We start from the raw sequence: 53,171 nt of genomic DNA, 5'->3' as shown, positions 1-53,171 counted from the left end.
CGGCTTCCTGCGCATCGACGAGCAGCCGCGGCAGGCGTACGACGCCCCCGACTGGATGCTGGTCAGGAACCCGAACGCGCCCGTGCACGACCTGCTGCCGTACGAGAAGGCCCTCTACGACGCCATCTTCGACGGGCGCGACGCGGTGCTGCTGTCGCAGTTGTCCGGCTCGTTCGTCAGCCACCTGGGCAAGGTGCGCGACGCGCTCTACGCCGACGTGGTCAGGCAGGGCTGGTTCGCCCGCCGCCCCGACACCGAGCGCACCCGGTGGACCACGATCGGGGTGATCCTCATCGGCGTCGGACTGATCGCCACGGCGGCGCTGGCCTGGCTCACCACGTACGGGCTGCTCGGTCTGGCCCTGGTCATCGCGGGCGGCGCGCTGGCCGTCGGCGGCCAGTACATGCCGGCCAAGACCGCCAAGGGCTCGGCGGCGCTGGCGCACACGATGGGCTTTCGCCAGTACCTCTTCTCCGGCGAGCTGGGCGAGGTGCCCGAGCAGCACCGGGTCGAGCTCTTCTCCCGCTACCTGCCCTACGCCGTGATCTTCGACGGGGTGGAGCACTGGGCGCGGGTGGTGGCCTCCGTCACCGGCAACGGCCACCAGGCCGACAACCTCTACTGGTATCACGGGCCGGCGGAGTGGGACCTGTCCAAGTTCGCCGGATCGATGCGCACGTTCACCACGACGACCTCCGGCGCGATCTCCGCCACCCGCCAGTTCCGCACCCTCTGAGGGCCCTAGCGGATCCTCAGCTCCCCGACGGGCCGCCCGCCGCCCAGAACCGGCGGGGCGGCCAGCTCGGCCAGCTCGGGCGCGTCCAGGCCGAGCGAGCGCAGCGCCGCCACGGTGGCGGGCACGCGGGCGCGCCCCGAGCCGTCCTCCACCTTGACCGTGCCCGCGCGCCCGTCCTCGAACACGAACGCCTCGAACCCCTCGGCGCCCGTCTTCAGCATCAGGCCGGGCAGGGCCCGCATCAGCTTGGCCTCCGTCCGGTCGGTGCCCGAGGTCCACTCGGGGTGGGCGCGCATCGCGTCGAGGATCTTGCGCTCGTAGGAGTCCTCCGACGACAGCGCGAACGCCCTGAACGCCCTGGTCACCCCGAGCATCGAGACGAAGAACAGCGGCGCGCCGCACCCGTCGACCCCGGAGGCCGCGACCCGCTCGCCGGTGAACTCCTCCACGGTCGCCCGGATCGCCCGCTGCAGCGGATGCGCCGGCTCCAGGTAGGTGCTCAGCGGCCAGTCGTTCAGCACACAGGTGGCCAGCATGGCGGAGTGCTTGCCCGAGCAGTTCATCTGCACGCGCCCGCGCTCGGTGGACGCCCGGTCGAACGGATAGTCCTCAGGGCAGAGCAGCGCCTCCTCCTCCAGCCCCGCGCCCGCCAGGATCTTCCTGACACCGTCCACGTGGAAGGGCTCGCCGGAGTGGGAGGCGCAGGCCAGCGCCAGCAGCTCACCCTCCAGGTCGAGCCCGGCGCGGAGCATGCCGAGCGCCTGCAGCGGCTTCATCGACGACCGCGGGGACACCGGCACGTGCACCGCGCCCCTCGTCTCGACCGGGCGCCCCTGGGCGTCCGCCGTCAGCACGCGCACCTGATGCGTGGACTCCACGAACCCGGATCGGACGACTTCTACGATCATCGACATGTCACATCCCCTTTCGGCATGAGTGTAGGGACCGTTCTTCCTGGTCCAGAACGGGGTCCAGAATGGGATCCCATGCGAGCAGTCGTACAACGGGTCAGTTCCGCGTCGGTCGAGGTCGAGGGGCGCACGGTCGGGGCGGTCACCGAGCCCGGCCTGCTCGTCCTCGTGGGCGTCACCCACGGCGACACCCGTGCCGAGGCGGCCAAGCTCGCCGCCAAACTGTGGGGCCTGCGCATCCTGCACGGCGAGAAGTCCTGCTCGGACGTCTCGGCGCCGCTCCTGGTGATCAGCCAGTTCACCCTGTACGGCGACGCGCGCAAGGGCCGCCGGCCCACCTGGCAGGCGGCCGCCCCTGGGCCCGTCGCCGGGCCGCTGGTCGAGGCCGTGGTCGAGGAGCTGCGGACACTGGGTGCGCACGTGGAGACCGGGATCTTCGGGGCCGACATGAAGGTCTCACTGGTCAACGACGGCCCGATCACCCTGATCCTGGAGCTGTGACACCACCGCCGACCGCCCGGCCACCGCTGATCGGCGGCTGGGACGGGCGGCGCTGGGACGGGCGGCGCTGGGGCGGGCGGTGGACGGGGGCGCTGGAGCGGCCGGTCAGCGGATGCGGCGGCGCAGCGACGGATCGATGCTGACGTTGCGGCCCGCGTCCGGCGGCACCACGACCTCCTGGGCCGCGGCCACCCCACCGGCCAGCAGCGGCGCGTCCACCGGCACCGTACGCTTGATCACGGCCAGCGCGATCGGCCCGAGCTCGTGGTGCCGGGCGGCCGAGCCGACCACGCCGACCTCCTGGCTCTCGAAGATCACCGGCGCGCCGTGCGGCGGCAGGGTGTCCACGCTGCCGTCGAGGTGCAGGAAGACCAGGCGGCGCGGCGGATGCCCCAGATTGTGCACCCGCGCCACCGTCTCCTGGCCCCGGTAGCACCCCTTGCTGAGGTGCACCGCCGCACCGATCCAGGCCACCTCGTGGGGGATCGTCTTGTGGTCGGTCTCGAAGCCGAGCCGCGGCCGGTGCGCCTCGATCCGCAGCGCCTCGTACGCCCACAGCCCGGCCAGCGGCTTGCCCAGGTGCTCGGCCAGCTCGGCCCGCGGCACCAGCAAGTCCTCGTCGGCCGTGGACAGCACCGCCAGGTCGTCGACCAGGGTGACCTCGACGCGCAGCATGAACCGCATCCGGTCGAGGTAGTCGGCCAGGCTCTTGCCCGTGCCCGGCTCGACGTGGGCGAGGACGCTCTCGCCGTCGTCGACGAGCGTCATGTGGTGCTGGACGCGGCCCTGGAGGTCGAGGTCGAGCGTCTGGGTCCATTCGCCGGGACGCAGCGAGTCGAGCTTCTGCGAGGTCAGGTCGTTGAGCCATTTCAGCCGGTCGGCGCCGGAGATCCGGATCACCTCGCGGTTGCTGCGGTCGACGACCGCCTCTCCCTTGACCAGCGCGCGCTGCTCGGCGAACAGGTCGCCGTAGTGCGCCGCCACATCGGAGTCCGGAGCGTCTGCCTGGACGGCACCGGGGAGGTCGAGCAGAGGGCTACGCATGCCCTCCAGGCTATCCGCAGTCGCGTGCCGGCCAGGAAAGGGGGCGTCCGCTGGGCGCGTACAGGAGCCGGTGCGCGGAGCGGCGGGTCAGCGGCAGTTGCGGCAGCGGCCGAAGACGGTCAGGTGGTGCACGTCGGCGGCGAACCCCATCTCCGCGTCCAGCCCGTTGATCAGACCCTCGGCCAGCTCCGGCCGAACCTCGGACACCTCGCCGCACCCCCGGCAGACCAGGTGGACGTGGTCGGCCTCGGCCGCCAGGTGATAGGTCGGCGCGCCGTGCCCGAGATGGGTGTGGGTGACCATGCCGAGCTCTTCGAGCAGCTCCAGCGTGCGGTAGACGGTCGAGATGTTGACCCCGCGGGCCGTCTCGCGGACCTTGGCGCAGATCTCCTCGGGCGTGGCGTGCTCCAGGTCCTTGACCGCTTCGAGGACGAGCTGGCGCTGTGGGGTGACCCGGTAGCCCTTGGCGCGAAGTTCCTCATGCCACTGCGTCTCGGTCATGTCCCGAGTGTAGGCGCAGAGATCCGGAGGCCGCGAAGTCCGGCCGCATGCCACCGGAAGATATTCACTTGCCCCTTTCGCGGCATACCGCATAGCTTCGTTGGTACGCGGAAAGGAGGTGGTCCGAATAATGGTTAGTCATAGACGGATCAGCGAGGTGGTTGTCCGCTGACCTCGCGGACTGTTGTCTCGTGACGGTGAAGCGACTACGAGGCAACCACCGGGGCCCCTGGCAGCCGGAGGGCGGGACGCCGTCCCGACCATGGTCCATCCGGCCCGTCCGCACCGCGGGCGGAGCGATGCCCGGGGCCCTTCTCATATCCTCCGTCAGTAGCCCCCTCGGTAGGCCCCGTCGATAGGGGCTGTCAGTGCTCGCCGCGGGCCGGCAGCCCGAGCCGGCCGCACGCCTCCCGATAGAGCATCACCACGGCCTTGCGCACCTGCGCCCGCTCGGTGAGCGTCTCGCCCCAGGGCACCCGCACGACCTCCCCGCCGTCGATCGTGAACGTGATCGCCTCGGCGTCCACGTCACTCGTCACGGCGCTCGTCGCCTCGGGCCGCCCGCCCATCCCGCGCACGATGATCAGTGAGTCACCGGCGTGGTCGTCGTTCATGTGGCGCTTGATCGCCTCGACGGCGTCAGCGGTGAAGGGGGTGCTCACGGTCGCTCAGGCCACCTTCTTGAGCTCGGCCGACATGTGGTCCGTGAGCGGGTGGCCGACCGCCGCCATCTCGTACGCCCACATCAGATTGCCGTTGACCAGGCCGTAGAGCCGGTGACCCGCGCTGTACTCCTTGGCCGTGGCGGTGCGCGCGACCACGTCGGTGCGCAGCTCGATCTTGTGGAAGACGACCTCGCCGATGTAGACCTCGACGATCCCGGTCGGGTGCGAGAGCACGACCTCGATCTGCCGCTCGGGCAGGGCCCGCCAGTAGCCCGACTCGGTCGCCAGCGGTTTGACCCGGTTGCCCTCCTCGTCGAGCAGCCAGGTGCGGCTGACGTAGGTCAGGAACGGCTTCCCGTTGTGCCCGAACTCGATCTCCTGCCCGAAGTTGAAGCTCTCGATCGTCGGGTAGCCGCCCACTCCGGCGCCCTCCCACCGGCCCAGCAGGAACGAGATCGGCTCCAAGGCCGGGTGCACCTCAGGTTCTTCCATGGTCCCCAAGAGTAGTGGGGGGGCGGCGCGTTAGGGTGGCGGGCATGGCACGATCACTGGTGATCAAGGTTACCGCCGGCGCCGACGCTCCCGAGCGCTGCAACCAGGCGTTCACGGTCGCGGCGGCGGCGCTGGCGAGCGGCGTACCCGTGTCGCTGTGGCTGACGGGGGAGTCGGCGTGGTTCGCGCTGCCCGGGCGGGCCAAGGAGTTCGTCCTGCCGCACGCCGCGCCGCTGCCCGACCTGCTCGACGCCGTCCTCGCGGCCGGCCGGGTGACGCTGTGCACCCAGTGCGCGGCGCGCAGGAACATCACCGTGGACGACGTCATCGAGGGCGTCCGCATCGCGGGCGCGCCGGCGTTCGTGGAGGAAGCGGTCGCCGACGGCGCCCAGGCCCTCGTCTATTGACCCGCTACTGACCCGCGCCCCGGACGCGCGGGCGGCCGATCACGCGCGCCCCGGACACGGGCGGCGGTCAGTCGGAGATCTGGATGCGCAGGCGGCGGAAGCCGCGGCCCTTGCTCTCGATCTTGGCGACCTTGATGTGCCCGATCTGCTTGGTCGAGGCCACGTGGGTGCCGCCGTCGGCCTGGGTGTCGAGGCCCACGATGTCGACGATGCGCACGTCCTGGACGCTCTCCGGCACCAGGTTGGTCGCCGTGCGGATGATGTCGGGGATCGCGAACGCCTCGGGCCTGGGCAGCACCTTCACGTCGATGCGGCGGTCGGCCACGATCTCGGCGTTGCAGGCGTCCTCCACGGCCTCCTTGAACCCCGGCGGCACCTCGGGCAGGTTGAAGTCCATCCGGGCGCTCAGCTCGTCCATGTTGCCGCCGGTGACCAGGCAGCCGTAGTCCCTGAAGACGACCCCGCACAGCACGTGCAGGCCCGAGTGGGTGCGCATGAGGGCCGAGCGCCGCGCGTCGGCCACCGCGCCCTCGACCACGGTGCCGGCCGGCGGGATCGGGTCGCCCTCCGCCGGGATCAGGTAGAGGTCGTCGCCCTTGCGCACCCCCACGATCCGGGTCTCGACACCCTGCCAGATCAGAACTCCGTGATCCGCCGGCTGGCCGCCCCCGCCCGGATAGAATGCCGACCTGCTCAGCACGATCCCTTCGGGCGTCGCGTCCAGGACGACGGCTTCGAAGTCACGCAGATTCTGGTCGGACAGTTCCAATCGTCGCGTACGTCCGTGGAGATCGGTGCTCATATTCGGCAGCCTAGTGCCCTGAGGTGGTCATGCGTGGCCTGACGAACCGACTCTCCCTGGCGGTCATCGCGGTGCTGGCGGCGCCGTCCTGCGCGGCGGTCCAGCACGCCGAGCCCCGCCCCCCGGCGGCTCGGGTGATGATGTTCGTGGGCGACAGCTTCACGGTCGGCTCGGGTCCGGTGCCGACCTGGCGCACGTACGCGTCCGCGACCGCCCGCCTGATGGGCAGGCAGTCGATCATCGCGGGCGCGAGCGGCACCGGCTACTGCAACGCGGGCAGGGTGGGCCGCACGTTCCAGCGCTCGTTCGAGGAGGAGCTGTCCTGGCGCCCGGCTCCCGACCTGCTAGTCGTCTCCGGCGGCCACAACGACCGGCGCTGCGGCACCGAGGAGGTGCGCCAGGCCGCCGGGCGGCTGCTGGGGGCGGTGCGGGCGAAGTGGCCGCGGACCGAGATCGTCATGATCGGCCCGATCTGGCTGAGCGCCCCGCCCAGGAAGGCGTACGGGGTGCGCGACGCGCTGGCGGAGGCGGCCAGGGCGTGGAACGTTCCATTCCTCGATCCGCTGGACAGGCGCTGGCCGCCGGAGGCGATCCTGCCCGACGGCGTGCATCCCACGCTCGCCGGGCACGAGAGCCTGGCCGCCTGGCTGGCGGCCGAACTGGCCTGAATGGGGTGGGCCCGGTTACCAGGGCCCGTACGGGCCGTTGTTGCCGCCGCGCCCGCCCATGCCCTTGACGGCGGGCTTGACGTCGACGATGTAGATCGTGGCCGCGATGACCGCCGCGATCGAGAAGATGCCGAGGCCGATGCCGAGGAACGTGGTCCCGCCGACCTGCATGAAGGCGTCGAAGTAGGACAGCGCCCCGGCGGCCGAGAACAGCGTGGCCAGACCCAGGATCAGCAGCCACAGGTTCTTCTTGAGCTTGCCCGCCGAGACGAAGGCGTTGGTCGGCACTCGTACCGCGTGCATGAACGCGTAGACCGACATGCCCAGGATGGCCACGGCGAGCACCAGGAAGAGGAGGTTGAAGACCCCGTAGATCATAGTCATGTGTTCGTCTCCGCCCAACGCCGATGAATCGGATTCAGCCTAATAGGCGTCCCCGTCATGCGGGCACCCCTGAACGGAAAGGCCCGTCTCCGGATCGGGAGACGGGCCCAGCGAGCCTGGTCAGGCCTGAGTGGTCTTCGTGGTCTTGGTGGTGCGGGTCTTCTTGGCCGGCTCGATCGGCTCGGCGACGGGCGGCTCGGCGGCCACCGACACCTCTTCCAGCTCCAGCGCGGCCTCGCCGGTGGTCTTGCTGACGACCTTGCGGCCGCGCGTGGCGAAGTCCTCGTAGACCTCGGTGGCCTTGTGGGAGAGCTGGTCGGCGTACTCGCGCGCCTTCTCAGGGAACTCCCTGGCGATGCCCTCGGCCTTGTCGGCGTACTCGCGGGCCTTGACCGGCAGGTCCTTGGCCAGCTCCGTGCGGCGCGACTGCAGCTTCAGCAGCTGCTCGGGCAGCTCGCGCAGCTTCTCGACCGCGTAGTCGCCGGCGCCGGCGACCGCGTAGAACGGCTTGGACTCGGTGAGCTTCTTGACCTCGGTGGCGAGCGTCATGGGTTAACCTTCCTTGGTTTCCTGGGTGACGTTGCCGTTGCGTGAAGTCGCCGCAAAGGGCTCAAGTGCGGCGAGAAACTCCTCGGGCAGCGGCTCGTCGTCCGTATCGGAGTCGTGCCGGGGACGGGCATTCTGGGAGGTCTGCTCGTCTTCGGCGCGTCTCTCCTTGAGGAACGACTCGTAGATGTCGATCAGCACCTGGCGTTGCCGTTCGCTGAGATTCGCGTCGGCCCGGATCGCGGTGATCACATCGCTCGGCGGCTCGCGGTCCTCGATGAGGCCCGCCTGCACGTAGAGCGCCTGTGAGGAGATGCGCAGTCCTTTGGCGATCTGGTTGAGAATCTCCGCGCTCGGTTTGCGCAGCCCCCGCTCGATCTGGCTCAGGTAGGGGTTGGAGACCCCGGCAGCCGCGGCCAGCTGGCGCAGCGAGATCTTCGCCTGCTGCCGCTGATCACGGATGTATTCACCGATCGAGCCGACCTTGGGTAGTGCCATGCCTGTAGTCTGCCTCGCGCTGCTTGCAAATGCAAACGCGGTGATTAACTCCAGCAAGCATTACAGCTGGAAAATCCACAGGAGCGGGGTGCTGGTGACCAAACTCACAGACAGCGCGATGAAGCCGTAGCGCACCGACGTGGACAGCTCGGGAAGGGGTTTGACCAGGCGATTCACTCTGGCCATGACATTTTGCGCCTGGACGCCCAGCATGCCGTGCGGGGTCGGCATGGCGCCCGCCGTGCCGAACCTGAGCAGCGCCGTCGCCAGCCGGCGCGGCGAGCAGTAGCGGCGGGCCCGGTCGTCGGCGGCCATCTCGATGAGCAGCTCCACCTGCGCCTGGGCCTCGGCCACCACCTTCGACCAGGGCATCGCCCGGCGCAGCGCGGCGAAGGGCAGCAGCACCAGGTCGTGGCGCTCGCGTACGTGCGCCGCCTCGTGCGCGAGGACAGCCGCCAGCTCGTCCTCCGACAGCAGCTTGAGCGCGCCCTCGCTGACCACGACCTGCGAGCGCAGCCCCGGCACGCAGTAGGCGGCGGCGCTGGGATGGGCCAGCACCCGCACGCCCGGCACGCCCGGGTCGTCGTGGGAGATCAGCGTGAGCAGCATGCGGTGCCTGCGGCGGGCCCGCAGCGCCTGCACGCCCGCGGTGAGCAGCACCACGATCAGCACCGCGAGCGCGGTGAGCCCTGCGATCAGGGCCAGCACGTGCAGCGGGTCCCACGCCTGCGCGGGCGCCTGCCCGTGCGCGAACGCGATGAGCCCCGGCAGGGCGCCGACGTCGTAGGGCTGGACGGCGTAGGCGAGCATGGCCCCGGTGGTGGCCAGGCCCCACGAGACGCCGAGTGACTGCCAGAGGATGATGGCCAGGCGCGGGGCGCGCGAGGTCCACCGGGCCGTGGTGAAACGCCAGGAGCCGACCGCGCACGCCGTGGCGAGCGCTGCCAGCACCGCTGCCGTGATCACTCGTCCTCCAGCTCCGTAAGGGCTCTGCGCAGGATCTCCGCCTCTGGGTCCGACACTGCCTGGGCGAAGCGGGTCAGGGCGGCCGAGCGGTCGCCCGTCAGGTCCAGGGCTTCAAGCATAAGCTCGGCGATGTAGGCGTCGCGGCTTTCGGCCGGCTGATATCTCCATGCGCGCCCGTCGCGGGTGCGTTCGAGGAAGCCCTTGCGGGTGAGCCGGTCGAGAACGGTCATGACCGTGGTGGGGGCCAGGTCGCGGTCGGCGATCAGTTTGCCGACCTCGCGGGCGGTCAGCGCGTTGCTCTCCGCCCAGAGGATGTCCATGATGCTGCGTTCAAGCTCGCCAAGACCCTTCACACCATTCAGGGTAGCTCTACAACGTGTCGAGCTGGCATCCGGGTGGTGTGCCTCCTGAAATGAGGTGTCGTGAGAGTGTCGGCATCATGAAGCTCACGCTCGTCCAAGGCGACATCACCGAGCAGGCCGTGGACGCGGTGGTCAACGCCGCCAACTCCTCCCTCCTCGGCGGCGGAGGCGTGGACGGCGCCATCCACCGCCGGGGCGGGCCGGAGATCCTGGCTGAGTGCAGGAGGCTGCGCGCGAGCCACTACGGCCGCGGCCTGCCGACCGGCCAGGCCGTGGCGACCACGGCCGGCCGGCTGCCCGCCCGCTGGGTGATCCACACGGTCGGGCCCGTCCACTCCGTCTCGGAGGACCGCTCGGAGCTGCTCGCCTCCTGCTACCGGGAGTCGTTGCGGGTGGCCGACTCCCTGGAGGCCGCCTCGGTGGCCTTTCCCGCGATCTCGACCGGCATTTTCGGCTGGCCGATGGACGACGCCGCCGGGATCGCCGTGGAGACGGTCCGGCGGGCGGAGACGTCGGTGGAGGAGGTCAGGTTCGTGCTGTTCGACAGTGCCGCGTACGCCGCGTTCGGGGCGCGCCTCTGAGCGCGCCCCGAACTCACATCAGGGCGCCCACGGCGGCGCGACCGCCCAGGTCACGTCCTGGTCGTAGCTCACGGCGTTGTCGAAGGCGTGCGAGCCGCCCGGCACCGCGATGTGCACGGCCTCGGCGTAGTGCCGCACGGCGTGCCCGGCGATGTTGTACGACGCCAGCGTCACCCCCGTGCCCCCGGCCCTGGGCGGCTGGGCGCAGAAGGTGGCGTCCTGGTCGAACAGCGCCGTCCCGTCACGGGCGTCCTTGCGCACCCGGAAGTCCGCGTGCCGCAGGTAGTGCCCGGCGAAGTTGCGCGACTCGAAGGAGTAGCAGCTCCCGTCGGCCAGCCCCCGGCGGACGTAGAACGTGGCGTCCTCCTTGAGCACCTGCGCGCTGCCCGCGTTGACCACGTCGGTGCGCGCCAGCGAGCTCTGGTGGCGCAGATACCGGTCGGTGAACCCCGGCGTCGTCACCCGCAGCGACTGCGCCGCCCCGACGGTCAGGTCGGCCCCGCTGCGCCACCAGGGCGTCGCGGGCAGCCAGGTGACGTCGGCGGCGAACGACGCGGGGCTGTCCCACGCGTTCGGGCCGCCGCTGCGCGCCACGTAGACGGCGTCGGAGAAGTGGCGCAGGAAGTGTCCTGGCAGGTTGCGCGACTCCAGCGACACGCCGGTTCCCGCCTGTGCGGGCCGGACGCAGAACGTGGCGTCCTGGTCGAACAGCGCCGTCCCGTCACGGGCGTCCGCGCGCACCCGGTAGCCGGAGTGCCGCAGGAAACGACCGGGCAGGTTGCGCGACTCGAACGACACGCACGCGCCGTCGGCCAGCCCGACCCGCACCCGGAAAGTGGCGTCCAGCTTGAGACCGTCCGCGCTCGCGGCGTTGACCACGTCCGTGCGGGCCAGGTCGTTCTGGTGGCGCAGGAAGCGGTCGGTGTGGCCGGAGGTGGTGACGCGCAGCGAGGTGAGCCCGCCCGTCACCAGGCCGGTGGCGGACTGGATGACCGAGCGGTTGACGGCGCGGACGCGGTCGCCGTTCATCTTCAGCACCCGGCGGTCGTACGTCCACAGGCCGTTGACCTCGTTCTCGACGTCCGTGGGCTGGGTGTAGATCGAGGCCGACAGCCCGTTGTCCGTGATCAGCGGCTTGAGCTGCTCGTTGATCGAGACGTAGCGGTCAGTCAGCGCCGTCTGGTTCGCGGTCATCTCGTACGCGAAGCCGGTGCCAGGCCACTGGTTGCCGGGGCTGAGCAGGCCGAGGCCGCCGAACTCGCCGAGCACGGCCACCCGGCTCGCGCTGGGCCGCTGCGGCGTCCCCGGGCCGACGTAGATGTGGTCGTCCACCACGTCGCCGTTGCCGCCGTCGAAGCCGCAGCAGTTGGAGCCGGAGTTGTTGTTCACCAGGCGGGTCGGGTCCCAGCTCTTGACCAGGTCGGCGATGCGGGCGGGGTCGTACTCGCCCCAGCCCTCGTTGAACGGCACCCACTGCACGATCGAGGTGATCCCGCGCAGGTGGTCGATCATGCGGCGCAGCTCGCTCTCGAAATTGGCGCGGTCGGCGGTGGAGGGGGTGACGCCGGTGCGCATCGAGGGCATGTCCTGCCAGACCAGCAGGCCGAGCCGGTCGGCCCAGTAGTACCAGCGGGCGGGCTCGACCTTGACGTGCTTGCGCACGGTGTTGAAGCCGAGCGCCTTCTGCTGTTCCAGGTCGAAGCGCAGGGCCGCGTCGGTGGGGGCGGTGGAGATGCCGTCGGGCCAGTAGCCCTGGTCGAGGGTGCCGAGCTGGTAGAGGAACCTGCCGTTGAGCGTGGGGCGCAGCACGCCGCCGATGACGGCCTTCCCCACCGACCTCATCCCGAAATATCCGGACACGACGTCGCCGCCGCCGGTGCCCGTCAGCGTGACCCTGAGGTCGTACAGGAAGGGGTCGTCGGGCGTCCACAGCCGGGCGCTCGGCACCGGCACCCGCAGGTGCGCCCCGATCGCGCCGGTCGCGGTGCCCACAACGGTGCCACCGGTCATGACCTCGGCCCGCACCTGCTGACCGGAGGCCCCGGCCGCCTGCACCACCAGGTCGAGCTGCCCGGCGGCCACGTCGGGCACGGTGTCGAGCTGGGTGATGCTCGCGGCGTTGACCGGCTCCATCCACACCGTCTGCCAGATGCCGGAGTGGGCGGTGTAGAAGATGCCGCCGGGTGAGCGGCGCTGCTTGCCGATCGGGGCGCCCGCGCCGTCGACCGGGGCGTACACGCCGACGATGAGCTCGTTGGCGCCGGCGCGCAGGGCCGGGGTGATGTCGAAGCCGAACGGGTCGTAGCCGCCGGTGTGGGTGCCGACCGAGGTGCCGTTCACCCACACGCGGGTCTCCCAGCTCACCGCGCCGAAGTTGAGCCGCACGCGGCGGCCCGACCAGGCGGCGGGCACGGTGAAGGTCCTGCGGTACCACATGCGGTCCTCGTGCCGCTGGACGCGCGACAGCCCCGACTCGATCGGGTACGGCACCAGCACCTGCTCGGCGAGGTTCTGCCCGGTCGGCGGGGTGGTGATGGAGCCGGTCGCGGCGAACTGCCACAGGCCGTTGAGGTTCTGCCACTCGGGGCGGACGAGCTGGGGCCGCGGATACTCCGGCAACGCGTTGTCCGGGCTCACCTCGGCGGTCCATGGGGTGGTCAGCGGGGGCGCCGCCAGCGCCTCCTGCACGGGTAAGGCGACGACTGTTCCTGAGAGGACCAGCACCGCGGTGAGGCGGCGGGCCCAGCCTGAGAATCTGCTCATCTCGGCTCCTTGACGAGGACCGGTGCTGACTCCCCCCGACAGGTTGCGACCGAACTTGAACGAGTTAGATCGCACCGTGACCATATACCGAAGATCACCTGTGCGAAATAGACCAATTCTTGCGATTTTTCAGACGCGAGGGTCGACGGCCGACCACGGAAGGGTCAGCTCGCCGAGCCGCCACCGCGCCACGCCGCCCAGCGGCGGCCGCATCGGCACCGGCCAGGAGCCCGACAGGGCCTGGATCGCGGCCAGCCACCGCTGCCGCCGCCCGTGCGCGCCGTAGGGGGCGCTGACCGCCCAGGCCCGATCGAAGTCGCTCAGGAACGCATGAATCCGCTCACCCGGCACGTTCCGGTGGATGAGCGTCTTGGGCAGCCGGTCGGCCAGATCGGACGGCCGCTCGAAGGCGTCCAGCCTGGCGGAGAACGTGATCGTCCGCGGCCCGCCGGCCGCCAGCCCCGCCCAGACCGCCCGCCGCCCGTTCTCCGACGAGGTGCCCTCGACCAGGACGCCGCCGGGGGCCAGCCGCCCGGTCAGCACGTCCCAGTACCGCCAGGCGTCCTCCTCGCCGTACTGCCGCAGCACGTTGAAGGCGCGCACCAGCGTCGGCGGGCGCGGGACCGGCAGCTCGAAGCCGCCCAGCCGGAAGCTCAGCCCCTCCCGCTCGTACGGCTTCGCCACCGCCACCCGGGCCGGGTCGATCTCGATCCCCACGACCTCCACCCCCGGCACCACCCGGCGCAACCGGGTGAACAGCTCCAGCGTGGTCGTGTGCGACGCGCCGTACCCGAGATCGACCACGAGCGGCCGCCCGGCCGAGCGCAGCAGCGGGCCGTGCACGGCGGCGATCCAGCGGTCGCCGCGCCGCAGCCGGTTGTGCCCGGTCGTCCCCCGGGTGATCGCCCCGACGGGCTTAGCCACCGACCCGGTGCACCTTGTGCTGGGCGGCCTGCGCCCGCGGGCGGATGACCATGCGGTCGATGTTCACGTGGGCGGGCCTGGTCACCGCCCAGGCGATGGCGTCGGCCACGTCGCCCGCGGTCAGCGGGTCGGGCACGCCGGCGTACACGCGGGCGGCGGTGGCCTCGTCGCCCCTGAACCGGGTGACCGCGAAGCCCTCCGTCCGCACCATGCCCGGGGCGATCTCGACGATCCGCACGGGCTTGCCGACGAGTTCGAGCCGGAGGGTCTCGGCCATCGTGCGCTGGGCGTGCTTGGCCGCCACATAACCGCCGCCGCCCTCGTACGCGTCGAACGCCGCCGTGGAGGTGAGCATGACCAGCACCCCGTCACCCGACTCCACCAGCCGGGGCAGCAGCGCCTGGGTCACGCGCAGGGAGCCGAGCACGTTGACGTCGTACATGCGCTGCCAGTCGTCCAGCCGGCCCTCGGCCACCGGTTCGAGGCCGTAGGCGCCGCCGGCGTTGTTGACCAGCACGTCGCAGCGCTCCAGCGAGGCGGCCAGCGCGTCCACCGACTCCTGCGAGGTCACGTCGAGCGTCACCGGCCTGATCGAGGGTGTCTCCGCGGCCAGTTTCTCCAGCCTTTCGCGACGGCGCGCCCCCGCCACCACGTCATACCCCTCGGCGGCCAGCCGCCGCGCGGTCGCCTCTCCGATCCCGCTGCTCGCACCGGTCACCACAGCCGTCTTCCGCATGTGTCACATCCTGCCAGGCGGGCTCGCGGACGGCGGTTGTGCACCCCCGGTTGTGACTGTCTGTCGGGAATGTCGAAAAATTCGGCTTTGTTGTACATCGCTTGGAGGTGATGTCGAGTGAGGCGACGACGGGTGAGCCGGGTCGCGACCATCAGCATGCACACGTCACCGCTGGACCAGCCCGGGACGGGCGACGCCGGCGGCATGAACGTGTACATCGTCGAGTCCGCCAAACGGCTGGCCGAGCTCGGCGTGGAGGTGGAGATCTTCACCCGGGCCACCGCCCGTGACCTCCCGCCCGTGGCCGAACTCGTCCCCGGCGTCCTCGTCCGTCACCTGACGGCCGGTCCTTACGAGGAGATGGACCGCGCCGACCTGCCCGGCCAGCTCTGCGCGTTCCTGTCGGAGGTGCTGCGCACCGAGGCCGTCTACGACCCGGGCCGCTACGACGTCATCCACTCCCACTACTGGCTGTCCGGCCAGGTCGGCTGGCTGGCCAAGGAGCGCTGGGGCGTTCCGCTCGTGCACACCATGCACACCATGGCCAAGGTCAAGAACCGGCTGCTCGCCCAGGGCGACCGTCCCGAGCCCCAGGCGCGCGTGGTCGGCGAGGAACAGGTCGTGAGCATCGCCGACCGCCTCGTGGCCAACACCTCGGAGGAGGCGTCCGAGCTGATCGACCTGTACGGCGCCGCCCCCGGCCGCGTCGTGGTCGTGAACCCCGGCGTCAACCTCACCCTCTTCCAGCCCGCTTCACAGGGCGCCGCCCGGCACCGGCTCGGCCTGCCGCAGGACGCCCACGTGCTGCTGTTCGTCGGCCGCATCCAGCCGCTCAAGGCGCCGGACGTGCTGCTGCGAGCCGCCTCCAGGATGCTCATCGACGACCCCTCCCTGCGCGGGCGCCTGGTGGTGGCCTGCGTCGGAGGCCCGTCGGGCAACGGCCTGGCCCGGCCCTCGTTCCTCGCGGAGCTGGCCACCGAGCTGGGCATCTCGGACGTCGTCCGCCTCGTGCCTCCCGCTCCCCAGGAGGAGCTGGCCGACTGGTACCGCGCCGCCTCCGTCACGGTCGTGCCCTCCTACAGCGAGTCGTTCGGGCTCGTGGCGCTGGAGTCGCAGGCGTGCGGCACGCCGGTGGCCGCGGCGGCCGTCGGAGGGCTGCGCACGGCCGTACTGGATGAGATCTCCGGCCTGCTCGTGGACGGCCACGACCCCTCCCAGTGGGCGCGGGCGCTGCGCCGCTTCCTCACCGAGCCGCGCTGGCGCGACCAGCTCTCGGCGGGGGCGCGCACGCACGCCGCCGCGTTCGGCTGGCAGTCCACGGCCTCCCACCTCAGGGAGGTCTACGCCGCCGCCGTCGCGAACCTGCACCCCGTCCCCGTGGCCGCTGTCTGACCGTACTGTCTGACCGCGCTTTCCGACCGTACTTTGTTCTAGCCTGGGCGGCATGCGCGAAGTCGTCGAAGCCGCGCTCAAGGCCGCGGACGTCTCCTATGACGAGCCGCGGCCGGGGGCGTTCCTCGTCAAACTGCCTGGGCAGCACAAGCTCGCCACCATGACCTGGCTGATCGTGGGGGAGCGGATGCTGCACGTCGAGGCGTTCTTCTGCCGGCAGCCCGACGAGAACCACACGGAGTTCTACCGCTGGCTGCTGGGCAAGAACGGCTCGATGTACGGGGTGCACTTCTCCCTCGACCCCGTCGGTGACGTCTACCTGGTCGGCCGCCTGCCGCTGACCGCCGTCACGGAGGAGGAGGTCGACCGGCTGCTGGGGTGCGTGCTGACGTACTCGGACGAGTGGTTCGACCGGGCGCTGGAGCTCGGGTTCGCCTCGTCGATCAGGCGGGAGTGGGAATGGCGGGCCAAGCGGGGGGAGTCGCTGGCCAACCTCCAGGCCTTCGCCCGCTTCGCCGACCCGGACCGGTGACTCCTCCTGGGAACCATAGGATTGGCCGCATGGCGACTTTGGTGCTGCTTAGGCACGGCGAGAGTGACTGGAACGCGAAGGGCCTGTTCACCGGCTGGGTGGACGTGAGCCTGTCGGCCAAGGGCGAGGACGAGGCGCGGCGCGGCGGCAGACTCCTCCAGGACGCCGGGGTGCGTCCCGACGTCCTGCACACCAGCCTGCTGACCCGGGCCATCCAGACGGCCCAGCTGGCGCTGGCGCAGGCCGACCTGCTCTGGCTTCCGGTCAAGCGCAGCTGGCGGCTCAACGAACGCCACTACGGCGCCCTCCAGGGCAAGAACAAGGCCCAGACCCGCGAGGAGTTCGGCGACGAGCAGTTCATGCTCTGGCGCCGCTCGTACGACACGCCCCCGCCTCCGATCGCCGACGACGACGAATACTCCCAGGCGGGAGACGCCCGCTATGCCCTGCTGCCCTCCGAGCTGATGCCCCGCACGGAGTGCCTGAAGGACGTGGTCGACCGGATGCTGCCGTACTGGTACGACGAGATCGTCCCCGACCTGGCGGCCGGCCGCACCGTCCTGGTGACCGCCCACGGCAACTCCCTGCGGGCCCTGGTCAAGCACCTCGACGGCATCGACGACGAGACCATCGCCGGGCTCAACATCCCGACGGGCATCCCGCTGGTCTACGAGCTCGACGCCGACTACCGTCCGGTGCGGCGGGGCGGCGAATACCTCGACCCCGAGGCCGCCAAGGCCGCCATCGAAGCCGTCGCCAACCAGGGCCGCTGACCCTCAGGTCGCCGCGGGGGCGGGGGCACGCGCCCCCGCCCCGCGACCTCACACCGACGGCTTCCCGAGCAGCGGAAGGCGGCGCAGCCCGGTCAGCGACGGCGCCTGGATGAACTCCACGGAGTCCTCCGGATCGGTACGCAGGACGGCGAAGCGGTCGAGCAGGATGTTCAGCGCGATCCGCCCCTCCAGCCTGGCCAGGGGCGCGCCCAGGCAGAAGTGGATGCCCCGGCCGAACGCCAGGTGCGGGTTGGGATCGCGATCGGGATCGAACGCCTCGGGGTCCCCGAACTGCCGCGGATCCCTGTTCGCCGCGGCCATCCAGCACATCACCAGCTGATCGGCCGGGATGGTCACCCCGCCGAGCTCGGCCTCACGCGTGGTGGCCCGGCCGAGCAGCGCGAACGGCGTGAACAGCCGCAGCGACTCCTCGATCACGGCCGGGACCGAGGCGCGGTCGGCGCGCACCCTGTCCTGCTGATCGGGGAAGGCGTCCAGGCACAGCACGGTGTTGCCGAGCAGCATCGTCGTGGTGATGTGCCCGGCCAGCAGGAGCAGGATGGCGAAGTTGACCACCTGCTCGTCCGGCAGGCGCTCGCCGTCCACCTCGGCCTCGACCAGCCTGGTGAGCAGGTCGGCGCGCGGCTCCCTGCGGCGCTCGGCCGCGTGGCCGGCCAGGTAGTCGCTCATCTCCCGCCACGGCTTCATCGTGGCCTCCAGCGCCGCGCCGCGTTCCTCGGGAGACGGGTTGACCGAGATGTCGGCGTCCCGCTGGAACAGCGCGTCCGCCCATCGCTTGAACAGCGCGCGATCACCGCTGGGCACCCCGAGCAGCTCGGCGATGACGATGACCGGCAGCGGATAGGCCAGGTCGCGCACCAGCTCGAACCGCTCGCCCTCCCGCGCCGCGTCGAGCAGCTCGTGGGTGATCGCGGCAATCCGCGGCTCCAGGTCCGCGACCACCTTGCGGGTGAACGCGCTGCTCACCAGCTTGCGCAGCTTCCCGTGCTCCGGCGGGTCGATCTGGGTGATGAAGCCCTCCAGCGAGAAGCCGTCCTTCGGCACCAGGTCCTTCGGCACCACCCGCATCGTGTCGGAGGAGAAGGTCGCGGGGTCGCCGAGCACCTCCTGCAGCTCCGGGTATCCGTACACGGACCACATCCCGGTCCGTGCGTCGAACTCGACGGCCGGGCCCGTCCGGGGCCCGTGCAGCCAGAACAGTTGCTTGGGGACGTCGTACCGTTCGACGATGTGCGCCATCGTCACTCCTTGGTTGAGGATCCCTCTGCTGTGGCGTACGTCATGACGACTTCTCGCGGTATTCCTCCCAGCGCTCGACCAGCCGGTCGGTGTCCTGCATGAGGAAGGCGAAGAACTCGCGCGCCTCCGTCAGCTGGGCGCGCGGCTCTGACCGGTCCTCGGGGAGCACCGACAGCCCGAAGTCCAGCGCGTCGAGACCGACCTGCAGGCCGGCGAGCTGAACCCGTATCGCGTGCGTCCAGCCGCCGTCGGCCATCCGGTAGCGGTGCTCGCGACCGGCCGTGGGCACCCGCTCGGCCATGCCGATCAGCTCCATCTGCCTGGCGACGGTGCTGACCGCGGTCTTGCTCACGCCGAGCTCGGCCGCCAGGTCGGTGAGCGACTGGTCGGGGGGGTCGCAGACCATGAGCCAGGCGTGCAGGCGGCCCATCGTCCGCGTGCCGCCCACCCGCTCCATGACCAGCCCCATCCGGTCGACGAACTCTCTCACCGGAGGCTCCACCGGCATCAACTCCGCAATTATCGTCAAGTACGTACTTTACGTACGGTATGCCGAGATCCAGGAGTTGTGAAGAACCGCGTCATCGACCCGCGGGGACGGGGTCAGTCCGTGGGCGGGGGCCAGCTCGGCCAGGTGGGTGGCGGCGCGTTGTAGGACTTCCAGAACTCCGCCGCCTTCTCCAGACAGTCGGGGCAGATCGGCTGGTCGGCGGAGCGGGCCACGGCGTCCGGGCCGGCCGGGCGGAAGGTGCCGAGCACGGTGAAACCCGGTGGCAGGCCGGTCTCAGGGTCGATCAGCACCGTCTCCACCGTCTCCGGGGCGGCGCTGAACGTGCGCTTGCACGCGAAACACCGCCCGCTCGCGCGCGCCTCTTCCTCCGCCATCGGCCAGACCTCCAGAACGGCACCCGTACCCGGCCCAGCATGGACCATCCCGTCCCGGCGTCAAGCCCGGCCCCGGTCGTCAGCTCGGGCGGGTCCCGGTGACGAGGTAGACGACGTCCTGCGCCACCCGTACCGCATGGTCGGCGTACCGCTCGTAATAGCGTCCCACCAGCGTGATGTCGATCGCCGGCTCGACCCCGTGCTCCCACTCCTTGGACAGGATCTTCCTGAACAGCCGCCGATGCAGCCGGTCCATCGCGTCGTCGTCCTGCTCCAGTTCGAGCGCGGACTCGACGTCGCGCGAGGCCACGCAGCTGCCGGCCTTCGTGACCAGCGTCTCGGCGATCTGACCCATCTCCAGGATGGTGGAGCGCAGCTCGGGCGGGATGGCCGAGTCGGGGTGCCGCAGCCGGGCGACCTTGGCGACGTGGACGGCGAGGTCACCCATCCGTTCGAGGTCCGTGCCCATGCGCAGCGCCGTGATGACCATCCGCAGATCCACCGCGACCGGCTGCTGCCTGGCCATCAGCTCGAAGATCGAGGTCTCGATGTCGGCGAAGGTCGCGTTCACCTCCTCGTCGCGGGATATGACGCTCTCCGCGAGGGTGAGGTCGGCGTCGAGGAGGGAGGTGGTGGCACGGGAGATCGCCGAGCGGACAAGGCGGGTCATCTCGACCAGCTTGTCGGTCAGTGCGTCGAGTTCTTCGTGGTACGCGTCACGCATGCCGTCACCGTACGACTCGCTCGATGAACGAATCCCTACGGCCAGATGAACTTTCCAGGAAAGGGGCGTTCATCCCCTGATGAGGGGGTCTGTCCCTGCGAAAACGCCGCCTACCATCGGAGACATGAGTGAGATGGCCATGAGCTTCGCGGCCCTGGCCGGGTTCGTGGTGGGCGCCCTGGCGGTCCTTTTCTACCGCAATCAGATCGAGGCCCCCAGCCGCACCGCCGCCGCCGACAGCGCCGAGACAGGCGCCGCACTGCCACAGGGCGTCGCGTCCGTGCTGGCCGTGCTGCCCTCGTCCGCCGTGGTCCTCGACGCCCACGACCGCGTGCTGCGCGCCAGCTCGGCGGCGCGGGCGTTCGGGCTGGTCAAGGGCGACCGGCTGATGGCCGCGGAGCTGCTCGCCCTGGCGAGACAAGTACGCCGCGACGGCGAGATCCGCGAGAGCGAGATCGACGTCGCCGGCCACAAGTTCGGCCAGGAGACCACGAACTTCGCCGTCCGCGTCGCCCCCCTCGGCTCCTACGGCCAGGTTCTGGTGCTGGCGGAGGACCAGACCGAGCGGCGCAGGGTCGAGGCCGTACGCCGCGACTTCGTCGCCAACGTCAGCCACGAGCTGAAGACCCCGGTGGGCGCCATGAGCCTGCTGGCCGAGACCATCCAGGACGCCGCCGACGACCCCGAGGCGGTCAGCCGCTTCGCCGGGCGCATGCAGCTGGAGGCGGCCCGGCTCAACTACCTGATCCAGGACCTGATCACGCTCAGCCGGATCCAGGGCGCCGAGCCGATCCCCACCCCCGGCCAGGTCGTGATCGACGAGGCCGTGTCCGATGCCATAGACCACTGCAACACCAGGGCCTCCGCCAAGGACATCACGCTCGTCACCGGCGGCACCGAGGGCCTGCGCATCTGGGGCGACGTCGAACTGCTCGTCACCGCCCTGCGCAACCTGATCGACAACGCCGTCGCCTACAGTCCCGAGCACACGAGGGTCGTCGTCAGCGTGCGGCCCGCGGGCGATTCGGTCGAGATCAGCGTCAGCGACCAGGGGATCGGCATCCCCGAGGAGGCGCTGGAACGCATCTTCGAGCGCTTCTTCCGCGTCGACGCGGCCCGGTCGCGCGCCACCGGCGGCACCGGGCTCGGCCTGGCCATCGTCAAACACGTCGCCGCCGCGCACGCGGGCGAGGTGTCCGTCTGGAGCAAGGAAGGGTCCGGCTCCACCTTCACGCTCCGCCTGCCCGCCTTCGGCGGCACGGCGGTGGCAGTACCACCCTCGATTCCCCTGGAGGCAGCCCCATGACCCGTGTTCTCGTCGTCGAGGACGAGGAGTCCTTTTCCGACGCCCTGTCCTACATGCTGCGCAAGGAGGGCTTCGAGGTGTCGGTCGCGGCGACCGGGCCCGAAGCGCTCGACACGTTCGACCGCAACGGCGCCGACCTGGTGCTGCTCGACCTGATGCTGCCAGGGCTGCCCGGCACGGAGGTGTGCCGCTCGCTGCGGCAGCGCTCCAAGGTGCCGGTCATCATGCTGACGGCCAAGGACAGCGAGATCGACAAGGTCGTGGGCCTCGAACTGGGCGCCGACGACTACGTCACCAAGCCGTTCTCCTCGCGCGAGCTGGTCGCCCGCATCCGCGCGGTCCTGCGCCGCCAGGGCGACCTCGTCGAGGAGCTGGAGACGGCCGTGCTGGCCGTCGGCCCGGTGCGGATGGACGTCGACCGCCACGTCGTCGCCGTGCGCGGCCAGCAGGTGCAGCTGCCGCTGAAGGAGTTCGAGCTGCTGGAGGTGCTGCTGCGCAACGCCGGGCGGGTGCTCACCAGGGGTCAGCTCATCGACCGCGTCTGGGGCGCCGACTACGTGGGCGACACCAAGACGCTCGACGTCCACGTCAAGCGGCTGCGCGCCAAGATCGAGGCGGATCCGTCCAACCCGCGGTGCATCCTGACCGTGCGCGGTCTGGGCTACAAGTTCGACGCCACCGAGGAGTGAAGGACCCCGGCACGGCCGTGTCCGGGGCCCTCTCACCCGCTGTCAGTGGGCCTCCTCCGCGGGGGCGGAGGCCGTCGGGGTGGGCGTGGGCGCCGGGGTGGCGCCGGGAGCCGGGGGATACTGCGCGAACTCACGGCTGCGCGTGACCACAGGCACGTTCATGGACACGACACCGGCCTGGGCGAACTGGAGGTCCAGCTTGATGCTCTCGCCGCCCCTGAGGCTCTTGGGGATCGCCTCCAGCATGAGCTGAGGGGTGGGCTTGCCGGTGTTGACGAGCTGGTTGACCGGGAGCTGGATCGGGGCGGTGACCTTGACGGTGCCCATGTTCCCGGCCGAGACGGACTGCAGCGTGTCGGGGGCGCCGGCCGTGTTGAGGATGTTCAGGTAGATCGGGGCCGAGCCGCGCCAGGGGAGCTGCGCTCCTGAGTCGGGGCCGAGGATGAACGCCTGCGGGATGTGAATGCCGCTCTTGCTGCCGTACTGGCCGTTATCGAGCAACACTTGCGCCTCGTTCGGCGCGTACGGCTTGTTGGTGGTGGCGTCGAATCCTGCCCCGCAGCCCGCCAGCACGGGGGCGGCCAAGAACGCGGCGGCTACGACAATCCAGCGACGGCTGGTCACGGGCGGGTTCTCCTTGGTCTTGCGCAGGTGTCGCGCGTGCGTGATGTGCAGCGCCCACCATATCCACCCCAATGCAAGGTCATATCCGCACCCCCGCAGGTCATTCGCTATGTCCGGAAATGCGATTCATACTGTTGAGCGCTTGTCAAGCCCCAATATGCGGCGTTGACCTGCAGTTATGAGGATTTCACTGTTCCGGGAGGCTGTGGATGCGTGGTACCCTGGAGTACAGCGGAAGGGGTACTTGTCACATGACTTTCCAGGTCGGCGACACTGTCGTCTACCCCCACCATGGGGCTGCTCGGATCGAAGCAATCACGAAGCGATCCATCAAGGGTGAGGAAAAGACCTACCTGGTGCTCAAGGTCGACAAGGGCGACCTTACCGTCCAGGTGCCAGCTGAAAACGCGGAACTCGTCGGTGTGCGCGATGTTGTCGGCCAGGAAGGCCTTGAGCGGGTTTTCGACGTCCTTCGCATGCCGCACACGGAAGAGCCGACCAACTGGTCTCGTCGTTACAAGGCCAATCTGGAGAAGCTCGCCTCCGGCGATGTGAACAAGGTCGCCGAGGTGGTTCGGGACCTGTGGCGCCGGGATCGTGAGCGTGGCCTGTCGGCGGGTGAGAAGCGCATGCTCGCCAAGGCTCGCCAGATTCTCGTCAGCGAGCTGGCTCTTGCCGAGAAGACCAATGAGGACAAGGCTGAGGCCCTGCTCGACGAGGTTCTCAACTCCTGAACACACATCTTCCACGGGTGGGCGTCGGAGTCGACGTCCACCCGTTCGCATCGGATGACTCAGGACGCGAGCTCAACCTCGCCGGGCTGTCCTGGCCTGACCAGATCGGCCTAGACGGCCACTCCGACGGCGACGCCGCCGCCCACGCGGCGTGCGACGCGCTGCTGTCGGCGGCCGGCCTGGGCGACCTCGGGCGGCTGTTCGGCACGGCCGACCCGCGCTGGGCCGGCGCCACGGGCGCGGCCCTGCTGGAGGAGACCGCGCGCCAGGTGCGCGCCGCCGGTTACGAGATCGGCAACGTGGCGATCCAGGTGATCGGCAACCGGCCCAAGCTGGCGCCACGCCGCGAGGAGGCCGAGAAGGCGCTCAGCGCGGCCCTGGGGGCGCCGGTGAGCGTCTCCGCCACCACCACCGACGGCTTGGGTCTGACCGGCCGCGGTGAGGGCATCGCGGCCATCGCGACGGCCCTCGTGGTCAACCTTTCCTGAGTGCCGGGCGTCTTTACGTAGGGATACGTGAGGGTGTCCCGGCGGGTCGCCGGCCGATCCGCTGAATGCGGAGGCGGCGGTTCGTCACTGGCGCGGTACGGGCCGCCGCCTTCCCATCTATGCGTAGTTTGTCTGATCAGAGGGTATGTGTCCCAAGACATGTGAACGTCTCGGGGGGAGCTACACATGATCGGCGCGATCGTATCCGCGGTAGTCATCGGCGCCATCGTCGGTGCGCTGGCCCGGCTGCTGGTGCCCGGCCGGCAGAACATGTCCATCGGCCTGACCCTGATCGTCGGCATCGTGGCGGCCCTGATCGGTACCCTGATCGCCCAGGCGTTCGGATGGGCCGACACGCGAGGGATCGACTGGATCGAACACATCCTGCAGCTCGTTCTGGCCGTCGCCGGCGTGCTCCTCGTGACCAAGATGGGCATGGGACGCGGCGGCCGAGGCGGCCGAACAACGACCTGACCTGCCCATTCGTAAATTCGGCGCATAAATGCCGTAGATCGGGTAGCCCACTTCCCGTGAGAGTGAACCGCTCACCCTCACGGGGAGGTTTCATGTCATGACCATCGAATCCATCCTTGGCGCCATCGTGATCGGCGCCGTGATCGGCGCAATCGGTCGTCTGCTGCTGCCCGGCAAGCAGGCCATCGGGTGGATCCTCACCATCGTCGTCGGCATCGTGGCCGCGCTGCTGGGGACGCTGCTCGCGCAGGTACTCGGTGTGGAGACGACCCCCGGCATCGACTGGATCGAGCTGGTGATGCAGGTGGTGCTCGCCATCGTCGGTGTGGGCCTGGTCGCGGGCCTCAGGCGCGGTCGCAACGTCTGACGCGCCTGTCTGAGGCGACGCGACGGCTTACGCGGCGTGCGACGCGACGGAGCGTCTGACGTGGCGCAGGGCTCAGGCCGCGGCGTCCGACGCGATGGAGCGTCGGACGCGCCGGCGAGGCGGGATACATGGACCCGCCCGGGAGGCGATCCCGGGCGGGTCCCCTCATGCTGTCCTACGGGCTGTTTCCGCCGCGTTGACCCCTTCTCGGGCCTTCTGACGCCCTGTCCCTCCCGGCGTGGACCGTTCGGGCCTCATGACGGCCCGTCGCCCGCGTCGACCGCTCTGGGCGTCTGACTGCCCGTCCCGCGTGTTCAGTCCTCCGGCGGGCGCGGGGTGCTGCGCAGACGTTCGGCCGGGGCCGGGGTGTCGTCGTGGATCACCGGATGGGGCGCGGTGTCCTCCATCTCGCCCGCGTTCTCCGTCCTGCGGGCGACCTGCCTCCGCTCCTCCATGTCGGCCAGCTCCGGGCCGTGCTTCGGGTCGGGCGTGTCGTCCGCGACGATGGGGTGCGGCTGGGTGTCGGCGTCCTTGTCGTCCGCGCTGGGACGGGGGTGGACGAGGACGTCGGCAGGCTTGACCCGATCCCCCCAGCGCACGGGCCGCGTCACCGGCTCGGGCTCCGGTTCGGGCTCAGGGGCGGGCTCCGCTTCGGGCGCGGCCTGGGGCTCGTCAGCGGCTTCGTACGCCTGAGCCGGCCGCGGCTCGTCGGCGGCCTCATCCGCGGGGGTTGCATCCGCTGGTACAGCGTCTGGTACATCGTCTGCCGGGGTCTCGTCCGCTGGGGCCGGCCGAGGTGCGGGAGGGGCCTCATGAACGGGGCTGTCGGGCGCGGGCTCAGGGGCGGGACGTGGCGCGGGCACGGCGGGAGCATCGGTGGCGGGCTGAGGCGACTCCTCCTCCTGCACGGGCCACTCGCTCACCCGCGCCGACACCGGCGGCGTCTCGGGAGCGGCGGTGGGGCCGACCACCGGAGTGGACTCCAGAACGGGCGCAGTCGACGCAGTGGCGAGCGAGGGCGGGGTCTCGGCCTGGGGATGAGGCCGATGGAAGGGCACGAGGTCCTGCTCCGCCGTACGTTCCGGATCCTGCTCGGCGGCCTGCCCGCGACGGCCCTGCATGTGCTTGATCAGCAATAACCACAGCCACAGCGCCAGGGCCAGCATCACCCACGGCGCCAGCGCCACGCCGACGGCCGCCTCTCGCACGCCGAACTCGAACCGCACCGCCGAGGCCACGTTCACCGCCGAGGCCGCCACGATGAGCAGCACCAGCACGAACGCCGCCTGCACGCGTACCAGCGTCTTGGCCGGGCGCAGCAGCAGCACGCCGATGAGCGCCACCAGGAGCAGCGCGTCGAAGGCGGCCGGATAGAGGAAGGCGAGGTCCTGCCGGGCCTCACCGGTGAGGGCCAGCGCGCGCAGGTCGTCGAAGGACAGCGCGCAGGCGGCCCCGGCGAGGGCGGCGACCGCGAGACCGGCCAGAGCGAGGCCGAGTCGGCGGAGCACAGAGGGGGGAGTCACGTCCATGGCGGTTCGAGCCTACAGAAGATTGACTTCTTCCCCGCTCATGGCGGCGGGCGATTCCTCGGCCAGTCACGGGATTCCGGCCTTCCGGCGCGCCCGGCGAGGCGTACCGCGTTCATCGGGAGGTCCATCGGGACCCATCCGCGCGAGAGAGAGTCGGCCGCGCCCGAAGAGGACTCCCGCACCGCCCTGCCGCAGCGGCGAACCCCTGCGCCGCCCCACCGAATGACGAGACCCGGGCGGCCCTGAGTATCTTCGATGAGATTCCACGACGGACGGACCGACCAACCACCCACCCGCCCAACCAATCAACAACCAAATGCATCACTCATGGGAGGCATTACATGGCCGCACTGTCAGCCGATGTCCGCAAACTCCTGGACGCGCCGAATTACGCGACCGTGACGACTCTCAACCCCGACGGCGGCCCGCAGTCGTCGGTCGTGTGGGTGCGTACGGACGGCGACGACGTGCTGTTCTCGACCGTGAAGGGCCGCCAGAAGCCGCGTAACTTCGAGCGCGACCCGCGGGTGAGCCTGCTGGTGATCGATCCGGACAACCCGCTCCGCTACGTGGAGGTGCGCGGCCGGGTGACGGTGACACCCGACCCCGAGGGAGCGCTCATCGAGGAGCTGTCGCAGAAGTACCGAGGTAGCTCATGGGAGGACAAGCCGGGCACGGAGCGGCTCATCGTACGGATCTCGCCGGACAGGGTCTACTTGCGAGGCTGATTTATCGGCGTGATGACAGCTCTGAGGCGTTAGCCTTGCGTTCGTGAGCCTGCACATCTACGACACCAGTACACGCGCCATCCGTGAATTCGTTCCGGTCGAAGCCGGCCGGGCGTCGATTTACCTGTGTGGGGCGACCGTGCAGGCTCCTCCGCATATCGGACATATCCGGTCAGGCGTCAACTTCGACGTGCTCAGGCGCTGGATGGCGCGTTCCGGCTACGAGGTGACGTTCTGCCGCAACGTCACCGACATCGACGACAAGATCATCAGGGTGGCGGCCGAGGAGGGCGTGCCCTGGTTCGTCGTGGCCGAGCGCAACCAGCGGGCCTTCACGTGGGCGTACGACACGCTGGGCTGCCTGCCGCCGACCGTCGAGCCGCGCGCCACCGGCCACGTGCCCGAGATGATCACGCTCATGGAGCGGCTGATCGAGCACGGCCATGCCTACGCCTCGGGCGGCGACGTCTACTTCGACGTACGCTCCTACGCCGACCGCTACGGCTCGCTGTCGAACCAGAAGCCGGAGAACATGCGGGCCGCGGCCGACACCGACGACGAGTCGTGCAAGCGCGACCCGCGCGACTTCGCCCTGTGGAAGGGCGAGAAGCCGGGCGAGCCGACCTGGCCGACCCCGTGGGGCCCCGGGCGTCCCGGCTGGCACCTCGAATGCTCGGCGATGGCCACGAAATACCTCGGCCCGGCGTTCGACATCCACGGCGGCGGGATCGACCTGATCTTCCCGCACCACGAGAACGAGATCGCCCAGTCCCAGGCGGCCGGCGACGGCTTCGCCCACTACTGGATGCACAACGGCATGCTGAAGATCGGCGCCGAGAAGATGAGCAAGTCGCTCGGCAACTCGCTGCTGATCCCCGACATGGTGCAGAAGGTGCGCCCGGTTGAGCTGCGCTACTACCTGGCGGCGCCCCACTACCGTTCCTCGATCGACTACTCGGAGGAGGCGCTGCAGGAGGCCGCGGCCGCATACCAGCGGATCGAGGGCTTCGTGACGCGCGCCGCCGAGGTCATCCACGACGTCGACGCCGACGCGCCGCTGCCGCAGGCGTTCGCCGACGCGCTCGACGACGACCTGGGCACGCCCCAGGCGCTCGCCGTCGTGCACGAGGTGGTGCGCGAGGGCAACGTGGCGCTGGCGCGAGGCGACAAGGAGGCCGTGGCCCGGCTGCTGGCCGAGACCCAGAACATGCTCGACGTCCTCGGCCTCGACCCGCGCTCGCCGCAGTGGCGCGCCGCCGGCACCGACCTGACGCCGGTGGTCGACGCGCTGGTGGCGGTGGCGCTGGAGCAGCGCAAGGCGGCCAGGGAGCGCAAAGACTACGCCGCCGCCGACGCGATCAGAGACCAGCTGTCGGCCGCGGGCATCACCGTCGAGGACACCCCCCACGGCGCCCGCTGGGAGCTCAGCCGCTAGATCATCTGGGCCGAGGTGGGCGGCGGCCCGAGTACCCTTGTTCCATGGCAGCTGGGGGTAGATCGTCGGGCAGGCCCGCGAAGAAGAAGGGCCCGGCCAAGGGCACCGGTGGGCAGAAGCGCCGGTCGCTTGAGGGCCGCGGCGCGACTCCGCCTGCCGAGATGCGTCACTGGTACAAAGACAAGGCCCGCGGCGAGCGCATCGCCCGCGAAGACCGGGGCGGCGACGCGCGCCGCCCCGCACCCGCCAGGCAGCAGCGCCGCTCGGACGACGCCCCCGAATACATCGGCGGCCGCAACCCGGTGCTGGAGGCGCTGCAGGCGGGGGTGCCGTGCAACGCCCTCTACGTCGCGCAGCGCATCGACAACGACGATCGCGTACGCGGCTCCATCAAGATCGCGGCCGAACGCGGCATCGCCCTGCTCGAAATCACCCGCGACAAGCTCGACCGCCTGACCGAGGGCGCCGTCCACCAGGGCGTGGCCCTGCAGATCCCGGCCTACGACTACGCGCACCCGTCGGAGCTGGTGGAGCTCGCCCACGACGCCGGCGAGGTGCCCCTGATCGTCGCCCTCGACTCGGTCACCGACCCCCGCAACCTGGGCGCCATCGCCCGCTCCGCCACCGCCTTCGGCGCCCACGGCCTGCTCATCCCGTCCCGCCGCTCGGCCGGCGTCACGGGCGGCGCCTGGAAGACCTCCGCAGGCACCCTGGCCAACCTCCGCGTCGCCCGCGCCGCCAACTTGACCGCGGCCCTGCGCGAATACCGCGAAGCCGGCCTCTTCGTCATCGGCCTCGACGGCGCCGGCCAGACCGACATCGGCGACGCCGACCTCCTGACCGAGCCCCTGGTGGTCGTCGTAGGCTCGGAAGGCAAGGGCTTGTCCCGCCTGGTCCGCGAACACTGCGACGTGGTGACCCGCATCCCGATCCATGCCGCCACGGAGTCACTGAACGCGGGGGTGGCGGCGGGGGTGGCGCTGTACGAAGTCGCTCGTCACAGGCGTCTCTAGCGTCTACACTGGTAGGCCGTGCCGACGTAGCTCAATCGGCAGAGCATCTGTCTTGTAAACAGAAGGTCAGGGGTTCGATTCCCCTCGTCGGCTCTGCACCAGAAGGCCCCTGAACCGCGCTCAGGGGCCTTTCGGCTTTCGGCGGGGAAACGCATGGTCATCGCAGGGGAGCGCTACGCGCAAGGGGGCTCAGGCCGTGACATCGGGGGCGCGGCCCCCAAACCCCCAGCTAAAGCCCGCTGGCGCCCCTTCGTACCCTTGGACCGGAGAGTTGGGGAGCAGGCTGTCTACGAGCACCGCGTTCGGCCCATCCGGCGGGCTGCCTGGTGATGTGCGCGACGGCCAACGTGACAGTCCAGGACACGCCGACGTCGCCGCCTACCTCCGGGCCGCTTCAATCCGCGAGACGGGAATCCGGACGTTCGTGCAGCGGCTCGAAGCCGCACGGAAGAACGGGGAGCTTCCACGCGGCTTCGACCCGCACGCGTTGGCCGCCTAGTTCGCGGCTGTGCTGCGCGGCATGTCCGAGTGGGCCAGGGACGGGGCCGATGTCACCGAGCTCAGATCGGTCGCGGAGCCGGCTCTCGCCGTCTGGACCGGGCCGAAGTCATGCAGGGCGGCGGCGTAGAAGCCCCTTCCACTACTGCCTACTTGATCGTGATCCAGCCGGAGCTGTTCAGGCAGCCGCCGCTGTTACAGGTGCGCAACATGTACTTGTAGACGGTGCCGGTGGAAGCAGTCCAGTTATAGCCGGTCTTCGAGCCGCCGCAACCGTTGTCGTTCTTCTGCACCCAGTTACCGATCCAGATCTTGGGGCCGTACTTGTCGCACTTGGTGTCCCTCGTCCTGAACCAGATGTAGTCCTGGTTGTAGCGCTGCCATCCACTGCCCTTGACGGTGCATCCCCTCTTGACATACCCCTCGGCGGAGGCGCCGGTGATGCTCTTGGAGAAGGTCTGCGTGGACTTGCAGCCCGTGACGGTGGTGGCTGCGGCAGGCGCCGCATTGAGGGCGATGGTCGTGGCGGCCGCGACCACGCCGGCGGCAATCGCGGCGATGCGCTTGGAAGTCAACTTCATGAGCCTCGAAGCTAGCGGCGTCCGGTATAGCGCCGGTATGCCGGCCTTCCCGGGGCGGGCGAGGTACTCGAGTTCGCCGGTGGACTACTCACGCCCTCCAGCATGGCCCGCAGGCGAACGCGGTCCAGGTTGCACTTGGTCCTAGTTCGAACCCTTCCTCTTCCGCCAGGCGTCGACCACGTGGGCGCGGGTGAAGCCCTTGCGGTTGGCTCCCTTACCGCTCTGCGTGTGCCCCCAGGTGTCGTCCGTCTTGACCCTGTACTCCTTCAGCCGCGCCGTCAAAGTGGCTGTCTTGGCGTCGTCCTCCAAGTCCGCCCACTGGCCGTAGGTGTTCGGCCGCAGCTCGACTGCCATGGTGGCCGAAACCGAACACGAAAACGTCCGCGAAGACACCCTCGAAGGCCTCGATGCGGTCGCCCGCAATGGCAGGCAGGCACGGCGGCCGCCCACCCGTCATCACCGACGACATGCTGTACACCGCGCTCCGCCGCCGCTCCGTCGGCGAGTCCCTGGAGTCGATTCAGCCCGATCTGATCATCCCCACCGGCAAGCGCAAGGGCCACAACCCCAGCCTGGCCAGCATCTACCGCGCCCTCGCCGAACACGACAAACGCCAGGCATACCCCGAGGTCGTCGAGGCCGCCCGCGCCGAGTTCGGTGCCCTGGACACGTCCGGATGATCAGCCCCGTTCGTGGCGCCCGGCGGCCGGCCTGCCCGGTTCGACCACGACAAATGACATCCCGAAATCACGTCATCTTGCGATCCACGTCAAACGGGATGGCCTCGATGCGCTCGATGTGTTCCTCGCCCCACTCTCCGAGCGGCGCCATCGCGGTGTTGAGTGAATGGCCGAACTCGGTGAGCGAGTACTCCACTTTCGGCGGAACCTGATGATAGACCTCACGATGCAGCAGCCCGGTGGTCTCCATCTCCCGCAACTGCAAGATCAGCACCCGCTCGCTGATGCCGGGGACCGCGCGCCGCAACTCCCCGAAACGCAGGGGACCATCCTGGAGCGCGAACAGGATCAGTCCCTTCCATTTGCCTCCCATGACGGCGATGGCTGCGTCGAGACCGCAGGTGAACGTCCGCTTCTTCGTCTCCTTCACCGACCCATACTCACACTTATGTCAGTACCCGGCAAAAAAGTAGGTACTTGAGAGAATGTAGGTGCTCCAGCCAGCATGAATCAGGCCCGCGCCAAGACCACGACGGTCTCCAAGGCAGCGCGCTCGCCTCCATACCTCTGTGGCTGGAGTATGCATATGACTGCAAAGAACATGACACCGGTGACCGTCATCGGACTGGGCTCGATGGGCACGGCACTGGCCGGGGCCTTCATCAAGGCCGGACACCCGACCACTGTCTGGAACAGGACCCCCGCCAAAGCCGCGCCTCTCATCGCCAAGGGAGCCAGGCATGCGGAGGCCATCGAGGACGCGGTGGCGATAAGTCCCCTGGTCATCACCTGTCTGACCACCTTTGATGACACCCGGCTGGCACTGCAGCCGGTCGGCGCGCCGCTGCGTGGGCGGGCCCTGGTCACCCTCAACAGCGGTTCCCCGGCCGGCGCCCGCGAGACGGCGGCCTGGGCCATCGAGCACGGCGCCCGGTTCCTGGCCGGAGCGGTCAAGAACGTGCCCTCGGCCGTGGGAGCGCCGGACACTCTGCTGTACTACAGCGGCGACAAGACGGTCTTTGAGGAGTTCGAGACGGTCCTGAAGGTGCTGGGCGGCGACACCGTCCACCTCGGCGACGAAAGCGACCTCGCCGCCCTGTACGAGATGGCGGTGGGTGCCATGCTGCTGCCGGCGCTCGTCGGCTTCTTCCAGGGTGCCGCCGCCATCCAGGCGCGTGGATTGGAGGTGAACACGATGGTGCGCTTCGCCGGCAAGTGGCTGGACATGATCAAGTCCCTGATGCCGATCTACGCCAAGGAGATCGACAGCGGCGACTATACCGACGCCGCCTCCTCCGTGAACCTTTTCTCGGCGGGGGCGGCCCACGACGAGGACCTGGCCAAGGAGACGAACGTCGACACGGCCTGGCTCGCCCCGCTCCATGACCTGGTGAGGCGGGCAGCTGAGGCAGGCTACGGCGATCAGAGCATCTCGGCCCTCACCGAGGTGCTCAGAAAGCCGGCGCGACAGCCATAAGCCGGACGAGTCCAAAGCCCGGATGAAGCGTCCATCAAGGCCGCACCTGACGGACTCGCCAGACCGGCTCAACTCATCGGTAGGAGTCGATAAGCCGTGCGAGGTGTCTGTCGGCGATCTCCAGCGGTGCCTCGCTCCGGGATACCTGCGCCGACAGGTCCGCGCCCGTTTTTCGTGAGGTGCAGCTCGTCCTCTGGGATCGGCTCCAGATAGCGCTTGTTGTCGATGCGCACACGGGCACAGCGGGCTGCGGACAGCACGATGCCGTCGCCGTCGGTGAACCACTGGTCGAGATCTGTCAGCGGAATCTCGTGAATTTCCACCCCGTCGCAGATAACGGCGGTTGCGTCGTAGCGCGGGGGCGGCCGTAGTTGGGAGAGATGAGGAATGAGGACGAAGCCCTGGGCTGGGACGGCGATAAGAGCGACGAAGATTCGGGCCTGCGAGCTCCCTTCGGTCGCCCGCACGCGACGGAGTAAATCGCGAACCGTGACCAGTCCACCGGTCGCCGGGTGCCTCGTTCGGGTGCGCGTATCCTGGCGGAGACCGCTCCCGGGAATGAGATCAGAGCAGGGTAGCCGATTTCATGGATCTGGCGACCAAGCGTCTGATCGAAGTGGTGGTCGCCCAGTTCGTGCATGGAACCAACGTCCCTGAAGTCATCGAGGTGTGGCTTCGCTTGGAGTCGGTGATCATTGGCGTCGAAGTCGCCGCCGATTGGTCGTTTCAGATCGAGCCAGGCGAGCCAAGGCAGAGCTACGTGATGGAAGAGCTGGGCAGCCGCGTCGATGTGGTCTCCGCCCCGGATGACGTTCCCTTCGTACGGCACATCGGTGAACGACTCATCCGTGTTGTCGAGCGGTGCGGCGGCGGAGTGGACGGCACCGAGCGGGTGGGAGCTGAGTTCGTGTTCGATTCGGGGACTGTGGCCGCAGAGAGTTGGGGCGGCGACCTTCTCTGAGCGGCCGGCAGCGCATAGATGGGCCTTCTGCCCTGCCTTTACGAACAGAAGGTCAGGGGTTCGATTCCCTGGGCTGACAAGACCCCGGATGGCTACCTCGCAGGCTCCACCTGCGCGCCTTGGTGATCTGGATCAACGAGACCTCACGACAATCACTCCTTGATCACGACTCGATCCGCGCCCTAGGGAGTGCTGCGGATGATTCGGGCCGCGGTGACGGCGCCGTCCTGTAGACCTCGATCGGCGAGCATCTCGCCGTACTCGCCGTTCTTGATCAGTGTGTTGAGCGCTTTCACGATCGCGTCGCGTAGCGCGGGTTTGGCGCTGTCGACGGCCATGACGAGGGGGTCGTCCTCGGTCAGATCGGCTTTCGAGAGATGGAGCTCGCCCTTGGAGTCTCGCGCGCGGTCGACGGCCCAGGGAAGGCTGGTGACATATGCGTCCAACCTGCCGTTTCTCATGGCCGGCTTGATGGGATTCGGGCCGCACTTTTCGTAACTCGTCTTCTCCACCAGGTCCTCATAGCTGCCCATCGAGAGGCTCATGCCGCAGAGGTCGGCTTTGGAGCGGATGCGCCGAGCAGTCTTCCACGTGGCGTAGACCGCGAATCCGATGTCGAAGTAGTGGATGAGGGCGAGTTTCTCGTCTTGCCCGGCGGAAAATGTGCTCGTGCTCGGCAGGGCCACATCGAACTGCTCGGTCTCCAGCACCCCGTCGATCATCTGGCTTGGCGTCGAGACGCTTTCGATCTCCACCTTCAGGCCGAGCCGGTCACCGATGGCGAGGGCCAGGTCCGGGTCGAGGCCGCGTGGGTTGGCGCCGTTGGAACCGTCGTCAGAGGAATAGATTCCCGGCTGGTCCACGGCGGTGCCATCGTATACAGCGACTTTGAGGGTGCCGGGTTCCAAGAGGCCGAGCTTGTTCTGAGCGGCGGGTTTGTGATCGCCGGTCGATGCTTGCTGCGCATTGTTCACGACGTAGATCGTGGTCGCGACCAGCGCCGTGGTCAGGGCTGCGGCTCCGGCGGCGAGCCAGGCGCGCTTGCGGCGGGGCGAGTGGGGAGGTGCGGACGGGGGGTGAGCTTCCGGTTTCGTGATGGCGGGTGGCGTGGGCCGGTCCGGTTCAGGTAGTAAGCGAGTCCGGGCCGTGCTGCCGTCTGTGATGGCGGCCAGCATCGCGTCGAGCCGCTCGGCCGTGGGCCGCGCCGCCGGATCGGCTACGAGGAGTTCCCGCAGTACGGGGGCCAGACCGCCGGCCCGGACCGGCGGTGGCACCACGCCGTCGATGACCGCCGCCATGGTGGCCAGTGCGGTCGGCCGGCGCATCGGGCTGTGGCCCTCTACGCAGACGTACAGCATGATGCCCAGTGACCACAGATCCGAGGCGGGGGCGTCGTCGCTGCCTCGGATGCGTTCTGGGGCGAGATACTCGGGCGTGCCGATGAGCTCGCCGGTCGCGGTCAGCGGCACGGACCGGGCCGCGGTGTCGGCGGAGCCGGTTCGCTGGAGGGCGGCGATGCCGAAGTCGGTGAGGACCGCGCTGCCGTCAGGGCGCAGCAGCACGTTGGCGGGCTTCACGTCACGATGGCAGATGCCGGCGGCGTGTGCGGTACGCAGCGCGGAAAGGACCTGGCGGCCGATGCGGGCGGCCTCCTGGGGCTCCAGCCGCGTCCTTTCCTCCAGCCGGTCCGCCAGGCTGCCGCCGGGCACCAGTTCCATCACCAGCCAGGGGTAGGAACCCGTACCCTCCTCGACGATGTGATGAATGGTCACCACGTGCGGGTCGCTGATGCGCGCCAGCGCGCGGGCCTCCCGCAGCACCCGCTCCCGCAGCACCCGGGAAGCCTCCGCGTCCCGGACGGGCTCAGGAGCCAGGGGGCTGACCTGCTTGACCGCGACCTCGCGATGCAGCGCCAGGTCACGCGCCCGCCACACGGTGCCCATCCCGCCGCTGCCCAGCCGCTCCACCAGCTCGAAGCGTCCGTCAAGGACTTGCCCGCCAACGCCATCGATCACTCTCGCAGGCTAACGCTTCTTGATGTTGCCGGCGGCGACTGAGAATTTCTCGTGCACCCGGCAGAGCAGGAGGGGACGCCGTGACGTATCGGTGGATCTTGTAGTTCGGAAGCTCGTCGTCGCCTGCCGGTGGAAGTCTGGTCTGGGTGGCTGGCAGGAGGCTCGGTATATGCGGATGATCTTCCCATCTTTCATTTTGGTGGCCTGATATCGCGGTCGGTACCGTGCCCGGGTGCTCACTATCCGGATGAACGAGGCGGCGGCATCCACGCTTCGACCGCTGGCAAGCGTCGGTCTGCCGCCCGCTGTTCCCAGCCTGAGCCAGGGTCTCCGTGACAAGTTCACCCGGGGGCTCACCTACAACGAGGGCGCCTGGATATTCACCGAGCACGTCGGCCAATGGGTGGGCGCGCCTGCTTCCGCTTCGGCGGCGATCGCTACCGGTGGCCATTCCTTGCTCACTCGGGATCTGCCCAGGCACGCCAACTCCGGGGAAGTGCGGCTGTAGTGTTAGCCGACTGGGGCGGCTCAGCGATGATGGAGGCCGTTACGTAGAAGTCGTCCGGGGCGATCTGGGTCACTGCATCCAGGTGAACGCGCTGCTCGCCGATAGTGATCACGTGAGCTTCGAAGTATGAGTATCTGAGATCCCGCAACCAGATCCGTTCGAGCTCCGTTGCGAGTTCCGCCATCGAACACCCCGGCACCGTTCGGCACGTTGCGACGCTTGCCCATGACCCGCCGCTTCGCTGCGGCGAATTCCGCAACATCCATTGAGGAAGCGTCCCATCTCCGCGTCACCTGCCGCTGTGGATCGGCAGGTCTGCCGGTTCGGGGCGCGGTGCAGCCGCGGGAATCGGTTGCTTTTGTCTGCCCAGCCGGCCCATGTACGAACGGTCCGCATGCAGCGGTGTGATGATCGTGAAGGGCAGGGCGGTGGGATACTCGCCGGGTGCCGCTCTACATTCCTCGTGCTGAGATCGGTTATCTCGGTGGTGCCGTTCCGGTGCTGGTTGTCGTCTCGCCTGAGCCGATTGAGCAACTGCCTGTTTTTCGGCTTGATGCGGGCAGGCCGCTGCCTTGTGACGGTTGGGAGTTGCTTGTCGGCATGACCGCCACGGTGGTCGACGGGCCTGGTGATTCCGGGATTCTGGTCGGAGGGGCTGTTCGTCCTGAGGAGGTCGAAGAGCGTATCGCATGGCTGGAGGCCGTAGACCGGGCTGGTGGTGTGGTGGTGCTGGTTGTCGACTCGCATGGGCCGGTGGGTGACTGGGCGGAGCTGGCCGCTGATGAGAAAGCCCGGGGCGGGTTTGTACCTGTGGTTCAGCGGGCCGGTTGATCGATGTGTATCGCTACTACCAGCGCTTACTCAGGATCACGGGCTGGCAGCGGGCATTTGCTGGACCGTTGTCGTTTCTGACGACGGAAAGGCGCTCACGCTTACCGAGGTCGCCGAGCGGGTGAGTGGGGCGCGAGCCACGAAGTTTATGAGGCGGCCCGTTTCGAGGACGATTACTCCGATGAGAGGACCTGGGCTGTGATGGTGGGACAGTTCAGCGCGGTCACCGAATCGGAGCTCACCACGGGGGCCAGGTTGAGTTCGGAGTGGCTTGAGCAGGAGAGGCCTTATATCGCGGGGGGTGCCGAGAGTTGTCGGAACGGCGGCGCTCAGGACGGCTTGGCTCGGCTGAGGGGTGGGCGGTGGGTCCAGGTGGCCCAGCGCCAGAGCCACTCGATCGGGCCCTGGCGGTAACGGCGCAGCCAAAGGGTGCAGAACAGCCACTGGGTCGTGAGGATGGCTGCCGCGGTCCAGTACGCCGTCGTCAAGGACTGTCCGATCGGCAGGCCGAGGAGGTGACCGGCCGCCAGCACCAGGAGTGTGGAGGTCAGGTAGTTGGTCAGCGCCATCCGGCCCAGTGGCGCGAAGAGGAAGCGCAGTGCCGGTCGAAGCGGCGTTCTGAGCAGGACAAGCACGACGCACACGTACACGCCGGCGAGCAGCAGGTCGGCGAGGCTGGACATGGAGGGCAGGTATGTCGTGGCACCGACGGCTCGCATGCCGGCCTTGGCCCACAGGGCAGCGGCCAGTCCCGTCGCGAAGAGCAGGCCCAGCAGGATCGGGCCTCGGGTGGATCGTTCGATCCGCTCGATCACCCCGTAACGGACCAGTGCGGAGCCCAGCAGGAACAGTCCGGCGATCAGCAGGGGGCCGCCCAGGCCGAAGATCAGCGCTGTCGGGATGAGTGCGGCGGAGAGGGCGGCCATGGCCCACCGTGGTAGCCAGGTCGAGGGCAGCAGTACCAGCATGCCGACGACGGCGTAGTGGGTCAGGATCTCGCCCGGCCAGAGCAGCATGTGGACGAGGCCGATCGCGAGCAGCGCCCCGAGTCGGCGTAGCAGGACCAGCCGGGGCCGGAGGACGCGGCGCGTGGCGGAGTCCAGCAGCAGTGCGAAGCCGATGCCGAACAGCAGGGAGAAGATCGGCAATCCGAGCCAGGGGTCCCAGTCGCCCATGGGTTGTACGGCGACGGCGGAGGTGCCGGTGGCCATGAGCTGGATGTTGGCTAGCAGGATCTCGCACAGCGCGAATCCACGCAGTACGTCGAGCGCGATGATTCGAGGCCGACCGGGGGAGGGTGTGGCGGGCTGGGATTGGCCGGACCGCTCCCCAGGAGGTGATTCCTGGGGGAGTTCTTCGTGTGGCATGGGGCCCTATCCTGCAAGGTCACTCTGGTGGACGGCACCGGTCGAAAGCAGGGTCCGCAGCGCCCGGGACAATACTTTCGGCCGGTTCAGCGGCGAGGGCAGAGGCCTTGCTTTAGGTGATCGCTGAGGCGCCGTACTTCAGGTGGAGGAGAGGCAGGAGTTGGCGAGTGGCAGCACGTTCGCAGAGCGGGTAACGATCATTGATGAGTGCTTGATCCACCAGAGAGGCGAACGTCGCCCTCCCAGAGCTGAGGCAGGCCGATGACCATACGTGACGAGGTTCGCTCCCACTGGTGGCCACGGGAGGGGTGGTGGCCGGGGCGGCTGGTCTACACCTGGCATCTGACCTTCGAGGGCGCGCCGCAACTGCATCGCCTCGCCGAGCGGTATCAGCAGGCGCTGACGGCGGTCGGCGGACACGACCCGGTGCCGGTCCAGTGGCTGCACCTCACCGTGCAGAGCGTGGGCTGGGTGGACGAGGTCTCCGACGAGAGACTTGAGCAGGTCACCCAGGCTGTGGCCGTACGGCTGGGCAGGCTCGCGCCGGTGGAAGTCACCTTCGACCGGCCGGCTGTCAGAAGCGAAAGTGTCGCATGGGAAGCCACACCGGCGGAGCCGTTGCGCGAGATCTGGCGCGAGATCAGGAACGGCATCGCCGAGGTGGCAGGCGAAGCGCCGATGGCGGCCGAGCAGGCCGGAGGGCTGCATCCGCACGTGAGTCTGACCTACATCAACATGTCAGGACCGGCTGAGCCCTACGTGGAGGCGCTGAGTGGCGTCGATGCGGAGCCGGTTCGGGTGAACGTCGATCGCGTCACGTTGATCGTCCAGAACCGGGTTCTTGAGCCGGAGTGGGTATATCGCTGGAGCAGTCACGCGGTCGTACCGCTGGGAGCCGGCATCACAGCCGTGCCGTAGCCCTCGGAATTGGGGCTTGTCAGGCCGTGTGTCTGATGGGTACGAGAATGTCGGCCTGATCGCCTATGTCCTGCTTGTCCTCAGGCGGCATACTCGGCTGGCATCGCCCTGGTGCTCAGGACGGGAGCCAATTGCCATGGAAGCCGGCGGGGATGCGTACCGGGACGTGTATTTCGGCGAGTGGTGGTGCGGCGAGGTCGGTGGCGTCCAGGATGGCCAGGTAGCTCGTGCCGGTGGTGCGGTTGTGGGCGAAAGTCAGTAAATAGCCGGTGTTCTCGCCCAGCCCGGCGGCCCGGGGGACGAAGACGGCCTCGCCGCAGGTGTGGCCCGGCGGGAAGCGGTGCACCGCCCGTTCGGCGCCGCCGGTGAGGTCGTAGGCGTAGATTTCTGACCGCTCCGGCTCGGCGTCCAGGGAGAAGCTCGTCGTGTAGCCGTACCGGTGCGGGAGGCCGAGCGTCGCGTCGGCCACCCGGGGATATTCGCTGGGCGCGTCGTCGAGCGGCTCCTCGGTGACGGTGCCCGAGCGTAGGTGCAGCGTCCAGCGGTACGCGACCGGGAGCCCGCCCTCCAGGTCGTCGGCGCCGCCGCGCCACAGCGTGGGGACGCGGGTGCCGGTGACGGTGATCGTGCCGGCGGCTGGGTCCTCGAACGCGTTCATGGTGTGCCACACGTAGCACGGTTCGACGTCGAACCAGCGTACGGGCGCGTCGTCGCCGGCCGTGCGTGTCAGCACGCCGAACCGGGCGCCGTGCGCGTCGTCCCAGCGCCACGGCGGCCCGCCCGCCGCGGCCTGGGCGGAGTCGAAGACGACCGGGAGGTCCATGAAGATCACGTGGTGGCGGGTGATGGCGAAGTCGTGCATCATCGTCGCCCGCGGCACGTCCACGGTGCGCGTCTGCACCACCTCGCCGGTGGCCGAGGCGCGGTAGTAGGTCAGGTACGGCGGGCGCAGCTGGTAGCCGAAGAACAGCAGCTCACCCGTGCTCGGGCAGGTCTTCGGGTGCGCGGTCATCGGGGTCCGCAGGGCTCCGTCGAAGGTGTACGGCCCGATCGTGGCCAGGTCCGGCGTCACCTCGTACGGGAAGCCGCCCTCCTCCAGGGCGAAGAGCCGGCCCGCGTGCGCGATCAGGTGGGTGTTGGCCGTGGTGACCCGGTAGTCGATCCGTCCGCTTTGTGCGTCGAAGGCGAGGGCGAAGCGGGACTCGCCGGGGTGCTCGTACAGGGGCGTGCGTACGTAGCGGTTGCGGTACCAGCGAGCCCTGCCGCCGTCGAGCGCGATGGTGTGGATCATGCCGTCGCCCGCGAAGGAGTGCGGTGACCAGCCGGTACGCGGGTTGGGTCCGTTGCGGAAGAACTGCCCGTTCAGCTCGGCCGGGATCTCGCCGACGACCTTGGACGGCTCCAGGGACACCTCGTCGGCGACCGGCGCGTTGTTGCCCGCGAGATGCAGCGGCACCGTTTCGGACATGTGGGGACTCCTGTCGGTGGGTGGTGGGGTCCGGACGCGTGGGGTCCGGACGCCGACAACCGTGCACGAGAAGATTCGCGGACAACAGTCTTGTTCTTCCTGCCTGTCTCAGCCGGTCGGAAAGAGCCCAGGTGAGGGCGGTGCCAGAAATATCCGTACCCGGTCGCCTCGACCGGGGCGGCATAGTTTGCAACCGATCGGTACGGAAGTGCTAGAGTCGACTTGTAGACCGATCGGTACGGAAGTTGCGTCGCTACGGGCGCAAGGCCTTCGCGAAGCCGGTGGTACGACCAGAGAGGACGATCCTGTGACCGACGACGACCTGCGCAACTGGTACATGCGATACGCAGCGGCGCTGAACGCCCACGAGTTCGACGGCATGGACGAGTTCATCAACGACGAGGTTCTGCTAGGCGGCGTGCCCGGGACCCGTGACGACGTCGTCGACACCCTGAAGGGGATCGTCGGCGCCGTTCCCGACATCCACTGGGAGATCGAGGAGCTGCTGCTCGACCGTGACGGAATCGCGGTCCGCGCGATCAACACCGGCACACCCGCCAAGGACTGGCTCGGCGTCCCGCCGTCCGGCGCCTCGTTCAAGATCGTCGAGTACGCCATCTACAAGGTCAAGGACGGGCGCTTCGTTCAGATGACGAACCTGCACGACTCCGCCGAGATGCGACGGCAACTCACGACCTGAACACGAACGACCGATCGGGTCGTACAGCGTCGCCTCAGGCCGGGGCGATCTCCCCGGTGAAGCGGCGCAACTCCCGGCTGGCCGCTGCCGCGGCGGCGGTCGCGCCGAGCAGCCCGCCCAGGACGACGAGCGCCGCCGCGCCGCCCAGGGCCGCCGTCAGTGTCCCGCCGAGGACCGGGCCGAAGGGTTTGAGCGCCATTCCGCCCATGCTCAGCACCGCGCCCATCCGGCCGAGCATCTCGTCCGGCACCATCCGTGCGATCACCACGTTCAGCACCACATCGAGCGAGGGAGTCGACAGCGTGATGAACACCAGGGGGACCATCGGCCACCACGCCCCCCACGGCAGCGCGGTGGCCGCCAGCGCGGCGCCGAAGATCGTCAAGACGGCGAGCAGCAGGGGGCCGGGCGGCAGCAGCCTGCTGATGCGGCCCGACAGCAGGGCTCCGGCTAGGCCGCCGATGCCGAGGGCGGCCAGGACCGTGCCGGTGGTGAGCGCGCCGCCGCCGCGTTCGCCGACCAGCACGATGAGAGGTATCAGGAAGGCTCCGCCCAGGAGGTTGAGGACCATCATCGCCGCGGTGACCTCCCGCAGGCCCCGGCGACGCCACAGCCAGGTGACGGCCTCAGCCGCCTCCCGGCGCACACCACGCCGGATCGGGCGCCGCTCCTCAGCGTACGGCGGCGGTCCCACCGATCCACCCAGACGCCAGCCGGCATCTGGACCAGCAGGAGAGCGACCATGCGGGCCCCGGCGACGACGCCCGCCAGGCCGGGCGAGCCGGTGAGCGCGAGCACCAGCAGCGGCATGGCCAGTCTGGTGAATTCCGACCCCAGCCTCGACGCCGCGCCGCCGATCCACAACAGCTGAAATCGCGCGTTCCTGCGCAGCGGGACAATGCCGGTCACGGACCATCTTCCTCGAAAAGGGTGCCGCTCCTGGCTTGAGGCGCGAGGCAGGGTCGCTGCCACGATTCAGGCTTCTGGGACGGGCGTGAAACGGGACCCGCAGAAGCTACTCAGCGGACGTGACGCTGTCTACTGAATATCGCGGGGAGGCAATCTCGCAGGATGTCCGCTGAACGCTGTCGGGTTCGTCGGCGATGATGCCGGCGAACGAGAGCGTCCGCCGTCTTTCCGATCGTTCGACCATCGGTGTCGGCTGGTCGCGAACGGGTTCGGGTGCGACGGCGCGCAGAGCGCGGGCCGTGTCAGCTGGGTTCTTCAAAGTGGAAAGCCTTGATGAAGCAGTCACGCGGTTGGTTGATCGCGAAGACGATGCAGTTGATCAGAGACTCGCTGGTGAGCGGGTTCTCGGAGCCTCGTGGGTTAGCAGGGGCAGGAAGTTCTTGGTGATCAGGACGGTGCCGGTGGCGCCGGAGGCCAGGGTGTCGGCGACGTCCTCGTCGGAGACGGCCAGCAGATCTTCGCCTTCGAGGTAACGGGCCCCGTTGTTGACCAGGACGTCGATGTGGTCGGTATGCGCGGCGACCTGGTGGGCGAAGTCGCGGATGGAGGCCGGGTCGGTCAGGTCGCAGGCGAACGCGTACGCCTTTCCGTCGCCTCGGGCGCGGATGTCGTCGCGGGTGCGTTCGGCGGCGGCGAGCGTCCGGGCAGAGAGGAAGACGGTGGCGCCGAGGCCGGCCAGGGTGATGGCCAGGGCCCGTCCGAAGTCGCGTCCGGCCGCGGTGATGACGACACTGTGATCGTCCAGTCTCATGTACGCGTTCCCTGTTCGTGGTCGGCCGCTTAGATTATCCAGTCGCCGTGACGGTTACGCCGGTCGGCAGCCTCGCTTGTGCGTGACCCTTGGAGTATGAGCTGGTCCAGGCGGTTACAGGGGGAAGCGTTCTGGGCGGAAGTCCGCGAGTGACTCGGCTCGCTCACCGTTGAGGATCTCCGTGGCGAGCAGGCGGCCGATGATCGGGCCGAGGGTGATGCCGCTGTGGGAGACGGCCTCGTAGTAGCCCGGCACGGACGGCACCGCTCCGACCGAGGGGTAGCCGTCGGCGGGGATGGGGCGTTCGGCCACGCGTGACCCCGTGATGCGGGAGTCGCCGAGGTCGGGTACGACGTGCCGCGCCGCTTCGTGGAGCTGCCGGGCGAGAGCCGCCGGGTCTTCGCCGGTGTCGAGGAGGGCGTCCAGCTCGACGCTGTGGAGGACCATCGTCGTGTCGCCGTCGGGGCGGAGGGCGAGGTGCGGGGCGTGGACGACCCGGTGGATCGGGGTCCGGGAGCTGCTGATGCGGAGGACGAGGCCGGGTTCGTGGCGCATGGGGAGGTGGCGTCCGAGGAGACCGGCTATGTGGGAGGCGCTGGGGCCGGCCGCGTTCACGATGATGTCGACGTCGAGGCGGGTTCCGTCCGAGAGAGTGATGGTACGGATGCTTCCGTCCGATGCGGTGCCGATGGCGGAGACAGCGGTGCCGAAGCGGTGTTCCGCGTCGGTGTTGCTGACCAGGCGGCTGACGAGGTGGCGGCCGTGCACCCAGGCCTCGTCGGGGTAGAAGACGACCGGGACCTCGTCGGGGATCGTGAGTGCGGGTTCGAGGCGGTGGCGGGCCTCGGCGCCCTGGTGCATCTCGACTCGGTAGCCCAGGTCGGTCAGCCGTTCGGCGGTGCTCAGGAGTTCCGCTTGCGCCGCGACATCGTCCGACCAGCGCAGGTGGCCGCTTGGGTACCACCACGAGTCGGGGCCGATGGTGGTGGCGAGGTCGCGGTGGGCCGTCATGCCGGCGATGTTCAGGTCGAAGTACGACCTGCGCGCGGTCTTGTTACTGGCGTTGACCCACGAGAAGGACCAGTCGGTGACGCCTTCGCCGGGGTGGCCGGCATCGATGAGGATCACCTGGGCGCCGTGCCGGGACAGGTGCCGGCCCACGCAGGCTCCGATGACACCCACGCCGATGACGGCGACACGGTACGGCCGCCTCATATGTCTGGCGGTCATGAACGCCCCTTCCCGGATTTCAGTATGCACAGGTGTGGATGATCACGCCGGCGGTCCGTAGCGGGTGGCGATGGCGGTGGCTCGTTTGTGCAGGGAGTCGCGTAACCACTGCGGGGACAGCGCTTCCGCGCTCATCCCGAGCTGCCACAACGCCCACTCGGCGTGCCTCGGATCCTGGAAGGTGACCTCCAGCCGCAGCCATCCGTCCGGTTCGGGTTCTTCCGCGAGTACGGCCAGCGCGGTGCCCACCAGGTCCTCGCGTCGCGCGGGGTGCAGCCGTACCCGTACGGTGACCTGGTCGCCGCCGGCGCGGAAGCGGGTGCTGCGTTCCTGCCACGCCTGGTCCAGGTTGACCCGGTCCGGGCGTTGCGCGGGCTCGGGGAGTGCTTCGGCGTCCAGGATCCGGGACAGCCGGTAGGTACGGTCCGCGCCCGACCTCATGGCCAGCAAATAACTTCGATCGCGTACGGTGACCAGGCCGATCGGGTCGACCGTGCGCCACTGAGGAGCCTGGTCCACGGCCGCGTAGTGGATGCGCAGCTTCTGTCCGGCCAGCACCGCGCGCAGGACTTCGGCCGCGATGGCGCCGGGCGCGTCCTCGGAGACCAGCCGGCGCGACAGCAGGTCGGTCTCCGGGTCGATGAGCAGCCGCTCGGCCGCGCCGGCCGCGGTGTCGCGGTAGCTGTCGGGCAGCGCGTCGACCACCTTGAGCATCGCCGACGCGAGCGCCGAGCCGAGGCCGAACGCCTGCGCGCCGCGCCGCGACCCGGCGACCAGCAGGGCGAGGGCCTCGTCGTGGTTCAGGCCGGTGAGCTCGGTACGGAAGCCGGGCAGCAACGCGAACCCGCCGTGCCGTCCGCGTTCGGCGTAGACCGGGACGCCGGCCGCGGACAACGCCTCGATGTCACGCAGCACCGTGCGCGTGGACACTTCGAGCTCGCGGGCCAGCGTCGCCGCGGACAGTCGGCCGTGCTGCCGCAGCAGCAGGACCAGCGAGACCAGCCGGTCGGCGCGCATACGGAAACTCTATTCGCATACACGACAAAGGATGTCGTGATTCTCCGGGAGGCTGATCAACGCGGGCCGGAGACGTACCGGACCCATGATCGAATGGAGCAGCTGATGGAGCGGACAGCGGTCAACCCGTGGGCGTGGTCGACGGAGCTGGGGTACAACCAGGGGGAGCTCGTCTCGGGGCATACCCGGACGTTGTACTGCGCCGGGCAGACCGCGATGAGCGGCGACGGCAAGCCCGAGCACGCCGGCGACATGGCGGCGCAGCTGGCGCTGAGTCTCGACAACCTGGAGGCCGTGCTGGGGGAGGCGGGCATGTCGCTCGCGAACCTGGTCCGGCTCAAGGTCTACGCCACCGACGTCGACCGGCTCATCCAGCACTACGGCGTGCTGGTGGCGCGGCTGGGGGCCGCCGGGGTGGCGCCGGCCACCACGATGCTCGGGGTGAGGCGGCTGGCGGTCCCCGACCTGATGGTGGAACTTGAGGGCACCGCCGTCGCCTGACGCGCTCTTGCGGCGGCGTTAATGATGACAAGGTAGGTGATGCGACGGTGCTCAGGATGGTGACGATCGGCGTATACGGCTTCGCCGTCGAGTCCTTCCTCGAACGACTGCGGCACGCGGACGTGCGGCTGCTGCTCGACGTACGGCAGCGGCGGGGCGTTCGCGGGCCCGAGTACGCCTGGGCGAACGCGCGCCGGCTGCAGTCGGCCCTGGCCGAGGCGCGGATCGCGTACGAACACCATCCCGAGCTGGCCCCGACCACCGAGTTACGCCGGCTCCAGTACGCCGAGGACGACCGCCAAGGGGTCGGCAAGCGTTCGCGCCGCGAGCTGGCCGTCGCGTACACCCGCCGCTACACCGCGGAGATCCTCGACCGCGCCGACCTCACGCCGATCGTGGCGGCGCCGCCGGGCGGCGGGAGCGCGGCGCTGCTCTGTGTCGAACGCGACCCCGAGGCGTGCCACCGCTCGCTGATCGCCCAGCGGCTGGTCGAACGGCACCACGTCACGATGGAGCACCTGCTGCCGTTGTAACAGGGTTGCATGGGTAGTGACAGAGAGTTCGGTGTCGATGGCAAACCGCTGTCGACGTCGTACGACGTGCTCGTCCAGCGAAACTCGGGGGGAGTCGCATGGGACGACGTGAATACTTCACGGAATACCAGCAGGCCGAGGAGGAGCGGCTGCTGGCGCAGGGCGAGGTGTTCGATCCGCTGACCCGGCGGGTGTTCGCCGCGGCGGGGCTGGCCCGGGGGATGCGGGTGCTCGATCTCGGCAGCGGAGTGGGGAACGTGTCGCGCCTCGCCGCCGAGTTCGTCGGGCCGGAGGGCAGTGTCGTCGGCGTCGACCGTGATCCGGACGCGGTGCGCCGCGCGGCCCGGCTGGCCGCGGCCCGCGGGCAGGGCACCGTCGAGTTCCGCGTGGGCGACATCGAGGCGCTGACCGGCCTCGACGGCGAGTTCGACGCGGTGGTCGGGCGCCTGGTGCTCATGTACCTCGCCGACCCGGCGGGCGCGCTGCGGAACGCGGCGTCGCTGTTGCGCCCAGGCGGCCTGATCTGCATGCACGAAGCCGACCTGACCTACATGTGGTCGACCGTGGACGGGCCCACGTGGCGGCAGCTCAGATCCTGGATCGTCGGCGTGTTGCAGGGCATCGGCGCCGACCCGCGGATGGGCCCGTCGCTGTTCGCCACGTTCCGCGCCGCCGGGCTGCCGGACCCGGAGATGCGCATGGAGGCGGCGGTCGGCGGGGGCGAGCACGCACCGGCCTTCGGCTGGGCCAACATCGCACGCGTCGCCCTGCCCCTGATGGAACGCGCCGGCATCGCCACCGCGGCCGAGGTCGACCCGGACACCCTGACCGAACGCCTCCTCACCGAGGTCCACGCCGAGCATGGGGTGGTGGTCGGGCCGTGCCTGTACGGCGCCTGGGCGAGGACGCCGGGATGACGTACGGGCCCTCCCCGGCGGATCGGTGAGGGCATGTTCAATGGCGTGATGGAAAAGAGCGGCGGTTACGGGCGGGTCGTCTTCTTGAACGGGACGTCGAGTGCGGGTAAGACCTCGCTGGCTCAGGCGATTCTGGAGGAGAGTGACACCCCGTTCGTCTATTGGGGCATCGACACCCTGTTTCAGCTCGTGCCGCCCAAGTGGGGTGGTGCGCTGGACGGGCCGCTCAGCCGGGTGGGGTTCTGGTACGACCGCACCGGCACGGACGAGGACGGCACGCCGTTCGTGGTCGTGCGTCATGGGCCGGTCGGGCGGCGGATACTGGAATCGGGGTGTGTCGCGGCCGCCGCCTTCGCCCGTGGAGGTGACGACGTGGTCATCGACGAGATGTTGCTGACCCCCGACCTGCTGCCGGTGTGGAGGAAGGCGTTGGACGGGCTGGACGTGCTGTGGGTCGGCGTGATGTGCCCGCTGGCGGTGGTCGAGGAGCGGGAGGCGACCCGGCCGCGCGGGGTGAAGGGGCTCGGACGGGGGCACCTGCGTACGGTGCACGGTCACGGCGCCCGCTATGACATGACGGTCGACACCAGTACGGGGACCCCGGCTGAGCTGGCCAGGGCGGTGTTGCGGCGGCATCGGGGGCGATAGTGATCGTTTTCCGGCGCCGGAGGGCGTGAGCGCGAGACAATCGCTGTCGTGGCTTGGGAATGGGTGGCACCCGTCATCGTGGGCGGGGCCGGTGCGGTCGGCGTGTTCTTCACCTGGTTCGCGGGTGCGCAGGGGCGGGCGCACGCGGAGCGGATGGTCGGTGCGGCCAAGGACGAGGAGGCGCGGGTCTGGCGGCTCAAGGAGCGGCGGGACGCGTACCTGGAGGTCCTGAAGGTCGTCGAGCTGGAGCTGCGGCGTCAGCGATACGCGCGGGACGGCGAGGATCGGAAGCTGGCCGAGTTGGAGCAGACCTGGCCCGAGAAGCAGCGCGCCCGGATGGGCGTCGAGGCGGTCGTCGGGGTGCAGGTCTTCGGCAGCGCCGGCCTGCGCGAGCTGGCTGAGAGCTGGCGGGTGGCGGCGGAGAACGGCGACTACGCGACCATGGTCATTCTGGGCGAGCAGTTGCGGGGGCAGGTGCGGCGGGAGCTGGGGCCGCGGGAGGGCGACGGGACGGTGTTCGGTTCCGTCCCGGTGGAGGCCGAGGTGACGGGTGCACGACCGGTGGAGGTCGGGGCGGTCAGGGCTCGCCCGGTCGCCGGTGCCGGTGAGGTCGCCGAAGTTCCGCCGGTGGACGCCAAACCGGCCGAGCCGTCCCAGTCGGCCGAGGCTTCCGAATTTGAGAAGGTGAAAGCCGGCGCGGGGGCTTCCGCCGAGAAGCAGGGCTGAGCCGGAGGGGCAGAGGCCGACGGAGCAGGGCTGAGCCGGTGGGTCGAAGCCAGAGCACCAGGATCGAGCTGACGGGTCGAAGCTAGAGGCGCCAGGGCTGAATCGGCGGGGCGGCAACCAGGGCAGCAGGATCGGAGAAATGCCCGCGAAATTCGAGAGAGCGCTCTCTTGACAGCACCACTCGACGTGCCGCAAGGTTTCCGTAAACTCACACCCGTGGATCCGATGAGGTAACCCCCCATGGCACGCACCCCCCGTTCCAGAACGTTGTTAGCCATCGGCGCCGCTCTCGCCGCGGTCGTCGCGCTGGTCGCGCCCATGACCGGCACCGCCAGCGCCGCACCCGCCCCCGGCCCCCTGGTCTGGTCCGACGAGTTCGACGGAGCCGCCGGCAGCGCGGTCGACCAGTCGAAGTGGCGCTTCGACACCGGCGGTGGCGGCTGGGGCAACAACGAGCACCAGTACTACACCGACACCACCCGCAACGCCGCCAAAGACGGCAACGGCAACCTGGTGATCACCGCCCGCCGTGAGAACCCGGCCAATTTCCAGTGCTGGTACGGCACCTGTCAGTACACCTCCGCCCGCCTGCTCACCCGTGACACCTTCACCCGCGCGTACGGTCGGTTCGAGGCGCGCATGAAGCTGCCGCGCGGGCAGGGCATCTGGCCGGCCTTCTGGATGCTGGGCGGCCCGACCTGGCCCGACAACGGCGAGATCGACATCATGGAGAACATCGGCCGCGAGCCGAACACCGTCCACGGCACCATTCACGGCCCCGGCTACAGCGGGGGCGGCGGCATCGGCGCCGGCTACACGATCGGCACCCCGTTCGCCGACGCCTTCCACACGTTCGCCGTCGACTGGTCGCCCAACCTGATCATCTGGTACGTGGACGGCAACGAGTACCAGCGCCGCACCCCGGCCGACCTGGGCGGCAACCGCTGGGTCTTCGACCACTCGTTCTTCATGATCATGAACCTGGCCGTCGGCGGCAACTGGCCCGGCTACCCCGACGGCAGCACCACGTTCCCGCAGACCCTGACCGTCGACTACGTCCGCGTCTACGCCCCGCCCACCGCCGGCGGCGGAGGCCGGATCAGCGGGTACGGCGGCAAGTGCGTGGACGTCGCCGGCGCCGCCACCGCCAACGGCACCCCCATCCAGCTCTGGGACTGCAACGACAGCGGCGCGCAGAGCTGGTCCTGGAACTCCGACGGCTCCGTGCGGGCCCTGGGCAAGTGCATGGACGTGACCGCCGCCGGCACCGCCAACGGCACCCCCATCCAGCTGTACGACTGCAACGGCACCGGCGCGCAACGCTGGACCTTCAACTCCGGCACCGGCCAGATCGTCAACCCGCAGTCCGGCAGATGCCTCGACGCGACCGGGCCGAGCTCGGCCAACGGCACCCGGCTGCAGATCTGGGACTGCGCGGGCAGCGACAACCAGCGGTGGGCTCGCTCCTGACACCCCCACTGTGATCGCCGATGGGCTCCGTGCGGACGGAACGGGGCCCATCGGTCATGGAGAAGGCCGTGTCCAATCTCCGAGAGAGCGCGTTCTCAGCCCTGCTCCCCATGCCGAAGGCGTGAAGAGCCCGAATGCGCCCTCCAGGACGACCGTCAGCGCACGCCGCACAGCAGCCGGTTGTTTCCCCGCTGCCACAGCGTGCCGATCTCCGCGAACCCCGCCTCCCGCAGCGCCCCCACGTGGTGCGACAGCAGGTGGGACTCGGAGCCGTGGTGGTCGGCCCCGGCCGTGGTGCGCTCGCGGCTGAGGTCGGCGAAGGCCGGGTCGGCCTCGACCGCGTCCCACCAGGTCCGCCAGTCCTCCGGCCGATCGGCGCCGAACTGCCGCTCGGCCTGACGCTCGTGCACCGCGTGCTCCAGCCGTGAGAGCACAGGGGTGATCTCCTCGGTGTCCATGTGGTCGCCGTTGAGCAGCAGCCCGCCGGGCCGCAGTACCGTCGCGAGCTCTGCGTACACGGCCTTGAGGTCCTGCTCGGAGATCCAGTGCAGCGCCGTCGTGCTCACCGCCGCGTCCACCGGCCGTTCCAGCCCCAGGCACCCCGTCCATCCGCCGGTACGCAGGTCGGCGGAGACGAACCTCAGGTACGGGTACGCGGCCCGCCCGAGCCCGAGCAGCAGCGGATCGGCGTCCACGCAGACGACCTCGGCCCCGGGCAGTCGCTCGACCAGCCTGGCCGCCAGCGATCCTGGGCCGCAGCCGAGGTCGAGCACCAGCGGGTCGGGCCTGCCCAGCGCCTCCACGGCGTCGATCAGGGCGGTGAAGCGCTCTTCGCGGTCGGGCAGGTAGCCCTCCTGCTGGCGGTCCCAGCGCGCCATCCACTCGACTGCGGCATCGTGAGTGAGCACGAGAACGTCTCCTTGTAACTGTCGTCTAAGCTTTGGGCAGTTACAAAGCTACGACACGAAGGTGTAACCGGTCAATTGGATTACAACAGTCACACGGATACGGTGGTCCGGGTCGCGGTGGCGCTCGTCAACGCGCTGACCCCGGGCGAGCGACGCGGGCGGCCCTTCCCCGAGCCGGCCGACACCGGCGTCGCGGCTACCGCCGGCCTGCGTACCGTCTATCCCGAATACCGCGAGCTCGGCGCGGAGGACGGCGACGAGCTGGCCGCGGTCGCCGCCCGGCTGCGCGCCGTCTTCACCGCGGTCGCGAACGACGATGTCGACAGTGCGGCCAGGCAGGTGAACGCGTTGCTGGAGGAGTTCCACGCCAGGCCGAGGCTCGACCGGCACGACGGCGAGCCGTGGCACCTGCACTTCCACGGCAGCGGCGGCACCAGGGCGGGCGAGTGGGCGGCCAGTTGCGCCACGGGTCTGGCGATCGTGCTGGGCAGCGAGTTCGGCGACCGGCTCGGCGTCTGCACGGCGCCCCACTGCGACCGCGTCTACGTGGACGTCTCACGCAACGGCACCCGCCGCTTCTGCTCCACCGCCTGCCAGAACCGGGTGAAGACGGCCGCGTTCAGGGCCAGGACGAAGACAGGGTGAAGACGGCCGTCTTCCGCGCCAGGACCAAAACCGGCTGAGGTCAGGTGAGCAGCCGGATCGGGGTGCCGGCGACGAAGGCGTCGATGTCCTCGACGGCCTCGCGGAAGTACGTCGTGTAGTTCGCCTCCGTCACATAGCCCAGATGCGGCGTGGCCAGCACGTTCGGCAGCCGGCGGAACTCGTGCCCGTCCGGCAGCGGCTCCACCTCGAACACGTCCAGCCCGGCACCGGCGATCCGCCCCTCCCGCAGTGCGGACGCCAGCGCGTCCTGATCGACGATGGCCGCCCGCGAGGTGTTGACCAGGTAGGCCGCCGGCTTCATCAGCGCCAGCTCCCGCGCCCCGACCAGCCCCCGCGTCCGGTCGCCGAGCACGAGGTGGATGGAGACGACGTCGGCGGCGGACAGCACCGCGTCGAGGCCGGGGGCCAGGCGGGCGCCGGCCGACTCGGCCCGTTCCCGGGTCAGGTTCTGGCTCCAGGCCACGACGTCCATGCCGAAAGCCCGCCCGACCGCCGCCACGCGGGACCCGATCCGGCCCAGGCCGAGCAGCCCGAGCGTGCGGCCGTGCAGGTCGGCGCCGAGCGTGCTCTGCCACGGGCCGCCGGAGCGCAGGGCGCCGGCCTCGGTCGGCAGGTGGCGGGTCAGGCCGTGGATCAGCGCCCAGGTCAGCTCGACCGTCGGCGTCGCGCTGCCGCCCGTGCCGCAGACCGTGACGCCGTGCTCGCGCGCGGCCGCCAGGTCGATGGCGGCGTTGCGCATGCCGGAGGTGATGAGCAGGCGCAGGTTGGGCAGCCGGGCGAACAGCCCGGCGGTGAACGGCGTGCGCTCGCGCATGGCGACCACGATCTCGCAGTCGTGGATGGCGGCGACGAGGTCGTCCTCGCCGGCGAAGTGCTCGCGCAGGCTTCTGGCCCGCACCCGGGACCAGTCGGCGAGTCCGAGTGCCACATCCTGGTAGTCGTCGAGCACGGCGCAGCGCAGCATGAGCCGCAATCTACCGGCCGGCCCCCTGCTCCAGCTCCCCGGGGCAGGCCCGGGGAGCTGGAGCCCGTTCATTCGGCGGCCAGCCGTTCCGCCTCCTCGTGCAGCGCCAGGATCAGGACCAGCTCCAGGTGGAGCCGGTCGAGCTCGGGCGCCGCGAGACCTTCCAGGACGCGCATGTGGGGCCTCCCTGAAGAGGAGACGCCTCACATGTCACAAAGGTTCACGCCTCGCTCCTGAACCGCTCCCACGCCGACTGCCGCGTCATGTTCAGCGATGCTCCTATGCGCTCCCAGCTGACATCACGGGTGCGAAGGTGCGCCACCCAGTCGCGCAGATTGTCGTCCACCTGTGCTTGCACGGTGGCGATTTTCGGTAGATGTTCGAGAATTTGCTCTTCTGTCATGCTCTCCCAGGCCGGAAGGCGCGG

The 53,171-nt window shown here is 69.5% G+C and carries 65 protein-coding genes, 1 tRNA gene and 1 pseudogene (2 of these 67 running past the window's edge); 32 read left to right on the top strand and 35 right to left on the bottom strand.

The window, feature by feature from the left end:
• Positions 1-736: the final stretch of a DUF2207 domain-containing protein gene (locus AB0C27_RS19150; RefSeq protein WP_357845615.1), read on the top strand. 875 nt of this gene lie to the left of the window's left edge; 736 of the gene's 1,611 nt are visible here — the last part of the coding sequence; its start codon lies off the left edge, out of view; the stop codon is at positions 734-736.
• Between the two features lie 5 nt (positions 737-741).
• On the opposite strand, the gene AB0C27_RS19145 is transcribed toward AB0C27_RS19150, so the two are convergent.
• Positions 742-1,650 carry an asparaginase gene (locus AB0C27_RS19145; protein WP_357845612.1) on the bottom strand — a complete coding sequence of 303 codons (909 nt, stop codon included), beginning with the start codon at positions 1,648-1,650 and terminating at the stop codon, positions 742-744.
• Positions 1,651-1,722: 72 nt separating this feature from the next.
• Between AB0C27_RS19145 and dtd the strand changes: the two genes are divergently transcribed.
• Positions 1,723-2,148, top strand: a complete 426-nt coding sequence (gene dtd / locus AB0C27_RS19140; protein ID WP_357845609.1) for a D-aminoacyl-tRNA deacylase — start codon at positions 1,723-1,725, stop codon at positions 2,146-2,148.
• Positions 2,149-2,253: 105 nt separating this feature from the next.
• On the opposite strand, the gene AB0C27_RS19135 is transcribed toward dtd, so the two are convergent.
• From AB0C27_RS19135 to AB0C27_RS19120, 4 genes are all read right to left on the bottom strand, one after another.
• On the bottom strand, positions 2,254-3,192 hold the full coding sequence (locus AB0C27_RS19135) for a folate-binding protein (RefSeq protein ID WP_357845606.1): 939 nt from the start codon (positions 3,190-3,192) through the stop codon (positions 2,254-2,256).
• 87 nt (positions 3,193-3,279) lie between these two features.
• Positions 3,280-3,693: a Fur family transcriptional regulator gene (locus tag AB0C27_RS19130; protein ID WP_346103160.1), complete on the bottom strand. Its 414-nt coding sequence runs from the start codon at positions 3,691-3,693 to the stop codon at positions 3,280-3,282.
• Between the two features lie 365 nt (positions 3,694-4,058).
• Positions 4,059-4,355 carry a DUF2470 domain-containing protein gene (locus AB0C27_RS19125; RefSeq protein ID WP_357845602.1) on the bottom strand — a complete coding sequence of 99 codons (297 nt, stop codon included), beginning with the start codon at positions 4,353-4,355 and terminating at the stop codon, positions 4,059-4,061.
• Between the two features lie 6 nt (positions 4,356-4,361).
• On the bottom strand, positions 4,362-4,850 hold the full coding sequence (locus AB0C27_RS19120; RefSeq protein ID WP_346103163.1) for an FABP family protein: 489 nt from the start codon (positions 4,848-4,850) through the stop codon (positions 4,362-4,364).
• Positions 4,851-4,894: 44 nt separating this feature from the next.
• Between AB0C27_RS19120 and AB0C27_RS19115 the strand changes: the two genes are divergently transcribed.
• On the top strand, positions 4,895-5,257 hold the full coding sequence (locus tag AB0C27_RS19115; protein WP_357845599.1) for a DsrE family protein: 363 nt from the start codon (positions 4,895-4,897) through the stop codon (positions 5,255-5,257).
• 67 nt (positions 5,258-5,324) lie between these two features.
• Here AB0C27_RS19115 and AB0C27_RS19110 read toward each other — a convergent pair whose 3' ends face one another.
• Positions 5,325-6,059 (bottom strand): alanyl-tRNA editing protein, encoded by a 735-nt coding sequence (locus AB0C27_RS19110; protein WP_357845596.1) that lies wholly within the window; start codon positions 6,057-6,059, stop codon positions 5,325-5,327.
• Positions 6,060-6,088: 29 nt separating this feature from the next.
• Here AB0C27_RS19110 and AB0C27_RS19105 point away from each other — a divergent pair, with 29 nt between their 5' ends.
• Positions 6,089-6,727 (top strand): SGNH/GDSL hydrolase family protein, encoded by a 639-nt coding sequence (locus AB0C27_RS19105; protein WP_357845593.1) that lies wholly within the window; start codon positions 6,089-6,091, stop codon positions 6,725-6,727.
• Positions 6,728-6,742: 15 nt separating this feature from the next.
• On the opposite strand, the gene AB0C27_RS19100 is transcribed toward AB0C27_RS19105, so the two are convergent.
• The 5 genes from AB0C27_RS19100 to AB0C27_RS19080 all read right to left on the bottom strand — a co-directional run bounded on the left by AB0C27_RS19100 (position 6,743) and on the right by AB0C27_RS19080 (position 9,474).
• Positions 6,743-7,111, bottom strand: coding sequence for a DUF2516 family protein (locus AB0C27_RS19100; protein ID WP_357845590.1), 369 nt, complete (start codon positions 7,109-7,111; stop codon positions 6,743-6,745).
• A gap of 120 nt (positions 7,112-7,231) precedes the next feature.
• Entirely contained in the window at positions 7,232-7,660 is a 429-nt protein-coding gene (locus AB0C27_RS19095) for a hypothetical protein (protein ID WP_357845587.1), read from the bottom strand.
• A gap of 3 nt (positions 7,661-7,663) precedes the next feature.
• Positions 7,664-8,155, bottom strand: coding sequence for a helix-turn-helix transcriptional regulator (locus tag AB0C27_RS19090; RefSeq protein ID WP_357845585.1), 492 nt, complete (start codon positions 8,153-8,155; stop codon positions 7,664-7,666).
• Between the two features lie 60 nt (positions 8,156-8,215).
• Positions 8,216-9,121: a M56 family metallopeptidase gene (locus tag AB0C27_RS19085; RefSeq protein WP_357845582.1), complete on the bottom strand. Its 906-nt coding sequence runs from the start codon at positions 9,119-9,121 to the stop codon at positions 8,216-8,218.
• Entirely contained in the window at positions 9,118-9,474 is a 357-nt protein-coding gene (locus AB0C27_RS19080) for a BlaI/MecI/CopY family transcriptional regulator (protein WP_357845579.1), read from the bottom strand. Before AB0C27_RS19080 ends, AB0C27_RS19085 begins: the two co-directional genes overlap by 4 nt.
• An 86-nt stretch (positions 9,475-9,560) precedes the next feature.
• Here AB0C27_RS19080 and AB0C27_RS19075 point away from each other — a divergent pair, with 86 nt between their 5' ends.
• Positions 9,561-10,064, top strand: a complete 504-nt coding sequence (locus AB0C27_RS19075) for an O-acetyl-ADP-ribose deacetylase (protein WP_357845576.1) — start codon at positions 9,561-9,563, stop codon at positions 10,062-10,064.
• 18 nt (positions 10,065-10,082) lie between these two features.
• On the opposite strand, the gene AB0C27_RS19070 is transcribed toward AB0C27_RS19075, so the two are convergent.
• The 3 genes from AB0C27_RS19070 to AB0C27_RS19060 all read right to left on the bottom strand — a co-directional run bounded on the left by AB0C27_RS19070 (position 10,083) and on the right by AB0C27_RS19060 (position 14,487).
• Positions 10,083-12,827 (bottom strand): AbfB domain-containing protein, encoded by a 2,745-nt coding sequence (locus AB0C27_RS19070; RefSeq protein WP_357845573.1) that lies wholly within the window; start codon positions 12,825-12,827, stop codon positions 10,083-10,085.
• Between the two features lie 129 nt (positions 12,828-12,956).
• Complete coding sequence (locus AB0C27_RS19065; RefSeq protein WP_357845569.1) at positions 12,957-13,751, bottom strand: class I SAM-dependent methyltransferase; 795 nt, start codon at positions 13,749-13,751, stop codon at positions 12,957-12,959.
• A complete protein-coding gene (locus tag AB0C27_RS19060) occupies positions 13,744-14,487 on the bottom strand; it encodes an SDR family NAD(P)-dependent oxidoreductase (protein WP_357845566.1) in 744 nt (247 codons plus the stop codon). The genes AB0C27_RS19065 and AB0C27_RS19060 overlap by 8 nt, the downstream gene beginning before the upstream one ends.
• A 117-nt stretch (positions 14,488-14,604) precedes the next feature.
• On the opposite strand from AB0C27_RS19060, the gene mshA reads away from it, so the two are divergent.
• Genes mshA through AB0C27_RS19045 form a run of 3 tightly spaced genes read left to right on the top strand, consistent with a single transcriptional unit; the run spans position 14,605 to position 17,184 of the window.
• The gene (gene mshA / locus AB0C27_RS19055) at positions 14,605-15,879 is read left to right on the top strand and encodes a D-inositol-3-phosphate glycosyltransferase (protein WP_357845564.1); all 1,275 of its coding nucleotides are present in this window, start codon (positions 14,605-14,607) and stop codon (positions 15,877-15,879) included.
• A 52-nt stretch (positions 15,880-15,931) separates the two neighbouring features.
• On the top strand, positions 15,932-16,411 hold the full coding sequence (locus tag AB0C27_RS19050) for a YbjN domain-containing protein (RefSeq protein WP_357845561.1): 480 nt from the start codon (positions 15,932-15,934) through the stop codon (positions 16,409-16,411).
• A gap of 29 nt (positions 16,412-16,440) precedes the next feature.
• Complete coding sequence (locus AB0C27_RS19045; protein ID WP_357845558.1) at positions 16,441-17,184, top strand: phosphoglyceromutase; 744 nt, start codon at positions 16,441-16,443, stop codon at positions 17,182-17,184.
• Between the two features lie 48 nt (positions 17,185-17,232).
• On the opposite strand, the gene AB0C27_RS19040 is transcribed toward AB0C27_RS19045, so the two are convergent.
• The 4 genes from AB0C27_RS19040 to phoU form a co-directional block, all read right to left on the bottom strand.
• Positions 17,233-18,444: a cytochrome P450 gene (locus AB0C27_RS19040; protein ID WP_357845555.1), complete on the bottom strand. Its 1,212-nt coding sequence runs from the start codon at positions 18,442-18,444 to the stop codon at positions 17,233-17,235.
• Between the two features lie 40 nt (positions 18,445-18,484).
• Positions 18,485-18,934, bottom strand: a complete 450-nt coding sequence (locus AB0C27_RS19035) for a hypothetical protein (protein WP_357845552.1) — start codon at positions 18,932-18,934, stop codon at positions 18,485-18,487.
• A gap of 113 nt (positions 18,935-19,047) precedes the next feature.
• Entirely contained in the window at positions 19,048-19,329 is a 282-nt protein-coding gene (locus AB0C27_RS19030) for a hypothetical protein (protein WP_357845549.1), read from the bottom strand.
• A gap of 79 nt (positions 19,330-19,408) precedes the next feature.
• Positions 19,409-20,053, bottom strand: coding sequence for a phosphate signaling complex protein PhoU (gene phoU / locus AB0C27_RS19025; protein ID WP_346103193.1), 645 nt, complete (start codon positions 20,051-20,053; stop codon positions 19,409-19,411).
• 133 nt (positions 20,054-20,186) lie between these two features.
• Here phoU and AB0C27_RS19020 point away from each other — a divergent pair, with 133 nt between their 5' ends.
• Both AB0C27_RS19020 and AB0C27_RS19015 read left to right on the top strand, forming a co-directional pair.
• Positions 20,187-21,359: an ATP-binding protein gene (locus AB0C27_RS19020; protein WP_357846633.1), complete on the top strand. Its 1,173-nt coding sequence runs from the start codon at positions 20,187-20,189 to the stop codon at positions 21,357-21,359.
• The gene (locus AB0C27_RS19015) at positions 21,356-22,048 is read left to right on the top strand and encodes a response regulator transcription factor (protein WP_357845546.1); all 693 of its coding nucleotides are present in this window, start codon (positions 21,356-21,358) and stop codon (positions 22,046-22,048) included. Before AB0C27_RS19020 ends, AB0C27_RS19015 begins: the two co-directional genes overlap by 4 nt.
• Positions 22,049-22,090: 42 nt before the next feature.
• Here AB0C27_RS19015 and AB0C27_RS19010 read toward each other — a convergent pair whose 3' ends face one another.
• A complete protein-coding gene (locus AB0C27_RS19010) occupies positions 22,091-22,744 on the bottom strand; it encodes a copper chaperone PCu(A)C (protein ID WP_357845543.1) in 654 nt (217 codons plus the stop codon).
• Between the two features lie 179 nt (positions 22,745-22,923).
• Between AB0C27_RS19010 and AB0C27_RS19005 the strand changes: the two genes are divergently transcribed.
• The 4 genes from AB0C27_RS19005 (at position 22,924) to AB0C27_RS18990 (ending at position 24,735) form a co-directional block, all read left to right on the top strand.
• The gene (locus AB0C27_RS19005) at positions 22,924-23,406 is read left to right on the top strand and encodes a CarD family transcriptional regulator (protein ID WP_043624891.1); all 483 of its coding nucleotides are present in this window, start codon (positions 22,924-22,926) and stop codon (positions 23,404-23,406) included.
• Between the two features lie 17 nt (positions 23,407-23,423).
• On the top strand, positions 23,424-23,894 hold the full coding sequence (gene ispF / locus AB0C27_RS19000) for a 2-C-methyl-D-erythritol 2,4-cyclodiphosphate synthase (RefSeq protein ID WP_346103199.1): 471 nt from the start codon (positions 23,424-23,426) through the stop codon (positions 23,892-23,894).
• 186 nt (positions 23,895-24,080) lie between these two features.
• Positions 24,081-24,368, top strand: coding sequence for a GlsB/YeaQ/YmgE family stress response membrane protein (locus AB0C27_RS18995; RefSeq protein ID WP_357845540.1), 288 nt, complete (start codon positions 24,081-24,083; stop codon positions 24,366-24,368).
• 97 nt (positions 24,369-24,465) lie between these two features.
• Positions 24,466-24,735 carry a GlsB/YeaQ/YmgE family stress response membrane protein gene (locus AB0C27_RS18990; RefSeq protein ID WP_357845537.1) on the top strand — a complete coding sequence of 90 codons (270 nt, stop codon included), beginning with the start codon at positions 24,466-24,468 and terminating at the stop codon, positions 24,733-24,735.
• Between the two features lie 314 nt (positions 24,736-25,049).
• Here AB0C27_RS18990 and AB0C27_RS18985 read toward each other — a convergent pair whose 3' ends face one another.
• Positions 25,050-26,264, bottom strand: coding sequence for a DUF2637 domain-containing protein (locus tag AB0C27_RS18985; RefSeq protein WP_357845533.1), 1,215 nt, complete (start codon positions 26,262-26,264; stop codon positions 25,050-25,052).
• 341 nt (positions 26,265-26,605) lie between these two features.
• On the opposite strand from AB0C27_RS18985, the gene AB0C27_RS18980 reads away from it, so the two are divergent.
• The 4 genes from AB0C27_RS18980 (at position 26,606) to AB0C27_RS18965 (ending at position 29,533) form a co-directional block, all read left to right on the top strand.
• Positions 26,606-26,992, top strand: a complete 387-nt coding sequence (locus AB0C27_RS18980; protein ID WP_357845530.1) for a PPOX class F420-dependent oxidoreductase — start codon at positions 26,606-26,608, stop codon at positions 26,990-26,992.
• Positions 26,993-27,035: 43 nt separating this feature from the next.
• Positions 27,036-28,427: a cysteine--tRNA ligase gene (cysS, locus tag AB0C27_RS18975; RefSeq protein ID WP_357845527.1), complete on the top strand. Its 1,392-nt coding sequence runs from the start codon at positions 27,036-27,038 to the stop codon at positions 28,425-28,427.
• Between the two features lie 44 nt (positions 28,428-28,471).
• Positions 28,472-29,440: a 23S rRNA (guanosine(2251)-2'-O)-methyltransferase RlmB gene (gene rlmB, locus AB0C27_RS18970; RefSeq protein WP_357845524.1), complete on the top strand. Its 969-nt coding sequence runs from the start codon at positions 28,472-28,474 to the stop codon at positions 29,438-29,440.
• Positions 29,441-29,460: 20 nt separating this feature from the next.
• Positions 29,461-29,533: transfer RNA gene (locus AB0C27_RS18965), tRNA-Thr, on the top strand.
• A gap of 554 nt (positions 29,534-30,087) precedes the next feature.
• Here AB0C27_RS18965 and AB0C27_RS18960 read toward each other — a convergent pair.
• Together AB0C27_RS18960 and AB0C27_RS18955 are read right to left on the bottom strand one after the other, a co-directional pair.
• The gene (locus AB0C27_RS18960) at positions 30,088-30,519 is read right to left on the bottom strand and encodes a hypothetical protein (RefSeq protein WP_357845520.1); all 432 of its coding nucleotides are present in this window, start codon (positions 30,517-30,519) and stop codon (positions 30,088-30,090) included.
• Positions 30,520-30,660: 141 nt separating this feature from the next.
• Positions 30,661-30,873, bottom strand: a complete 213-nt coding sequence (locus AB0C27_RS18955) for a hypothetical protein (RefSeq protein WP_357845517.1) — start codon at positions 30,871-30,873, stop codon at positions 30,661-30,663.
• A 68-nt stretch (positions 30,874-30,941) separates the two neighbouring features.
• Between AB0C27_RS18955 and AB0C27_RS18950 the strand changes: the two genes are divergently transcribed.
• Complete coding sequence (locus AB0C27_RS18950) at positions 30,942-31,199, top strand: hypothetical protein (protein WP_357845515.1); 258 nt, start codon at positions 30,942-30,944, stop codon at positions 31,197-31,199.
• Between the two features lie 67 nt (positions 31,200-31,266).
• On the opposite strand, the gene AB0C27_RS18945 is transcribed toward AB0C27_RS18950, so the two are convergent.
• Positions 31,267-31,629 (bottom strand): helix-turn-helix domain-containing protein, encoded by a 363-nt coding sequence (locus AB0C27_RS18945; RefSeq protein WP_357845512.1) that lies wholly within the window; start codon positions 31,627-31,629, stop codon positions 31,267-31,269.
• A 75-nt stretch (positions 31,630-31,704) separates the two neighbouring features.
• Here AB0C27_RS18945 and AB0C27_RS18940 point away from each other — a divergent pair, with 75 nt between their 5' ends.
• On the top strand, positions 31,705-32,676 hold the full coding sequence (locus AB0C27_RS18940; protein ID WP_357845509.1) for an NAD(P)-binding domain-containing protein: 972 nt from the start codon (positions 31,705-31,707) through the stop codon (positions 32,674-32,676).
• A gap of 68 nt (positions 32,677-32,744) precedes the next feature.
• Here AB0C27_RS18940 and AB0C27_RS18935 read toward each other — a convergent pair whose 3' ends face one another.
• Positions 32,745-33,143, bottom strand: a complete 399-nt coding sequence (locus AB0C27_RS18935; RefSeq protein WP_357845506.1) for a hypothetical protein — start codon at positions 33,141-33,143, stop codon at positions 32,745-32,747.
• 119 nt (positions 33,144-33,262) lie between these two features.
• Between AB0C27_RS18935 and AB0C27_RS18930 the strand changes: the two genes are divergently transcribed.
• Entirely contained in the window at positions 33,263-33,637 is a 375-nt protein-coding gene (locus AB0C27_RS18930; RefSeq protein WP_357845503.1) for a hypothetical protein, read from the top strand.
• 182 nt (positions 33,638-33,819) lie between these two features.
• Here the strand turns inward: AB0C27_RS18930 and AB0C27_RS18925 are convergent, their stop codons facing one another.
• Positions 33,820-35,652: a serine/threonine-protein kinase gene (locus tag AB0C27_RS18925; protein ID WP_357845501.1), complete on the bottom strand. Its 1,833-nt coding sequence runs from the start codon at positions 35,650-35,652 to the stop codon at positions 33,820-33,822.
• A 232-nt stretch (positions 35,653-35,884) separates the two neighbouring features.
• Between AB0C27_RS18925 and AB0C27_RS18920 the strand changes: the two genes are divergently transcribed.
• Entirely contained in the window at positions 35,885-36,160 is a 276-nt protein-coding gene (locus AB0C27_RS18920; RefSeq protein WP_357845498.1) for a hypothetical protein, read from the top strand.
• Positions 36,161-36,604: 444 nt separating this feature from the next.
• Positions 36,605-36,991 carry a hypothetical protein gene (locus AB0C27_RS18915; protein WP_357845495.1) on the top strand — a complete coding sequence of 129 codons (387 nt, stop codon included), beginning with the start codon at positions 36,605-36,607 and terminating at the stop codon, positions 36,989-36,991.
• Between the two features lie 329 nt (positions 36,992-37,320).
• Here the strand turns inward: AB0C27_RS18915 and AB0C27_RS18910 are convergent, their stop codons facing one another.
• On the bottom strand, positions 37,321-38,358 hold the full coding sequence (locus tag AB0C27_RS18910; protein ID WP_357845493.1) for a DUF418 domain-containing protein: 1,038 nt from the start codon (positions 38,356-38,358) through the stop codon (positions 37,321-37,323).
• Between the two features lie 261 nt (positions 38,359-38,619).
• On the opposite strand from AB0C27_RS18910, the gene AB0C27_RS18905 reads away from it, so the two are divergent.
• Positions 38,620-39,276: a 2'-5' RNA ligase family protein gene (locus AB0C27_RS18905; protein ID WP_357845490.1), complete on the top strand. Its 657-nt coding sequence runs from the start codon at positions 38,620-38,622 to the stop codon at positions 39,274-39,276.
• A gap of 115 nt (positions 39,277-39,391) precedes the next feature.
• Here AB0C27_RS18905 and AB0C27_RS18900 read toward each other — a convergent pair whose 3' ends face one another.
• A complete protein-coding gene (locus tag AB0C27_RS18900) occupies positions 39,392-40,744 on the bottom strand; it encodes a carotenoid oxygenase family protein (protein ID WP_357845488.1) in 1,353 nt (450 codons plus the stop codon).
• Between the two features lie 307 nt (positions 40,745-41,051).
• Between AB0C27_RS18900 and AB0C27_RS18895 the strand changes: the two genes are divergently transcribed.
• Positions 41,052-41,444 (top strand): ester cyclase, encoded by a 393-nt coding sequence (locus tag AB0C27_RS18895; protein ID WP_357845485.1) that lies wholly within the window; start codon positions 41,052-41,054, stop codon positions 41,442-41,444.
• Between the two features lie 34 nt (positions 41,445-41,478).
• Here the strand turns inward: AB0C27_RS18895 and AB0C27_RS18890 are convergent, their stop codons facing one another.
• The 5 genes and pseudogenes from AB0C27_RS18890 to AB0C27_RS18870 form a co-directional block, all read right to left on the bottom strand.
• Positions 41,479-42,138 (bottom strand): MFS transporter, encoded by a 660-nt coding sequence (locus AB0C27_RS18890; RefSeq protein ID WP_357845482.1) that lies wholly within the window; start codon positions 42,136-42,138, stop codon positions 41,479-41,481.
• 38 nt (positions 42,139-42,176) lie between these two features.
• A pseudogene (locus AB0C27_RS18885) lies at positions 42,177-42,353 on the bottom strand (MFS transporter); the annotation flags it as partial.
• A 379-nt stretch (positions 42,354-42,732) separates the two neighbouring features.
• Positions 42,733-43,164, bottom strand: a complete 432-nt coding sequence (locus tag AB0C27_RS18880) for an SDR family oxidoreductase (RefSeq protein ID WP_357845479.1) — start codon at positions 43,162-43,164, stop codon at positions 42,733-42,735.
• Positions 43,165-43,278: 114 nt separating this feature from the next.
• Positions 43,279-44,394 carry an FAD-binding oxidoreductase gene (locus AB0C27_RS18875; protein ID WP_357845476.1) on the bottom strand — a complete coding sequence of 372 codons (1,116 nt, stop codon included), beginning with the start codon at positions 44,392-44,394 and terminating at the stop codon, positions 43,279-43,281.
• A gap of 42 nt (positions 44,395-44,436) precedes the next feature.
• Positions 44,437-45,411 (bottom strand): WYL domain-containing protein, encoded by a 975-nt coding sequence (locus AB0C27_RS18870; RefSeq protein WP_357845473.1) that lies wholly within the window; start codon positions 45,409-45,411, stop codon positions 44,437-44,439.
• Between the two features lie 105 nt (positions 45,412-45,516).
• Here AB0C27_RS18870 and AB0C27_RS18865 point away from each other — a divergent pair, with 105 nt between their 5' ends.
• The 6 genes from AB0C27_RS18865 to AB0C27_RS18840 all read left to right on the top strand — a co-directional run bounded on the left by AB0C27_RS18865 (position 45,517) and on the right by AB0C27_RS18840 (position 50,206).
• Complete coding sequence (locus AB0C27_RS18865) at positions 45,517-45,912, top strand: RidA family protein (RefSeq protein ID WP_357845469.1); 396 nt, start codon at positions 45,517-45,519, stop codon at positions 45,910-45,912.
• Between the two features lie 56 nt (positions 45,913-45,968).
• Positions 45,969-46,445, top strand: a complete 477-nt coding sequence (locus AB0C27_RS18860) for a DUF488 domain-containing protein (protein ID WP_357846631.1) — start codon at positions 45,969-45,971, stop codon at positions 46,443-46,445.
• A 98-nt stretch (positions 46,446-46,543) separates the two neighbouring features.
• Complete coding sequence (locus AB0C27_RS18855) at positions 46,544-47,362, top strand: methyltransferase domain-containing protein (RefSeq protein ID WP_357845466.1); 819 nt, start codon at positions 46,544-46,546, stop codon at positions 47,360-47,362.
• A gap of 48 nt (positions 47,363-47,410) precedes the next feature.
• Complete coding sequence (locus AB0C27_RS18850) at positions 47,411-48,010, top strand: hypothetical protein (RefSeq protein ID WP_357846628.1); 600 nt, start codon at positions 47,411-47,413, stop codon at positions 48,008-48,010.
• A 48-nt stretch (positions 48,011-48,058) separates the two neighbouring features.
• Positions 48,059-48,736 (top strand): hypothetical protein, encoded by a 678-nt coding sequence (locus tag AB0C27_RS18845; protein WP_357845463.1) that lies wholly within the window; start codon positions 48,059-48,061, stop codon positions 48,734-48,736.
• 240 nt (positions 48,737-48,976) lie between these two features.
• Positions 48,977-50,206 (top strand): family 16 glycosylhydrolase, encoded by a 1,230-nt coding sequence (locus tag AB0C27_RS18840; protein ID WP_357845460.1) that lies wholly within the window; start codon positions 48,977-48,979, stop codon positions 50,204-50,206.
• 155 nt (positions 50,207-50,361) lie between these two features.
• Here the strand turns inward: AB0C27_RS18840 and AB0C27_RS18835 are convergent, their stop codons facing one another.
• Positions 50,362-51,114: a class I SAM-dependent methyltransferase gene (locus AB0C27_RS18835; RefSeq protein WP_357845457.1), complete on the bottom strand. Its 753-nt coding sequence runs from the start codon at positions 51,112-51,114 to the stop codon at positions 50,362-50,364.
• 75 nt (positions 51,115-51,189) lie between these two features.
• Between AB0C27_RS18835 and AB0C27_RS18830 the strand changes: the two genes are divergently transcribed.
• The gene (locus AB0C27_RS18830) at positions 51,190-51,759 is read left to right on the top strand and encodes a CGNR zinc finger domain-containing protein (protein ID WP_357845454.1); all 570 of its coding nucleotides are present in this window, start codon (positions 51,190-51,192) and stop codon (positions 51,757-51,759) included.
• Between the two features lie 40 nt (positions 51,760-51,799).
• Here the strand turns inward: AB0C27_RS18830 and AB0C27_RS18825 are convergent, their stop codons facing one another.
• A complete protein-coding gene (locus AB0C27_RS18825) occupies positions 51,800-52,744 on the bottom strand; it encodes a D-2-hydroxyacid dehydrogenase family protein (protein WP_357845451.1) in 945 nt (314 codons plus the stop codon).
• 220 nt (positions 52,745-52,964) lie between these two features.
• Positions 52,965-53,171 carry the 3' portion of a ClpX C4-type zinc finger protein gene (locus tag AB0C27_RS18820; protein ID WP_357845448.1) on the bottom strand. 159 nt of this gene lie beyond the right edge of the window, so the window shows 207 of its 366 coding nt (coding positions 160-366); its start codon lies beyond the right edge, outside the window; its stop codon occupies positions 52,965-52,967.

The organism is Nonomuraea sp. NPDC048882 (genome assembly GCF_040649755.1).
GTDB classification, from domain to species: domain Bacteria; phylum Actinomycetota; class Actinomycetes; order Streptosporangiales; family Streptosporangiaceae; genus Nonomuraea; species Nonomuraea maheshkhaliensis.
Note: the sequence above shows the minus strand (reverse complement) of the source record. Positions and strands in the feature narration are given on the sequence as shown.

Coding starts and splice junctions, on each gene's coding strand:
- AB0C27_RS18940 (WP_357845509.1), top strand. CDS start 31,705: ATGAATCAGGCCCGCGCCAAGACCACGACGGTCTCCAAGGCAGCGCGC.
- AB0C27_RS19030 (WP_357845549.1), bottom strand. CDS start 19,329: ATGGCGGAGGAAGAGGCGCGCGCGAGCGGGCGGTGTTTCGCGTGCAAG.
- AB0C27_RS18905 (WP_357845490.1), top strand. CDS start 38,620: ATGACCATACGTGACGAGGTTCGCTCCCACTGGTGGCCACGGGAGGGG.
- AB0C27_RS19115 (WP_357845599.1), top strand. CDS start 4,895: ATGGCACGATCACTGGTGATCAAGGTTACCGCCGGCGCCGACGCTCCC.
- AB0C27_RS18865 (WP_357845469.1), top strand. CDS start 45,517: ATGGAGCGGACAGCGGTCAACCCGTGGGCGTGGTCGACGGAGCTGGGG.
- AB0C27_RS18930 (WP_357845503.1), top strand. CDS start 33,263: ATGGATCTGGCGACCAAGCGTCTGATCGAAGTGGTGGTCGCCCAGTTC.
- AB0C27_RS18870 (WP_357845473.1), bottom strand. CDS start 45,411: ATGCGCGCCGACCGGCTGGTCTCGCTGGTCCTGCTGCTGCGGCAGCAC.
- dtd (WP_357845609.1), top strand. CDS start 1,723: ATGCGAGCAGTCGTACAACGGGTCAGTTCCGCGTCGGTCGAGGTCGAG.
- AB0C27_RS18950 (WP_357845515.1), top strand. CDS start 30,942: ATGGCAGGCAGGCACGGCGGCCGCCCACCCGTCATCACCGACGACATG.
- AB0C27_RS19105 (WP_357845593.1), top strand. CDS start 6,089: ATGCGTGGCCTGACGAACCGACTCTCCCTGGCGGTCATCGCGGTGCTG.
- rlmB (WP_357845524.1), top strand. CDS start 28,472: ATGGCAGCTGGGGGTAGATCGTCGGGCAGGCCCGCGAAGAAGAAGGGC.
- AB0C27_RS18955 (WP_357845517.1), bottom strand. CDS start 30,873: ATGGCAGTCGAGCTGCGGCCGAACACCTACGGCCAGTGGGCGGACTTG.
- AB0C27_RS18825 (WP_357845451.1), bottom strand. CDS start 52,744: ATGCTGCGCTGCGCCGTGCTCGACGACTACCAGGATGTGGCACTCGGA.
- AB0C27_RS19090 (WP_357845585.1), bottom strand. CDS start 8,155: ATGGCACTACCCAAGGTCGGCTCGATCGGTGAATACATCCGTGATCAG.
- AB0C27_RS18875 (WP_357845476.1), bottom strand. CDS start 44,394: ATGACCGCCAGACATATGAGGCGGCCGTACCGTGTCGCCGTCATCGGC.
- AB0C27_RS18990 (WP_357845537.1), top strand. CDS start 24,466: ATGACCATCGAATCCATCCTTGGCGCCATCGTGATCGGCGCCGTGATC.
- AB0C27_RS18995 (WP_357845540.1), top strand. CDS start 24,081: ATGATCGGCGCGATCGTATCCGCGGTAGTCATCGGCGCCATCGTCGGT.
- AB0C27_RS19015 (WP_357845546.1), top strand. CDS start 21,356: ATGACCCGTGTTCTCGTCGTCGAGGACGAGGAGTCCTTTTCCGACGCC.
- AB0C27_RS19050 (WP_357845561.1), top strand. CDS start 15,932: ATGCGCGAAGTCGTCGAAGCCGCGCTCAAGGCCGCGGACGTCTCCTAT.
- AB0C27_RS19020 (WP_357846633.1), top strand. CDS start 20,187: ATGGCCATGAGCTTCGCGGCCCTGGCCGGGTTCGTGGTGGGCGCCCTG.
- AB0C27_RS18850 (WP_357846628.1), top strand. CDS start 47,411: ATGGAAAAGAGCGGCGGTTACGGGCGGGTCGTCTTCTTGAACGGGACG.
- AB0C27_RS18840 (WP_357845460.1), top strand. CDS start 48,977: ATGGCACGCACCCCCCGTTCCAGAACGTTGTTAGCCATCGGCGCCGCT.
- AB0C27_RS19005 (WP_043624891.1), top strand. CDS start 22,924: ATGACTTTCCAGGTCGGCGACACTGTCGTCTACCCCCACCATGGGGCT.
- AB0C27_RS19075 (WP_357845576.1), top strand. CDS start 9,561: ATGAAGCTCACGCTCGTCCAAGGCGACATCACCGAGCAGGCCGTGGAC.
- phoU (WP_346103193.1), bottom strand. CDS start 20,053: ATGCGTGACGCGTACCACGAAGAACTCGACGCACTGACCGACAAGCTG.
- AB0C27_RS19040 (WP_357845555.1), bottom strand. CDS start 18,444: ATGGCGCACATCGTCGAACGGTACGACGTCCCCAAGCAACTGTTCTGG.
- AB0C27_RS19145 (WP_357845612.1), bottom strand. CDS start 1,650: ATGTCGATGATCGTAGAAGTCGTCCGATCCGGGTTCGTGGAGTCCACG.
- AB0C27_RS18960 (WP_357845520.1), bottom strand. CDS start 30,519: ATGAAGTTGACTTCCAAGCGCATCGCCGCGATTGCCGCCGGCGTGGTC.
- AB0C27_RS19100 (WP_357845590.1), bottom strand. CDS start 7,111: ATGACTATGATCTACGGGGTCTTCAACCTCCTCTTCCTGGTGCTCGCC.
- AB0C27_RS19120 (WP_346103163.1), bottom strand. CDS start 4,850: ATGGAAGAACCTGAGGTGCACCCGGCCTTGGAGCCGATCTCGTTCCTG.
- AB0C27_RS19110 (WP_357845596.1), bottom strand. CDS start 6,059: ATGAGCACCGATCTCCACGGACGTACGCGACGATTGGAACTGTCCGAC.
- AB0C27_RS19135 (WP_357845606.1), bottom strand. CDS start 3,192: ATGCGTAGCCCTCTGCTCGACCTCCCCGGTGCCGTCCAGGCAGACGCT.
- AB0C27_RS18985 (WP_357845533.1), bottom strand. CDS start 26,264: ATGGACGTGACTCCCCCCTCTGTGCTCCGCCGACTCGGCCTCGCTCTG.
- AB0C27_RS19130 (WP_346103160.1), bottom strand. CDS start 3,693: ATGACCGAGACGCAGTGGCATGAGGAACTTCGCGCCAAGGGCTACCGG.
- AB0C27_RS19095 (WP_357845587.1), bottom strand. CDS start 7,660: ATGACGCTCGCCACCGAGGTCAAGAAGCTCACCGAGTCCAAGCCGTTC.
- AB0C27_RS18855 (WP_357845466.1), top strand. CDS start 46,544: ATGGGACGACGTGAATACTTCACGGAATACCAGCAGGCCGAGGAGGAG.
- AB0C27_RS18880 (WP_357845479.1), bottom strand. CDS start 43,164: ATGAGACTGGACGATCACAGTGTCGTCATCACCGCGGCCGGACGCGAC.
- AB0C27_RS18910 (WP_357845493.1), bottom strand. CDS start 38,358: ATGCCACACGAAGAACTCCCCCAGGAATCACCTCCTGGGGAGCGGTCC.
- AB0C27_RS18860 (WP_357846631.1), top strand. CDS start 45,969: ATGGTGACGATCGGCGTATACGGCTTCGCCGTCGAGTCCTTCCTCGAA.
- AB0C27_RS19070 (WP_357845573.1), bottom strand. CDS start 12,827: ATGAGCAGATTCTCAGGCTGGGCCCGCCGCCTCACCGCGGTGCTGGTC.
- AB0C27_RS19045 (WP_357845558.1), top strand. CDS start 16,441: ATGGCGACTTTGGTGCTGCTTAGGCACGGCGAGAGTGACTGGAACGCG.
- AB0C27_RS19060 (WP_357845566.1), bottom strand. CDS start 14,487: ATGCGGAAGACGGCTGTGGTGACCGGTGCGAGCAGCGGGATCGGAGAG.
- AB0C27_RS18900 (WP_357845488.1), bottom strand. CDS start 40,744: ATGTCCGAAACGGTGCCGCTGCATCTCGCGGGCAACAACGCGCCGGTC.
- AB0C27_RS18980 (WP_357845530.1), top strand. CDS start 26,606: ATGGCCGCACTGTCAGCCGATGTCCGCAAACTCCTGGACGCGCCGAAT.